The sequence below is a fragment of the Streptomyces sp. NPDC045026 genome (genome assembly GCF_056432625.1).
Map to the genome: position 1 here is coordinate 1 of NZ_JBWKIS010000033.1, position 55,527 is coordinate 55,527.

A 55,527-nucleotide genomic window follows, 5' to 3' on the forward strand; every position below is an offset into this window, starting at 1 on the left:
CGACGACAAGAGCACAGCGAGCGCGGTAGTACCAGGCGATCCCAGCGAGCATGAGCCGACTGCCCATACAGCGGACATGCTCGACGGCATCGCCTGGTCGATCGCCTAGCCCGTCCTGCCCGCTCCTGGCCCCTTCCCGGCCGCTTCCTGCCCCCTTCCTGTCCCCTCCCCGGCCCCCCTTCTGACGTGTCGGTAACGCCTGACGGCGACTCCGGTGAGCATTCAGGGCGTCGTCTGAGCGGGGTCGAGGAGGGGGGCGACACGCTCTGGCGACACCCCGTCGGGAAAGTTCGTGAAGTTCTTCACAAGGAATTGGGCCCCGTTTGGCGAGGTTCCGGGTCGGATGGCCCGCGGAAGGGGGTCCTGGGGCCCTGGCGGTCGACGCGCGGGGCGTTCCAGGCTTGTTACGGGCAGATGAACCGGACGAGTGGTCCACCCCCGCCGAATGCCCGGAGCGGCAGCTCAACAGGGGTGCGGAACGACCGGAGTTATACGGTGGTTCCCCGCCGGGGTCATGACCTCCGTCACGTGGGCGGCGAAGTGTAGCAGAGGCCCCACCTGTGCTTGTGAAGGGGCGCACGAGCGACCCCCTCGGGACAGGTGGATACTCGATGGCATGAGCACCACGGAGCGTCCCAGGATCCTCGTAGTAGGCGGTGGGTACGTAGGCCTGTACGCAGCACGACGCATTCTCAAGAAGATGCGTTATGCGGAAGCGACCGTCACGGTCGTGGACCCGCGCTCGTACATGACTTACCAGCCCTTCCTCCCTGAAACCGCCGCCGGCAGCATCTCGCCGCGCAACGTCGTCGTCCCGCTGCGACGCGCTGTGCCCGGAGCCGAGATTCTCACCGGCCGGGTCACCACCATCGACCAGGACCGCAAGGTCGCCACGGTCGCCCCGCTCGTAGGCGAGGCGTACGAGGTTCCCTTCGACTACCTGGTGATCGCGCTCGGCGCGGTCTCCCGCACCTTCCCGACGCCGGGCCTCGCCGAGGTCGGTATCGGTATGAAGGGCGTCGAGGAGGCCATCGGCCTGCGCAACCACGTGCTCGAGCAGCTCGACAAGGCCGAGTCCACGAACGACGAGGAGATCCGCCGCAAGGCGCTCACCTTCGTGTTCGTCGGCGGTGGCTTCGCGGGCGCCGAGACGATCGGTGAGGTCGAGGACCTGGCGCGCGACGCGGCCAAGTTCTACAAGAACGTGAAGCGCGAGGACATGCGCTTCGTGCTCGTCGACGCCGCCGACAAGGTGCTGCCCGAGGTGGGCCCGGAGCTCGGCCAGTACGGCAAGAAGCACCTCGAGTCCCGCGGTATCGAGATCTACCTCGGCACCACGATGCCGTCCTGCGTCGACGGTCACGTCGTGCTCAGCAACGGCCTCGAGGTCGACTCCAACACCGTCGTGTGGACCGCCGGCGTCAAGCCGAACCCGGCCCTCGCGCGCTTCGGTCTCCCGCTCGGCCCCCGCGGCCACGTGGACACCGCCGCCACCCTCCAGGTGCAGGGCACGGACTACATCTGGGCCGCGGGCGACAACGCCCAGGTGCCGGACCTCGTCGGCCGCGCCGGGGGCAACCCGAACGCCTGGTGCCCGCCGAACGCCCAGCACGCCATGCGCCAGGCCGTCGTCCTCGGCGACAACGTGGTCTCCGGCATGCGGGGCTTCCCGCAGAAGGAGTACAAGCACGCCAACAAGGGTGCTGTCGCGGGTCTCGGCCTGCACAAGGGCGTCGCGATGATCGTCATGGGCAAGATGAAGATCAAGCTCAAGGGCCGTCTCGCCTGGTACATGCACCGTGGCTACCACGGGCTCGCCATGCCGACCTGGAACCGCAAGACCCGCGTGATCGCCGAGTGGACGCTCAACATGTTCCAGAAGCGCGACATCACCGCGCTCGGTGCCCTTGAGTCTCCCCGCGAGGAGTTCTACGAGGCCGCCAAGCCGGCTCCGGCGCCCAAGCCGGCCGCCGAGGCGCCGAAGGTCGAGGAGAAGGCCAAGGCCTCCTGACCTCGACCCCGGTCCAGTAACACCCCTGAAGGGGCGCTCGCCATCCGTGGTGCGAGCGCCCCTTCGGCGTTCCCGGAACCGCCCCTTCGGTGTTCCTGAACGGCCCCTTCGGCGTTCCCCGAACCGCCCGGACCGCGCCCTGACCCGCCGATATACGTGCCTGCTACACGTATTTTGCCGATCCGTAACGCAGTAACGGGACTGCGAGAGCGCCCCGTTGGTGTTTACGTGGTGTTGGACGATTCCGGGATCGTCTCCCATTACGGAGGTGTGCGCCATGCAGGACGCCGCACAGCGGCTGAAGAACCTCGCCGAACAGCTACTCGGAGTACCGCTTCCCGTAAGGCTTCGCGCCTGGGACGGTTCGGAGGCCGGGCCGCCCGACGGACCCACTCTCGTCGTACGCAACCGCCGTGCCCTGCGCCGTCTGTTGTGGAAGCCGGGGGAACTCGGCCTGGCCCGTGCCTGGGTGGCCGGTGACCTGGACGTGGAGGGCGATCTGTACGACGCCCTCGGCCGGATGGCCGGGCTCATCTGGGAGCGCCCCGAGGACGACAGCAGGAGCCTCGTCGAGGCCCTGAAGGAGCCCCGGGTCAGGGCCGCCGCCGCCGAGCTGGTCAAGCTCGCCGGGCCCTTCCTGCCGCCCGCCCCGCCCGGCGAGGAGATGCGCAGGCGCGGCCGCCTCCATCTGCACACCAAGGGCAGCGACCGACGGGCCATCAGCCACCACTACGACGTCGGCAACGACTTCTACGAGCTGGTCCTCGGCCCCTCGATGGTCTACTCGTGCGCGTACTGGGACTCGCCGGACGGCACCCTCGAGGACGCCCAGCGCGACAAGCTCGAACTCATCTCCCGCAAGCTCGGCCTGGCGCCCGGTCAGCGCCTGCTCGACGTCGGCTGCGGCTGGGGCTCCATGGCCATCCACGCCGCCCGCGAGTACGGCGTCGGCGTCGTCGGCGTGACGCTCTCGCAGGAGCAGGCCGCGTACGCCCGTAAGAGGGTCGCGGAGGAAGGGCTCACCGACCGGGTGGAGATCCGGGTCCAGGACTACCGCGACGTGCGTGACGGCCCCTTCGACGCGATCTCGTCCATCGGTATGGCCGAACACGTCGGCTCCGAGCGGTACCTGGAGTACGCCGAGGCGCTCTACGCCCTCCTCAAGCCGGGCGGCAGGCTCCTCAACCACCAGATCGCGCGGCGCCCCCAGAAGGACGAGTCGACGTACGAGGTCGACGAGTTCATCGACGCCTACGTCTTCCCGGACGGGGAGCTCGCGCCGGTCGGCACGACCACCGGGCTCCTGGAGCAGGCTGGGTTCGAGGTCAGGGACCTGGAGGCGATCCGGGAGCACTACGCGCTCACGCTGCGCCGCTGGGTCGCCAACCTGGAGGCCCACTGGCCCGCGGCCGTGAAACTGACGAGCCCCGGCCGGGCCCGTATCTGGCGTCTCTACATGGCCGCGTCCGCGCTGAGCTTCGAGCGCAACAAGATCGGCGTGAACCAGATCCTCGCCGTGAAGACGCCCCTGTCGGGCGAGCCAGGTACGCCCCTGAGGGCGCGTACCTGGAACTGACGGCCCGGACACACGGATGGGGCGCACCGGCACTCGGCCGGTGCGCCCCATCCGCCGTTTCGTTACTCGGACTTGATGGCCGCGAGCATGTTCAGGCGCGCCGCGCGGCGGGCCGGCCACAGGGCCGCCAGGATGCCGACGAGGGCGGCCAGCGCGAGGAAGATCCCGATCCGGCCCCAGGGCAGGACCAGCTCGTACGTCGTCAGGGACGTCGCCATCAGCTTGCCCGCCGCCCAGCCGAAGAACACGCCGAGGCCGACGCCGAGCACCCCGCCGAACAGCGAGATCACCAGCGACTCCAGGCGCACCATGCGCTTGATGCCCTTGCGGTCGAGGCCGATCGCCCGCAGCATGCCGATCTCCTGCGAGCGCTCGAAGACCGACATGGCGAGGGTGTTGATGACGCCGAGGACGGCGACGACGACCGCCATGGCCAGCAGGCCGTAGAGCATGTTCAGCATCAGCGTGAACATCTTCGAGATCGCGTTTGAGATGTCCTGCTTGTCCTGGACGAGGATCGCCGGGTTGTCGCCGAGCGCCTTCGCGATGCGGTCCTTTGCGGCGGCGGACGTGCCGCCGTCGGTCTTCACCATGACCTGCATGTCGGAGGGGTCCGCGACGTGCGGGGTCAGGACGGCGGAGTCCAGCATGATGCCGCGCATCATGTCGTTGCCCTCGTAGACCCCGGCGACGGTCAGCTGCTGCTTCTTGCCGTCCTCGAAGTTCGTGGTGAACGTCGAGCCGGTGCGCCAGCCGTGGTCCTTCGCGGTCTTGTCGTCCACGACGACGTCACGGCCGCCGATCCGGAAGGTGCCGTTGTCGACCTTGAGGTCGGTCAGGGAACCGATGGTCGCGCCGTTCACGCCGGTCAGGAACTCGGTCTGTCCGTCGATGCGCGAGGGCGAGTTGCCCAGGCCGCTGGTGGCGGTGACGCCGTCGACCTTCGCGAGCTTGCCGGCGACCTCGGGGGACAGGGAGTTCATGTTCGCCATGGAGACGACGTAGTCGGCCTTGAGGGCGGACGACGCCATCTTGTCGATGGCCTGCTGGGCGCTGCCCGCGATGACCGTCATGCCGGTGATCAGCGTGAGGCCGATCATCAGGGCGGAGGCGGTCGCGGCGGTGCGGCGCGGGTTGCGGACGGCGTTCTGCCGGGCCAGCTTCCCGGAGATCCCGAAGACGCGCAGGACCGGCCCCGCGGCCGCGATCAGCGGGCGGGAGAGCAGCGGGGTGAGGACGAAGACACCGATCACGAGGAGGCCCGCGCCGAGGCCCAGGGGGGCCTGCGCCGACGTGCCGTCGCTCATCGTCGTCGCGTACAGCGAGGAGGCGATGCCGGCCGCCGCGAACAGCGCGCCGACCGTGTTCCGTACGACGAGGGAGCGGGTGGTCGCCGTGGCGTGCACGCTGCTCATCGCCGCGACCGGCGGGATCTTCGCGGCGCGGCGGCCCGGCAGCCACGCGGCCAGCATCGTGATGACGACACCGACGGCGAGGGACGTGGCGATCGTGCCGGGCGAGACCACGAGCGGCCCGTCGGGGATCTGCGCGTCGGTCGCGCCCATCAGGGAGCGCATCCCGGCGCCGATGCCGATGCCCGCCGCCAGACCGGTGACGGCCGCGACCACGCCGACGACGAACGCCTCCGCGAGCACGGAGCGCGTGACCTGCCTGCGCGAGGCGCCGACGGCCCGCATGAGCGCGAGTTCCTTGGTGCGCTGGGCGACGAGCATCGTGAACGTGTTGGCGATGATGAAGACGCCGACGAACAGCGCGATACCGGCGAAGACCAGCAGGCTCGACTTCATCGAGCCCATGCTGGACGAGATCTGCTCGGCCTGGTCGTCGGCGAGCTGCTTGCCGGTCGTGGTCTCGGCCTGCCCCTTCGGCAGGGCCTTGTCGAGCGCGCTGCGCAGGGCGGTCTGGCTGGTGCCGGCGGCGGCCTTCACGTCGATCTCGTCGTACGAGCCCTGCTTGTGCAGGAGCTGCTGCGCGGTCGCCGTGTCGAACAGGGCGAGGCTGCCGCCAGCCGCGACGTTGCCGTCCTCGGTGGTGAAGATGCCGGTGACGGTGGGCGTCAGGACGGGCCCGTCGATGGACATCCGTACGGTGTCGCCGACCTTGTAGCCCGCGCGCTTCGCGGTCTGCGAGTCGAGCGCGACCTCGTCCTTGCCGCTGGGCGCCCTGCCGCTCTTGAGGGGGTAGCGCGGGTCCGTGTTCTCGGGGGAGCCCCAGTAGTTGGCGCCCTGGGTGGAGAAGCCGTTCCCGACGAGCTTGCCGTCCTTGTCGGCGACGGCCGCGAAGCCGCTGACGACGCCGATCGCGGACGCGGCGCCCGGCGTCCTCGCGGCCCGGTCGAGGGTGGCCTGCGTGAGCTTGGGGTCCTTGGCGACCTTGTCGCCCTTCGACTCGGCGCTCTTGGGCGTGATGGCGACGTCGACCTGGTCGAAGCCCTTGGCGGAGCTCTTCTGGAAGGCGTCGGAGATGGTGTTGGTGAAGACCAGGGTGCCGGAGACGAAGGCGACGCCGAGCATGACGGCGAGCACGGTCATCAGGAGCCTGGCCTTGTGCGCGAACACATTGCGCAAGGCGGTACGGAACATGGGTTACTCAGTCCAGGGGTACGGCGACGAGGCGTCGAGGCGGCGGCGGGGCGGCGGCTGTGCGGGCGGGCGTCAGCTGGTACGGCCCTTGGCGTCGAACTGCTTCATCCGGTCCAGGACCGAGTCGGCCGTCGGGCCGTACACCTCGTCGACGACGCGGCCGTCCGCGAGGAAGATCACGCGGTCCGCGTACGCCGCGGCGACCGGGTCGTGGGTGACCATGACGACGGTCTGGCCCAGCTCGCGCACGGAGTTGCGCAGGAAGCCGAGGACCTCGGCGCCGGAGCGCGAGTCCAGGTTTCCGGTCGGCTCGTCACCGAAGATGATCTCGGGCCGGGAGGCCAGGGCGCGGGCGACGGCCACGCGCTGCTGCTGGCCGCCGGAGAGCTGCGAGGGCCGGTGGCCGAGCCGGTCCGCCAGGCCCACCATCGTGATCACGTTCTCCAGCCACTGCTTGTCCGCCTTGCGGCCCGCGATGTCCATGGGGAGCGTGATGTTCTCCAGGGCCGTCAGGGTGGGCAGCAGGTTGAACGCCTGGAAGATGAAGCCGATCTTGTCCCGGCGGAGCTTGGTGAGCTGCTTGTCCTTCAGGGTGCCCAGCTCGGTGTCGCCGATCCGGACGGAGCCCGACGAGAAGTTGTCGAGGCCGGCGACGCAGTGCATCAGGGTCGACTTGCCGGACCCGGAGGGGCCCATGATCGCGGTGAACTCGGCCTGTCGGAAGTCGACGGAGACCCGGTCGAGCGCGACCACCTGGGTCTCGCCCTGTCCGTAGACCTTGGACAGATCCGTGGCGCGCGCGGCCACTGCGGTGGCCTTGCCGGCGATGGGAGTGGTGGTCACGGAAGGGTGCTCCTGTCGGACGACGGGTGGGGACGGGGTCCCGTTGGAGGGACCCCTCCATCGTCGTGGCCGTATCGGGCCGTGAAGTCAGCCGCAGTTCCGGTTCCTGGGGGCGACTTCGGGGGGACCGAAGACGCCCGGGTCATACCTGGGGATGACCCGCGACCCTGAGAGCGAAGATCACTTCGGGAGGTGAAATCCCGTCAATCCGTAGTGACGGGGGAGGGGGCGCCGACGGACGTGAAAGCGCCTGCGGCATGTGCGGATGACGGCTACCGTGGTCTGATGCACCCTCAGACGTCAATAAAATAAGACAACATCGAGCGGGCGTTCCGCTGTTCGGGGGATCTGTCCCGATAGGCTCAGGACCTCGTTGCGGAGCCCACGGCCTGCCCGGATGGTGGAATGCAGACACGGCGAGCTTAAACCTCGCTGCCCCTTCGCGGGCGTACCGGTTCAAGTCCGGTTCCGGGCACCTCCCACTTCCCCTCCCCCCTTCTCTTCGCCTCTCCGCTCCGGCTTCGCCGTCTCCTGTCGCCGCGTGTCGATCGAATCCGATCGCCGCGGCGTTTTTCGTGCCCCAAGAGCCCGCGGTGCCGTTTTCCGTGTCCCGGGACCGTTGACAGCGGTCCGGGTCGGGCGGAGACTCCGCTGAGCACATTATGAACGAAAGTTCACCACGCGAACAAGGCTGAGCGAAAAAGAAGGTATCCATGCGCACCACCGTCGGCATCATCGGAGCGGGCCCTGCCGGACTGCTCCTCGCCCGGCTCCTGCACAACGCCGGAATCGACTGCGTCGTCCTGGAGAGCCGCGACCGCGCGTACGTCGAACAGCGCCAGCGCGCCGGGATCCTGGAGCAGGGCACCGTCGACGTACTGCGCGCGGCCGGCGCGGCGGAACGCATGGACCGTGAGGGCCTGCCGCACGACGGCATCGAGCTGCGCTTCGACAAGCGCCGCCACCGCGTCGACTTCCCCGCCCTGACCGGCGGCAGGTCCGTGATGGTCTACGCCCAGACCGAGGTGTGCAAGGACCTCATCGCCCTCCAGCTCGCAGAGGGAGGCCCGCTCCTCTTCGAGGCGCAGGCGCTGGCCGTCGAGGGTGCCGAGACCGAGCGCCCCGGAGTCCGCTTCCGCCACGAGGGCCGCGAGGACGTCCTCGACTGCGACTACGTCGTCGCCTGCGACGGCTCGTGGGGCGTGGGCCGCAAGGCCGTACCCGCAGACGTCTCCCAGGTCTTCGAGCGCACGTACCCCTTCGGCTGGCTCGGCATCCTCGCCGATGTCGCCCCGTCCCACGACGAGTTGGTCTACGCCCGCCACGACCGCGGCTTCGCCCTCCTCTCCATGAGGTCCCCGTCCATAACCCGCGCCTACCTCCAGGTCCCCGAGGCGGTGAACGCCCAGGACTGGAGCGACGAGGAGATCTGGGACGAACTCGACCGCCGCCTGGAGACCTCGGACGGCTGGCGGCTGGAGCGCGGCACCATCACCTCCAAGTCCGTCACCCCGATGAGGAGTTACGTCCACGAGCCGATGCGCCACGGACGCCTCTTCCTCGCCGGGGACGCCGCCCACATCGTCCCGCCGACCGGCGCCAAGGGCCTCAACCTCGCCGTCGGCGACGTCGTCACCTTCGCCCGCGCCCTGACCCACTCCCGCGAGACCGGCTCCACCGAGCGCCTCGACGCCTACTCGCAGACCTGCCTGCGCCGTGTCTGGCAGGCCGAGCGGTTCTCGTACGCGATGACGACGATGCTGCACCGCGCGCCCGACGCGACGCCCTTCGACGACCGCATCCAGCGTGCCCGCCTCGACCGGATCACGGCCTCACGCGCCGCCGGCACCGACCTCGCCGAGGGCTACACGGGCTTCCCGCTCGACTGAGCCCGCATGACTGCACGAGACGCGACCGACCGGCGCTCGTTCGGAGGAACACCGGGCATGCCCCGGACGTTGCGGGTAACAGGATGGGAAAGATCCTCCCTGAGCACTAGGCTGGGGTCTTTGCCTGCCTATTACCCTTGAGCCAAGGCCGCGCAGGGTGGCTATGGAGGAGTGAGATGAGGAGCAGTAACCCGGTCTTCTCGCGACGGGGGTTCAGCCGCGACAACGGCTACGCGGGCTTCAACGCGCAGCCGCAGGCCGGGGGACCCGCAGTCGGCACCCAGGGCAACCCCTACGCCGGCAACAACCCGTACGCGCAGAACCCCTACGCCCAGCAGGACCTGCAGCACGGCGCTCCGCCGCAGGCCCCGGCCACCACCGGCCGCATGACGATGGACGACGTCGTCATGCGCACGGCCACCACGCTCGGCGTCCTCGTCGTGACGGCCGCGCTCGCGTGGGCGCTGCTGCCGGTCGACGCCGCGAACATCAACAAGTCGTACGGCATCGCGATCGGCGCAGGCCTCGTCGCGATGGTGCTCGGCTTCGTCCAGTCGTTCAAGCGCAAGGCGTCCCCGCCGCTGATCCTCGCGTACGCGGCGCTCGAGGGTGTCTTCCTCGGCGTCCTGTCGAGCATCGTCGACAACCACATCGCGAGCGGCGCGGCCATGCAGGCCGTGCTCGGCACGATGGCGGTCTTCGTGGCCGTCCTCGTCGCGTACAAGGCCGGCTGGATCCGCGTCAACCGCCGCTTCTACGGCTTCGTGATGGCCGCGGCCATGGGCTTCATCCTGCTCATGGCGGTGAACCTGCTGTTCGCCGTCTTCGGCGGCGGTGACGGCCTCGGCTTCCGCAGCGGCGGCCTCGGCATCGTCTTCGGCATCATCGGCGTGCTGCTCGGCGCGTGCTTCCTCGCCCTCGACTTCAAGCAGGTCGAGGACGGCATCGCGTACGGCGCCCCGCGCGAGGAGGCCTGGCTCGCGGCCTTCGGCCTCACGATGACGCTGGTCTGGATCTACCTCGAGTTCCTGCGCCTCATCGCGATCCTGCAGGGCAACGACTGATCACTTGGCTGTCAGGCCGTCAGGCCGTCAGCTGCAGAAGGGCCCGCGCACCGACGGTGTGCGGGCCCTTTTCATAGGTGCGGCTGTCTTGGGGACGGATGGGTCGGGGGTGGAACGCTCAGCCCAGGCGGCGGGCGGCCCGCCGCAGGTCGTACTCGTGGATGATCGCCTTGGCATGGCCGTACGCGAGGTGGTGCTCCCCGCGCAGCCAGCTGACCTTGTCTTCGAAACGGAGGAAGCAGGGGCCTTCCTCGACGGTGCGCAACCAGTCGGAGATCTCACGACCGGTGCAGTGGGGGATGCGAGCCAGCAGATTCTGGTGGGTCTCCTGCGAGAACACTTGGGACATCGGCGCCTCCGGACGCGTTGCGATGTAGCCGGTCCTTCAGGCCACCGTGCCTGAGCGTTCGGTTGTTGGCAACAGTCGAGGGAAGGCGCATAGGGTCGCGGCATGCTCGATACGACGCCGTTGACGGACGCAGTGGACCGATTCGCCGACCGGCTGCGCGCCGCCCCGCAGAGCAGGCTCCAGCGGGGGGCCGCCGCCGAGGCGCTCGCCCTCGCCAGGGAACTGTCCGCCTGGGCGCAGCGCCTGGAGGACCCGGAGGGACCCGTACGGGAGATGCCGGACGCCGGGATGTTCGCCGGGTCCGACCAGATCACCGTCGCCGCGCGCGATCTGTCCGTCGTCCTTCAGGAACCCGCCCAGCTGGCCGAGGCGCTCGCGCTTGTCGAGGAGGCACAAAAACGCGCCGGGGTGTGAGCCGACCCGGCGCGTTCTCGTCATGCGTTCTCGATGTGCGATCTCGACGTGCTGCGTTCTCGATGTGTGGGGCTGGAGGCCGAGCGGGGGCGCTCAGACGGAGGCTATGACCCGGTCGGCCAGGATGTAGACGTTCTCGCGGCCGCAGGTGAACGTGAGCGCGTACGCGCCCGAGACGCCCGAGCCGCCCAGCAGCACGGGGCTCTCGCCCTCGCGCAGCGCCGCGGCCAGCTGCTCCGCGGTCTCGCGGTGGCCGGGGGTCATGCAGAGCGTCGTGCCGTCCACGAAGACGTACACGTCGAGCGTGCCGAGCGGCCCCGGGCGCACATCGGCCAGGGCGGTGCGGGCCTCGGCCAGCTCCTCCAGGCACGCCACCGTCCGCTCGTGGTTGCTGCTCCCGCCCGAGACGGGCGACTGCACCGGCACGAAGTCGGGGTGCGAGGGGTGACGGCGACGGGCGGCCGCGAGCTCCGCGGACTCCCCGGAGAACTCGTCGGCGCCCGCGTCGGCCGGCTCCACCACGGGCTCGAGGCCCGCCGCGAGACCCGGCTCCAGGCCCGCGAAATCGGCCTGGCGCGGCATGAACAGATCGTCACCGAGACCCAGCGCGCCGCCGAGCATGGACGGCGCGTCGGAAGCGTCCCGCGCCTCCTGCGCGGCCCAGAAGGCGCGCGCCTCGGCGAGCTCGCGCTCCCGCTCCTCCGCGAGGGCGTCGGCGACGGCCGCACGTATCTCTTCGGTGTCGGGCGTGGTGCGCGCGGCGGGCACGCCACGACCGGCGCCGATGGCGCGGTCATGGGCGAGCTCGTCCCGTAGTTCGGTGATCTGCCTGCGCAGTCCGTGGACGGTGTGCAGGGCAGCGGCGCCCACGGCCGTGGCGGCGGCCGTGGTGATGAGCAGAGCAAGAGGCATGGCGCTCACTGACGTACTCCCGGTTTCAAGTCGACCCCCGACTTCCTACATCAGCTTGAAGCCTGGACCATCCCGCTGTCAGTGCATTACGTCACGAAATGGACAGTTCTTTTGGCCGGGTGTTTAGGGGTGTTATGCCCTGGGGGCCCTGCTGACCTGCGTAAACCGTTTCCCCCAGGAGATACGTCACATCCTGGGGGAGATTGGATCACGATTCAGCAGAGGCGCAACCCCGCCCCTCAGGTCACCAGGTTCAGCTGAGGCGCTCGATGACCATCGCCATGCCCTGGCCGCCGCCGACGCACATGGTCTCCAGACCGAACTGCTTGTCGTGGAACTGGAGGCTGTTGATCAGGGTGCCGGTGATGCGGGCGCCCGTCATGCCGAAGGGGTGACCCACGGCGATCGCGCCACCGTTGATGTTCAGCTTGTCCTCGTCGATGCCGAGGTCACGCGCGGAGGGGATGACCTGCGCGGCGAACGCCTCGTTGATCTCGACCAGGTCGATGTCGCCGATGCCGAGCCCGGCGCGCTTCAGCGCCTGCTTCGACGCCTCGACCGGGCCGAGGCCCATGATCTCGGGGGACAGGCCCGAGACGCCGGTGGAGACGATGCGGGCGAGCGGCGTCAGACCGAGCTCGCGGGCCTTCGTGTCGGACATGATCACGAGGGCCGCGGCGCCGTCGTTGAGCGGGCAGCAGTTGGCCGCCGTGACCAGGCCGTCGGGGCGGAACACCGGCTTCAGGCCCGAGACGCCCTCCAGCGTGACACCCGCGCGCGGGCCGTCGTCCTGCGAGACGACCGTGCCGTCGGGGGTGGTGACCGGGGTGATCTCCCGCTCCCAGAAGCCGTTCTTGATGGCCTGCTCGGCCAGGTTCTGCGAACGCACACCGAACGCGTCCATGTCCGCGCGCGTGACGCCCTTCGTCCGCGCCAGGTTCTCGGCGGTCTGGCCCATCGCGATGTACGCGTCCGGGACGAGGCCGTCCTCGCGCGGGTCGTGCCACGAGGCGCCCTCGGACTCGGCGACGGCGACCGTACGGGCCTCCGCCTCGGCGAACAGCGGGTTGTGCGTGTCCGGCAGCGAGTCCGAGTTGCCCTTCACGAAGCGCGACACCATCTCGACACCGGCCGAGATGAAGACGTCGCCCTCGCCGGCCTTGATGGCGTGCAGCGCCATGCGGCTGGTCTGCAGTGACGAGGAGCAGTAGCGGGTGACCGTACATCCCGGCAGGTGGTCCATGCCCATCTGCACGGCCACGATGCGGCCCAGGTTGTGGCCCTGCTCGCCGCCGGGCAGACCGCAGCCGAGCATCAGGTCGTCGATGTCCCGCGGGTCGAGCTCAGGGACCTTGGCCAGCGCGGCCTGGATGATCGTGGCGGTCAGATCGTCCGGGCGCAGGTCCTTGAGGGACCCCTTGAACGCGCGGCCGATGGGGGAGCGGGCGGTCGAGACGATCACGGCTTCGGGCATCAAGGCTCCAAGAGGTCTACGCGTACGGGCTGTTCGCCTACGAGCTAAAGGCAGGACCGTGAGGGAAGTTACCTGTACGTACCGTCCAGGTCACCGGTGTGCGCATGTGATGCCTGACGCATTTTTCTAAGCGCTTGCTCAGGGCGATGTCGGGGTAGGGGCGTCAGTGAAACGGCTGGATGTCCAGCGGCGTCGGATCCTGCGTCGCCACCCGCCTGCGCCTGCGGCGCTTCAGCAGAGCCCAAGGACCCCGCGGGCCCGTCGGCATCGCGGCCGTCACCTCCGTACCGCCCTCTCCCGCCGCCTGGGCCGCCGCCCTGGCCACCGGCAGGAAACCCTCGCGCCGCGACACGTCCGGACGCTCCTCCTCCGGCCACAGCCCCAGCGACGCGCACAGCGTCGGCAGCACCGCCATCGCCGCCGTCGCGTACCCCTCCGCCGACGGGTGGAAGTTGTCGGGACCGAACAACTCCCGCGGGTTCGCCAGGAACTCCGGGCCGAGCAGGTCGCCCAGCGACACCGTGCGCCCGCCCTGCTCCACCGTGCCGATCGTCTGCGCCGCCGCCAGCTGCCGCGAAGCGCGCCGCGCCAGATACCGCAGCGGCTGGTTCACCGGCTCGATCGTGCCCAGATCCGGGCACGTCCCCACGACCACCTCCGCACCCGCCGTACGCAGCCTGCGCACCGCCGCCGACAGATGACGCACCGACCGGGTCGCCGGCATCCGGTGCGTCACGTCGTTCGCGCCGATCATCACGACGCACACGTCGGGCACCCAGTCCGGATCCGAGAGGATCACCGCGACCTGCCGGTCCAGATCGTCCGACCTGGCGCCCGGCAACGCCACGTTGCGCAGCTCCACCGGCCGCTCGGCCACCGCCGCGAGCCCCGAGGCGAGCAGCGCGCCCGGGGTCTGCCGGGCCCGGTGCACGCCCTGCCCCGCCGCCGTCGAGTCCCCCAGCATCGCGAACCGCAGCGGCTCCGTCTCCGCCACCTCCGTGGCCGGACGCTCGGCGAACACCCTCCCGTACAGACCGTTCGCTGAGGGGACCTGCACGCTCCCCCTGCCGTGATTGCCCACCTGCCGCTTCGCCAGCTGGACCTCCGCGATCACCAGACCGACCGCGGCCGCGCCGACCAGACCGATACCGCCGCCGCCGTACGCCGCGCCCGCGGCGATCCGCCGTGCCACCCTCGCCCTCGACATACGTCGCAGCCACCTGCCTCTGCGTAGTCCTTTTCAGCCGTACATCCAGTCATTGCCCCGTGAGCACGGTCGGCCAATCGCAACAGGCGGTGAAGGGGCGGCACTCGGCTTACGCTGACCGCACATCACATCGCGGATCCCTCGCAGATCCATCGCAGCCCGGAGACAACGGTGCAATTCCACGACTCGATGATCAGCCTCGTCGGCAACACCCCGCTCGTGAGGCTCAACAGCGTGACCGAAGGCATTCAGGCGACCGTCCTGGCCAAGGTCGAGTACTTCAACCCCGGCGGTTCGGTCAAGGACCGCATCGCCCTGCGCATGATCGAGGCGGCGGAGGAGAGCGGCGCCCTCAAGCCCGGCGGCACGATCGTGGAGCCGACCAGCGGCAACACGGGGGTCGGCCTGGCCATCGTGGCGCAGCAGAAGGGGTACAAGTGCATCTTCGTGTGCCCCGACAAGGTGAGCACCGACAAGATCAATGTGCTGCGCGCGTACGGCGCCGAGGTCGTCGTCTGCCCGACCGCCGTCGACCCCGAGCACCCGGACTCGTACTACAACGTCTCCGACCGGCTCGTGCGTGAGACGCCCGGCGCCTGGAAGCCGGACCAGTACAGCAACCCCAACAACCCCCTCTCGCACTATCACTCCACCGGCCCCGAGCTGTGGGAGCAGACGGAGGGCGAGATCACGCACTTCGTGGCGGGCGTGGGCACGGGCGGCACGATCTCCGGCACCGGCCGCTATCTGAAGGACGTGAGTGAAGGCCGCGTACAGGTCATCGGCGCCGACCCGGAGGGCTCGGTGTACTCCGGCGGCTCCGGCCGCCCGTACCTCGTGGAGGGCGTGGGCGAGGACTTCTGGCCGACCGCGTACGACCGCACGGTCGCGGACGAGATCGTCGCGGTCTCCGACAAGGACTCCTTCCAGATGACCCGCCGCCTCGCGAAGGAGGAGGGCCTCCTCGTCGGCGGCTCCTGCGGCATGGCGGTCGTAGCGGCCCTCCGCGTGGCGGAACGCCTCGGCCCGGACGGCGTGGTCGTCGTCCTGCTGCCGGACAGCGGGCGCGGGTACCTGAGCAAGATCTTCAATGACGAGTGGATGGCCGACTACGGCTTCCTCGCCGACACCGGCACGAGCGCGCGCGTGGGCGACGTGCTCCAGGACAAGGAGGGCGGCGCCCTCCCGTCGCTCGTCCACATGCACCCGGAGGAGACCGTCGGTGAGGCCATCGAGGTGCTCCGCGAGTACGGCGTCTCGCAGATGCCCATCGTGAAGCCGGGAGCCGGGCACCCGGACGTGATGGCCGCCGAGGTCATCGGGTCCGTCGTCGAACGGGAGCTGCTCGACGCGCTGTTCACACAGCGCGCCTCGCTCGGCGACCCGCTCGAGAAGCACATGTCGGCGCCGCTGCCGCAGGTCGGCTCGGGTGAGCCGGTGGAGGACCTGATGGCCGTGCTCGGTTCCGCGGACGCGGCGATCGTCCTGGTGGAGGGCAAGCCCAAGGGCGTGGTCAGCCGTCAGGACCTGCTGTCCTTCCTCGCGAAGAGCGGCGGGAAGTAAACGGGAGCGGGTTCGTGCAATCGGTACGAGCGCGTCACGTGCGCGCAGCACCCGCTTAACACGGGTCCGGCACATTGGTGGGTGTCGGCAGGGGTGGGAGCGGCTCCCCGCCCAGGCCGGCACCGTAGCGGCGTCAAGGACCTCCGGAGCGGCTCCCGGACCTCCACGGACGCCTGCGGACGCGGTGACCCGGCCCTGACCCGGTTCCGTGTCCTTCGCGGGGACCGCCGTCGTCCCGCCCCCCGTCAACGGGGGTGCGGCGGTCCCCGCGCAACACTCCTCTACTCGACGAACAGGCCCCGCTCTGTGGCGCGTGTGTCGAATTCCTCCAGGCGGGCCTGTGCCTCGGGCAGGTTGTCGCACATCGCTTCCAGGAGCACGCGTCCGAGCAGCATCGGTGAGCACGCCGTGTCGAAGGCGAGGCCCTCGCCGACCGCGGCGGGCAGGAGCAGGTCCGAGTGCTTGGCGACGGGGGCGAAGGCCGAGTCGGCGACGGTGATCACGGTGAGGCCGGCCGACTTGGCGTAGGCGAGCGCGTCGACGACCTCTTTTGGGTGGCGGGGCAGCGCGAAGCAGAGGAGGGCGCTGGCTCCGGCGCGGACCGCGGCGTCGATGCGGTCGGCGAGCATCGTGCCGCCCTCGTCGAGGAGCCGTACGTCGGGGTGGACCTTCGCCGCGAAGTACGAGAAGCCGTAGGCCTGGGAGGCGGCGGCGCGCAGGCCGAGGACGAGGAGCGGGCGGGAGTCGGCGAGGAGGCGGCCCGCGCGTTCGACGGGGGCGGGGTCGGCGAGGAGCTGCGCGAGGTGGCGGAGGTTCTCGATCTCGGCCTCGACGGCCTGCTGGTACTCGTTGGCCGAGGTGGCCGTGGGGGGTTCGGCGGGGGCGACCTCGCGCAGGTGTTTGCGCAGGGCGGGGTAGCCGTCGAAGCCGAGTGCCACGGCGAAGCGGGTGACGGAGGGCTGGCTGACCCCGGCGAGCTCGGCGAGTTCGACGGAGGAGAGGAACGGGACGTCGGCGGCGCGGCGCACCATGCAGTGCGCGATGCGGCGCTGAGTGGGTGTCAGGCGGTGTACCTCGAAGAGCTGCTGGAGTCGTGCGGCAGGGCTGTCGTTCATTCCGTTCCCCCGGTTCCGTCATGTCCGTGTGGTGTGTCTGTTCCGTCGGCGATGCGGGTGAAGCTGTCCAGGAGTCCCGCCGCGGCCCGGGTGACATCTTCCGTCAGGGGACGGTCGGTGGCGTCCGGGTCGAGGACCGAATCCGCGAGTGCGAAGGCCCGGCCGACCGGGAGTTCGGGGTCGGGGCGCATGTCGCGCTGGCGCAACGCCCTTACCGCGGCGACCAGTTCGCAGCCGACGACGAGGCGGTAGGCCTCGCAGACGCGCAGGGTCTGGCGGGCGGCGAGGGACGCGAAGCTGGCCTGTTCCTCGACGCCGCGGGAGAGGACCGCGTGGCCCAGCGAGGCGGGGGCGGCGAAGGCGCGCAGGTCGCCGAGGGCCGCTCCGGCGGCGTATTCGAGGATCATCACGCCCGACGAGGCGGGTTCGCCGTCGGCGAGGAAGGGGCGCAGGCGGGTGTAGGAGGGTTCGTTGAGGGTGGACAGACGGGACGTGGAGAGCCGGGCGACCTGGGCGATGGCGAGCCTGAAGTGGTCGAGCGCCAGGGCGAGTTGGGCCATGTAGAAGCCGCCGTGGTGGTAGGCGGCCATGTCCTGGGGGGAGATCAGGGGGTTCTCGGCGGCGGCGTTGATCTCGACGGTGAGTACGTCTTCGAGGGCGTCGGCGGCGTCCTGGGCGGGGCCGTGGATCTGGGGGACGCAGCGGAAGCCGTACGGGTCCTGGATGCGGCCGAGGGGCGGGGTCGGGCGTTCGGGGGCGCCGAGGATCGTGCGCATGCGGGCGGCGACGGCGTACGAGCCGCGGTGGTGGCGGGCCTCGTGGACGGGCAGGGCGTACGCCTCGTAGGAGCCGTCGACGGCCAGCAGGGAGAGCGCGGCGACGAGCTGGGTGGCGGAGATCAGGTCGCGCAGTTCGTGGAGGGCGAGGGCCGACTGGCCGAGGGTGAGGGCGTTGCTGCTGATGAGGGCGAGGGCGTCGTTGTTGTCGAGGGGCTGGGCTTCGGGGGCGCCGTCGCCGCGCCAGGGGTGTTCGCCGGCGAGGGCGAGGCCCATCTGGGCGAGGGCGGCGATGTCGCCGGTGCCGACGGAGCCGAATTCGTTGACGACCGGGTAGGCGCCGGTCTCCAGGGCTTCGCAGAGCGCCGTGACGACGGTGGGGCGCAGTCCCGCGCCGCCGGCGAGGAGCTGGTTGGCGCGGACGGCGAGCATGGCGCGGACCTGGCGTGCGGGCAGTTCGGCGCCGATGGCTCCGGCGTGGCTGCGCAGCAGGCGCAGGCCGTGGTCGGCGGCGGCCTCGGTGGGCACGTCCTCGTTCCGGTTCGCGCCGACGCCGGTGGAGCGGCCGTAGACGCGGCCCCAGGCGGCGATCTCGCGGGCGGCGTTCCAGGACTCCTCGACGCGTTTCATGGCGTCGGTGCCGGGGACGGGCCTGGCGGCGGAGTCTGCCAGGCGGACGACGTCGGGCACGGGGAGACCGTGCCCGTCGAGCACGACGACGGGCGTGGGACGCTGGGGGGCCGTCATTCGGGGCTTACCCGCGGTGTCCGCGATGTGAGACGACATGGTGCGCCAAACCCTCCTCAACCGGACGTTTTGTCTCGTCCCTCGGTCGCGTTAACCAGCGATTTACCGGGCGATGTGCGCCGGGGCATTGACAATTTATTCAGATACAGAGAACTCTGCATGACGATATGCAGCCCGGGCAAGGGGACTCCACATGATCCAGTTCGATACGGTCCACAAACGCTTCCCGAACGGCACGACGGCAGTGCACGACCTGACGCTCGACATGCCGGAAGGGGGCGTGACCGTCTTCGTCGGGTCCTCCGGTTGCGGCAAGACGACCAGTCTGCGGATGATCAACCGGATGGTCGACCCGACCTCCGGCACCATCCGCGTCGGCGGCCGTGACGTCCTCGAGCAGGACGCGGCCGAGCTGCGCCGCTCCATCGGGTACGTCATCCAGCAGTCCGGCCTCTTCCCGCACCGCACCGTCCTCGACAACATCGCGACGGTGCCGCTCCTGCTCGGCTGGGGCCGGCGCAAGGCGCGGGCGCGGGCGGCCGAGCTCCTGGAGACCGTCGGCCTCACCGCCGAGGCCGGCAAGCGCTACCCGCACCAGCTCTCCGGCGGCCAGCAGCAGCGCGTCGGCGTGGCCCGCGCGCTCGCCGCCGACCCGCCCGTCCTGCTCATGGACGAGCCGTTCGGCGCGGTCGACCCCGTCGTCCGTACTCAGCTCCAGGACGAACTCCTGCGCCTCCAGCAGGAGTTGAACAAGACCATCGTCTTCGTCACGCACGACATCGACGAGGCCGTGCGGCTCGGCGACCGGATAGCCGTCTTCCGCACGGGCGGTCACCTCGTCCAGTGCGCGCCGCCCGCCGAACTGCTCGCCCGCCCCGCGGACGACTTCGTCGCCGACTTCCTGGGCGCCGAGCGCGGCCTGAAGCTGCTGTCCCTGACCACGCTCGCGGACGTCGGCCAGGGGCCGGCCCCCGAGGGCACCGGCTGGGAACTGGTCCTCGACGCGGCCCGCAAGCCGCTGCTGTGGCGCGACGAGGGCACCTCGGCCGAGGTGCCGGTGCGCCCGCTGCGGGACACCGACTCGCTCCTGTCGGCGCTGAACGAGTCGATCGCGGCGCCCGGCGGCCTCGTGGCCCGGGTCGACGCGGACGGCGTCCTGACGGGCGTCACGTCCCGCGACGAGATCCACGACCGCGCGGGCCTCGCCCACATCGCCGCCGGCACGCGCGTGGACACGCCCAAGGACGCCGACGCCGCCGCCGACGACACCAGCGCCGCCGCCGTCCAGAAGGACTCGGACGTGGCCTCATGACCATCGACTGGTCCTGGATATCGGAGCACACCTCCGACCTCACCACGCTCACGGTCTCGCACCTCCAGGCAGCGCTGTCCGCCGTCCTGCTGGGCCTGGTCATCTCGCTGCCGCTGGCCGTCGTCGCCCATCGCGTCAAGCCGCTGCGCGGCTTCCTGCTCGGGTTCTCGAACGTCCTGTTCACGATCCCGTCGATCGCGGTGTTCGTGCTGCTGCTCCCGGTCTCCGGGCTCACCCGCACCACCACGGTCATCGGCCTGACGATCTACACGCTCGTGGTGCTCCTGCGGAACACCGTCGAGGGCCTCGACTCGGTGCCGGCGAAGACCAAGGAGGCCGCGAAGGCCATGGGGACGCGCCCGCTGCGCACCCTGCTCACCGTCGAACTGCCCCTCGCGCTGCCGGTGATCATGGCGGGGGTGCGGATCGCGACCGTCATGTCGATCTCCCTGGTCTCCGTGGCGACGTACATCGGTGACGGCGGGCTCGGCCAGCTGTTCACCGACGGGTTCCAGCGCAACTTCCCGACCCCGGTCATCGCCGGCGTCGTGCTGACCCTGCTCCTCGCGCTCGCCGCGGACGCGGTCCTCGTCGCCGTGCAGTACGTGCTGACCCCCTGGACCCGCCGCAGGAGGAGTGCCTGAGATGTACGAGCTCTTCAAGAACCTCGGCGCGTGGCTGGTCGACGGCGACCAGTGGGCGGGCCCCGACGGCATCGGGCACCGCCTCGCCGAGCACCTCCAGTATTCGCTGCTCGCCACGCTCATCGCGGCCGTCATCGCCCTGCCGCTCGGCCTGCTCATCGGCCACACCGGGCGCGGCGCGTTCCTCGCGATCAACCTGTCCAGCTTCGGCCGCGCGCTGCCGACCGTCGGCCTGGTCGTCCTCGTCTTCCTGGCGAGCGGCCTGTCGATGTGGCCGGTCTACATCGCGCTCGTGGCCCTCGCGGTCCCGTCGATCGTCACCAACACCTACGCGGGCATGACCGCCGTCGACCCGGAGGTCAAGGACGCGGCGCGCGGCCAGGGCATGCGCGGCCACCAGGTCCTGTTCCAGGTCGAGCTGCCGCTCGCGATGCCGCTGATCATGACCGGCCTGCGGCTCGCCCTGATCCAGGTCGTCGCGACGGCGACCATCGCCGCGTACGTCTCCTTCGGTGGCCTCGGCCGCTACGTCTTCGACGGGCTCGCCCAGCGCGACCTCGTGCAGGTGCTCGGCGGTGCCGTCCTCGTGGCGGTCGTCGCCGTCGTACTCGACCTCGGGCTCTCCGCACTGCAGCGCGCCCTCTTCCGCCACCGTCCCGCCAAGTCGGCCTAGGAGCACGCAAGATGAACCGCAGGACTGTCCTCGGCGGCCTGTTCGCCGCAGCCTCCGTCCCCGCGCTCGCCGCGTGCGGCGGCGGCATCACCTCTCTCGACGGCCAGGGCTCGGGCGGCGGGGGCGGTGGCTCCAGCAAGAACGGCGTCACCATCGGCACCGCCAACTTCACCGAGAACCAGGTGCTCGGCTACCTGTACGCGGCGGCCCTCGAAGCGGCCGGTGTGAAGACGAAGGTGCGCCCCAACCTCGGCACCCGCGAGATCCTCATCCCCGCCCTCAAGGGCGGCGACATCGACCTGCTCCCCGAGTACCAGGGCGCCCTCCTGCACTACCTCGACCCGAAGTCGACGGCCACCGAGGAGGGCGAGATGCAGAACGCCCTCGCCGTCGCCCTGCCCAAGGGCCTGCAGATCCTGCCCTACGGCCTGGCGGAGGACTCCGACGCGTTCGTCGTCACGAGCGAGACGGCGAAGAAGTACAAGCTGACCTCGCTCGCCGACCTGGCGAAGCACAACGGCAAGCTCGTCATCGGCGCCGCCCCCGAGGTGAAGAAGCGCCAGGTGGGCGCGGTCGGCCTGAAGGACGTGTACGGCGTCGAGTTCAAGGAGTTCAAGTCCCTCGACTCGTCGGGGCCGCTCGTCAAGGGCGCCCTGAAGAAGGGCGACGTCGACGTGGCGAACCTCTTCACCACCGACACGGACATCGTCGACAACCACTGGGTCGTCCTCACCGACCCCAAGAACCTCGTCCCCGGCCAGCACGTCGTCCCGCTCGTCGCCGACCGCAAGGCCGACTCGACGGTCCGCAAGGCGCTCGCGCGCCTGGGCAACGTCCTGACGACGGAGCAGCTCACCGAGCTCAACCGGCAGGTGGACAAGGAAAAGAAGGACCCCGAGGACGTGGCGAACGCGTACGCGCGCCAGCACGGGATCAGCAAGACGAGCAAGGGCTGAAGGAGAGTCGGATCATGGCCGAAGCACTCGTGGAGCGGCGCTCCATCGACGTAGTCCCCGACGGGGAACGCCACGGCACGGCGTTCTCGCAGTTCACGCTCTGGCTCGGCGCGAACCTCCAGATCACCGCCGTCGTGACGGGCGCACTCGCCGTCGTCTTCGGCGGGGACGTGGTCTGGTCGCTCGTCGGTCTCGTCGTCGGCAACCTGCTGGGCGGCGCCGTCATGGCGCTGCACTCGGCACAGGGCCCGAGGCTCGGCCTGCCGCAGATGATCCAGTCCCGCGCCCAGTTCGGCGTGCGCGGCGCGGTCGTCCCGCTGCTCCTGGTGATCCTGATGTACGTCGGGTTCTTCGCCAGCGGCAGCGTCCTCGCCGGGCAGGCGGTCGGTGAGCTCACGCACACCGGCGACACCACGGGCATCATCGTGTTCGCCCTGGTCACCGGCGCGATGGCGACCGTCGGCTACCGCGTCATCCACGCGCTCGGCCGGGTCGCCAGCATCGTGTGCGCGATCGCCTTCGTCTACCTCGGCATCCGGCTCCTGGACCGGGTCGACCTGTCCGCGCTGCTGCACGACGTGCACTTCGACGCCCCGATGTTCCTGCTCGCCATCTCGCTCTCCGCGTCCTGGCAGCTCGCCTTCGGCCCGTACGTCGCGGACTACTCGCGCTATCTGCCCCGCACGACCTCGGCGAAGGCCACGTTCTGGTGGACGCTGTCCGGGTCGGCGATCGGTTCGCAGTGGTCGATGACGTTCGGCGTCCTCGTCGCGGCGACCGCGGGCGAGAAGTTCCTCGACAACCAGGTCAGCTACGTGGTCGGGCTCGGCGGCGCCGGGATCATCGCCTCGTTCCTGTACTTCGTGATCGCGCTCGGCAAGCTGACCATCAACGTGCTCAACACGTACGGCGGCTTCATGTCGATGGTGACGAGCGTCAGCGGATTCCGGGGCCAGAAGGTCCTCTCGCAGCGCGCCAGGACCGCGTACATCGCGCTGATCATGATCGCGGGCACGGTGGTCGCGCTGGTCGGCAAGGACAGCTTCCTGTCGTCCTTCAAGGACTTCCTGCTGTTCCTGCTGACGTTCTTCACGCCCTGGTCGGCGATCAACCTGGTCGACTACTACCTGATCTCCAAGGAGCGGTACGACATCCCGGCCCTCTCCGACCCGCACGGGCGTTACGGCGCCTGGCGCTGGGACGCGCTCGCCGTGTACGCCGTCGGGCTCCTGGCCCAGCTCCCGTTCCTCGCCACGGCCTTCTACACGGGTCCGCTCGTCGGGCCGCTCGGCGGCGCCGACATCTCCTGGATCGTGGGCCTCGTGGTGCCGGCCGTCCTGTACTGGGCCGTGGCCCGGCGCAACACGGCGCACATCCCCGAGCGGACGCTGCGTGAGCCGGTGGCGGCCGAGTAGGGCCCGGCCCAGGGACAAGAGGGGGGCTAGCCCCACTGTCACGGCGGGGTTCGCTCCGTAACGTTGGCCGGTATGGAAGCCCGTGACGCCGAACTCAAGAAGGAACTCGACGCCACCCTGCACGCACGCAGGGAACTCGGCGAAGAGTACGAGTCCGCGCTGGTCGACTCGTTCCTGGACAAGGTCGAGCAGCGCCTCGACGGTGCCGTGGACCGCCGGGTCCGGCGGCAGCTGGCGGAGCAGCAGATGGTCGTCGCCCGGGGCACGCGCTCACCGCGCGGCGACAGCGACAGCTGGGGCGAGCGCTTCGGCTTCGGCATCGTCTCCCTGGTCCTCGCCATCCCGCTGTCCGCGATCGCCGTGGTCAACGCCGATCTGCCGGGCCTGCTGATCGCCTGGGCGGGCATCGTCGGCGTGAACGCGCTGCACGCGGTGCGGTGGATGCCGCGGTTCGGGGCGCGCAAGGAGCGAGACTCCTCGGACTGGGAGGACTGAGCCCCCGCGCGCGGGGGACGCCGCACCCAGCGGGGCGCGGCGCCGTCCCTGAGCGGGCGGGAGGGCCAGGAGGCTCAGACGTCCAGCTCCACCTCGATCCTCTTCAGCTGGTGGCGTGCCATCGCCAGGTTCGCGCGGCTCGAGTCGAGGACCAGGTACAGGAAGAGGCCGTTGCCGGAACGCCCCGACAGCAGGCGGATCAGGTGGTACTGGGTGCCGAGCGTGATCAGGATGTCCTCGATCTCGTCCTTGAGGCCGAGGTGCTCCATGGTGCGGAGCTTCGCCCGTACGACGTCGGTGTTGCCCGCGGCGGCCACTTCGAGGTCGAAGTCCTTGCTGCCGCCGATGGTGCCGAGCGCCATCCCGCTCGTGTAGTCGACGAGCGCGGCGGCGGTGGCGCCTTCGATCGAGGTGACGGCGTCCTTGAGGGAGGCTTCGGTGTTGGCCATGGTCGGTCCTTTCGAGGGATGCGCGTGTGCGGTGGAGTCGGTCAGGAAGCGGACGGGGGCGGTACGGGGCGTGTCGGCAGCCGCTGTTGCCGGGGCGACGGCCGTGGCTGGCGCCGGTCGGGCGCGGGCCGCGGTTCGACGGGTGTCAGAACGTCCGCCACGAGTTCGCCGATACGCGCCCCGGAGCGGCGGCCCTCCAGGTGCAGGCGGCCGACGCTGACCTGGTCGTCCGCGAGCAGCGTCAGGACGGCTGACGGGCCGGCCGCGTAGGTGGCCACATAGCCGTGCGTGCCGCGCACGAGGAGTTCGCGGAGGTCGCCGCGCCCCGTCGCGTCGGCCATGCGCAGGGCCACACCGAGCGAGGCGGCGGTGAGCGCGGCGAGGGACTCGGCCTCCACGCCCGGGGTGTCCTGGGCGAGGACGAGCCCGTCGACACCCGCCGCGAGCGCACCCGTGAGGCGGGGCATGCGAGCCCTCAACCGGTGCAGTTCTTCGAGGACTTCTGCCTCGGCCGTCATCAGCTGTCTCCTCTCGGCGCGCTGGCGGAGCGCGCGTCTCACAGGGCCTCCAGCGCGTCTCTGAGGCGGCGTAACAGGGCGACATCGGCGTCGGCCGACGCCGTGCCCGCCCAGGCGGGCACGGCCGGGGCGGACGGCAGAGGACGCGGCGCCGCAGCCCGTACGAGGCCGGCGGCGGCGAGTCTGCGCAGATCCACCAGGGTGTGGAAGGCGGGCCTGCCGAGGACGTGGGAGATGTCGGCCGCGGTGCGCGCCCCGTCCACCAGGGCGAGCACCGCGCGCTGGCGCGGTGGCACGGCGGGGCTGTGGCCGCCGCCGTCCCGTTCGAGGGGCGCCGTGTCGGTCGCGGCGTCGGGCCGGATGCCGTGCAGCAGCTCGCGCCGGCGCAGCGTCTCGGCCTCCACGGACGCGACGGAGACGGGGTGGACGGTGCCGAACCAGTGGGCGGCGCCGTAGCGGAAGCGGGCCGGGGCGCCGCTGGGCGCGAGGGCGAAGAACGCGGCGTCGTAGAGGGCGCCCAGGTGGCACAGTTCGAGCGCGCCGTCGGTGAGCCGGCCGCTCTCCACGAGGTAGCGGCCGACCCGCTGCCGTGTCCCGGCCGCGTCGACGGCCTCCCACCAGCCGTCGGGGTGCAGGGTGCCGCCGGTGGTGAGCAGGACGTCGATGCCGGGCGTCGCGGGGCTCTCGGCGTGCACGACCTGTCCGTCGGCGAGGTAGAGCGTGCCGCGGTCGCGCAGCAGGGCGCCGGTGGCCCGCTCCTCGGCGAGGCGGCGCAGCATGGGGGAGACTCCGGCCGGTGCCGTGGTGCGCCCCTCGGCCCTGGCCGCTGCCGTCGCGGTCACCCGAGCACCAGCCGGTCCGCCATCTCGCCGAGCCGGATGCGGGACAGCGCCAGGTTGCCCTGTTCCCGGTCGAGCCAGAGATGGAGGAAGACGCTGCTGTCGAACGTGGTCCGCACGAAGCGCAGCACGTGATAGCCGTCGCGGCTGGTGACGATGACGTCCTCGACCGGCGGCTCGCCGGCGGACCAGTCGGCGCCGCCGGCGGGCGCGAAGGCGCGGTGCTCGGCTGTCATCCGGGCCAGCTCGGCGGCTTCCGCGGCGGTCGCCTCGTGGTCCCCGTTCGGCGAGTCCCCGACGGTGCCGAGGGCGAGCCCGCTGGTCCAGTCGACCACAGAGGCACCCCGCGCACCGGGCAGCCGCATGGCTTCCAGCAGGCACTCGTCGATTCCGGGCACACCGGACTCCTCCCGTACGTGACGTTCGGCCGTGTGCACGACGCTACGCAACGTACGGAGGCCAGGTGAGGGTTCTGGCATTTTCCAGTGGAACATGCGCGGAGCTACTAAAATCCGCCAACCGGCTTGATATCCGCGGGAGTCGGGGGCATCGAGCGCCCCCTGCGGAAGCTCCCGCAGGTCCTTGCGCGCAGTGCGCGAAGAACATCAACCACCTTCCTCGTCCGATAGATTGATGGGCCATCAATTCATGACCGGCAGGGCGAGGGGACAGATGGTGCGGCACTTCGGTGAGCTGGAACGGGCGGTGGTCCTGATCGATCCCGCGCTGCCGGACTCTGTACGCGAGGGACTGGAGAAGATCACCGGCCGCACCGTGGCACGCTACGACGCGTCGTCCGCGCCGGATCCCGAGCAGCCCGTCATCCACGTGGGCCCCGTCCTGCCGGAATCGCTGCGCGGAGGTCGACTCCGCTGGTTCCACAGCACCAACGCGGGCGTCGACGCGCTCCTCGTCTCCGGAACCTGGCCCGAGGGCGCGCTCCTCACCCGCACCGTGGGCCGCATGGGCGAGCGGATCGCCCAGTACGTACTGGCCTGGATCCTCGCCGAGTGCCAGACCGTCCCGTCCTTCCTGGAGCAGCAGCAGCGCGCACAATGGCGCCGCATCCCCTCCGAACTCGCGGCGGGACAGCTCGCGTTGGTCTACGGCGCGGGCCGCATCGGCGAACGCGTGGCGGCGTATCTGCGCGGCTGCGGCATCCGCACCCTGAACGTCGCGCGGACCGCCCGCACCCTGCCGGACGGTGGAGAGGTGGTCACGGCCGAGACGGCCGACGCCCTGCTCGGCCGGGCGCGCTGGGTGGTGTCCGCCCTTCCGCTGACCGCCGGTACGGAGGGCTACTTCGGCGCCGAGCGCTTCGCCGCCATGCGCGGCGCCACATTCCTCAACACCGGCCGCGGGGCCGGTGTCGACCTGGCAGCGCTCGCCGCGGCCCTGGACGAGGGCGCGGTGCGCGCGGCGGTGCTCGACGTGCTGCGTGAGGAACCCGCCGCATCCGACGCCGCGGTGTGGCGGCTGCCGCGCACCGTGGTCACGTCGCACTCCGCGGGCATCACCGGGCCCGACGACGTGTGCGCCGACTTCGCGCTCTGCTGGGATGAGCTGCGCGCGGGGCGCACCCCCGTGCTCGCCGTGGACCCCGGCCGCGGCTACTGACACCCGTAAAGCCACACCCGCTGTCCCCCTACCCGCTGTCGCCACGGGCGTCAGTGGGTCAACCCGCCGTGGAGATGTATTGACTAGCTCTATTCATAGCGCCAGGATGTGAATAACCACGGCAACATTTTCTAGGAGGCAGCCATGTCAGGACCCCGCCCCGTACGAGCCCCGCGCGGTACGGAACTGAACACCCTGGGATGGCAGCAGGAGGGCGCCCTGCGGATGCTCATGAACAACCTCGACGCCGAGGTTGCCGAGCACCCCGACAAGCTGGTCGTCTATGGGGGCACCGGCAAGGCGGCCCGGTCCTGGGAGGCGTTCGACGCGATCGTGCGCACGCTCAAGACGCTGAAGTCGGACGAAACCCTCCTCGTGCAGTCCGGCAAGCCGGTCGGCGTGATGCGCACGAACGAGTGGGCGCCGCGCGTGCTGCTCGCCAACTCCAACCTGGTGGGCGACTGGGCCAACTGGGAGGAGTTCCGCAAGCTGGAGGCCGAGGGCCTGACCATGTACGGCCAGATGACGGCCGGTTCGTGGATCTACATCGGCTCGCAGGGCATCGTCCAGGGCACGTACGAGACCTTCGGCGCCGTCGCCCGCAAGAAGTTCAACGGCACCCTCGCCGGGACCATCACCCTCACCGCCGGCGTCGGCGGCATGGGCGGCGCCCAGCCCCTCGCGGTCACCATGAACGAGGGCGTCGCGATCTGCGTCGACGTCGACGAGACCCGCATCGACCGCCGCATCGGCACCCGCTACCTGGACGTGAAGGCCGACAACCTGGACCACGCCCTCGAGCTCGCGGTCCAGGCCCGTGACGAGCGCCGCGGCCTGTCCATCGGAGTGGTGGGCAACGCCGCCGAGATCTTCCCGGAGCTGCTGCGCCGCGAGGCCCCGATCGACATCGTCACCGACCAGACCTCCGCCCACGACCCGCTGGCCTACCTGCCCGTCGGCATCTCGGTCGAGGACTGGGACAAGGAGCGCGAGGCCGACCCGGCCGGCTTCACCGACAAGGCGCGCCACTCGATGCGCCTGCACGTCGAGGCCATGATCGGCTTCCTCGACCGCGGCGCCGAGGTCTTCGACTACGGCAACTCCATCCGCGACGAGGCCCGCAAGGCGGGCTGCGAGCGCGCCTTCGACTTCCCCGGCTTCGTCCCGGCGCACATCCGCCCGCTGTTCGAGGAGGGCCTCGGCCCGTTCCGCTGGGCCGCCCTGTCCGGCGACCCGGAGGACATCGCCAAGACCGACAAGGCGATCAAGGAGCTGTTCCCGGAGAACAAGCACCTGCACCGCTGGATCGACATGGCCGCCGAGCGGATCGCCTTCGAAGGCCTGCCCGCGCGCATCTGCTGGCTCGGCTACGGCGAGCGCCACCTGGCCGGTCTGAAGTTCAACGAGATGGTCGCCTCCGGCGAGCTCTCCGCCCCGGTCGCCATCGGCCGTGACCACCTCGACTCCGGCTCGGTCGCCTCCCCGTACCGCGAGACCGAGGCCATGAAGGACGGCTCCGACGCCATCGCCGACTGGCCGCTGCTCAACGCCCTGGTCAACACGGCCTCCGGCGCCTCCTGGGTCTCCATCCACCACGGCGGCGGCGTCGGCATGGGCCGCTCCATCCACGCCGGCCAGGTCTGCGTCGCCGACGGCACCGAGCTGGCCGCGCAGAAGATCGAGCGCGTCCTCACCAACGACCCGGCGATGGGCGTCATCCGCCACGTCGACGCGGGCTACGAGCACGCGGCCGACGTCGCGGCCGAGCGCGGGGTGCGGGTTCCGATGCGCGAGGGTGACGACGCGTGACGAGTTCTTCCTTCGGCGAGATGTGGCGCGACCTCGCGCCCATCGGCCGCAACGACGAGAGCGGCGGCTACCGCCGCTACGCCTGGACCGGCGCCGACACCGACTGCCGGGCGTGGTTCAAGGCGCAGGCCGAGTCCCGCGGTCTCACCTACGAACTCGACCGCAACGGCAACCAGTGGGCCTGGCTCGGCGACCCCGCCGCGGGGGACGCCGTCGTCACGGGCTCCCACCTGGACTCCGTACCGGACGGCGGCGCGTTCGACGGGCCCCTCGGGGTCGTGTCGTCCTTCGCCGCCCTCGACGAACTCCGCCACAGGGGAGTGGAGTTCACCCGACCCCTCGCGCTCACCAACTTCGGTGACGAGGAGGGCGCCCGGTTCGGCCTGGCCTGCGTCGGCTCCCGCCTCACCGCGGGCCGGCTCACCCCCGAGCAGGCGGCGCAGCTGCGGGACGGCGACGGCGTCAGCCTCCCGCAGGCCATGGAGCGGGCGGGCCACGACCCGGAGGCGATCGGGCCCGACCCCGAGCGGCTCGCGCGCATCGGCGCGTTCGTCGAGCTGCACGTGGAGCAGGGCCGCGCCCTGGACCTGTCCGGCGACGCCGTGGGCATCGCGAGCGCCATCTGGCCGCACGGCCGCTGGCGCTTCGACTTCCGCGGCGAGGCCAACCACGCGGGCACCACCCGTCTCGTGGACCGCCGCGACCCGATGCTGTCGTACGCGCAGACCGTCCTGGCGGCCCGCCGCGAGGCGGAACTCGCGGGCGCCGTCGCCACGTTCGGCAAGATCTCCGTCGAGCCGAACGGCGTCAACGCCATCCCGTCCCTGGTCCGCGGCTGGCTCGACTCCCGCGCCGCCGACCAGCAGACCCTCGACACGGTCGTCACGGCCGTCGAGAAGGCGGCCCGCGAGTACGCCGACGCGCACGGCATCGACCTGGAGACCGTGCGCGAGTCGTTCACGCCGGTCGTCGAGTTCGACCACGCGCTGCGCGACGAACTCGGCCGCATCCTCGGCACCGACGACCAGCTCACCGTCCCGGTCCTCGGTACCGGCGCGGGACACGACGCCGGAATCCTCGCGGACTCCGTGCCGACCGCCATGCTGTTCGTGCGCAACCCCACGGGCGTCTCGCACTCCCCGGCCGAACACGCCGCGGAGGACGACTGCCTCGCCGGAGTGAGCGCACTCGCCGACGTACTGGAGGGCTTGGCGTGCAGGTGACGTACTGGCTGGAGCATGCCTGGCTCGACCCGGAGGTCGAGCCGGGCGTGGTCGTCGAGGTGTCCCCCGACGGCCGCATCGCGGACGTGCGCACCGGCGTCGGCACCCCGCCCCCCGGCGCGAGAGTCCTGCGCGGTCTGACCGTCCCCGGCCTGGCCAACGCCCACAGCCACGCCTTCCACCGCGCCCTGCGCTCCACCGTCCAGGTGGGCTCGGGCACGTTCTGGACGTGGCGCGAGGTCATGTACGCGGTCGCGGACCGGCTGACCCCGGACACGTACCACGCGCTCGCCAGGGCGGTGTACGCGGAGATGGCGCTCGCCGGGATCACCACCGTCGGCGAGTTCCACTACCTGCACCACGCGCCGGGCGGCACCCCGTACGACGACCCGAACGCGATGGGCGAGGCCCTGATCGCGGCCGCCGCCGAGGCCGGCATCCGCATCACGCTCCTCGACACGGCGTACGTCTCCTCGGCCATAGGGGACAAGCACAGCGGCAAGGAGCCCGACCGCCACCAGCGGCGCTTCTCCGACGGCACCACCGAGGCGTGGGCCGAGCGGGCCACGCTCCTCAAGGACCGCGACCACGCACGCATCGGCGCGGCGATCCACTCCGTGCGGGCCGTCCCCGCGGACCAGCTCGGCACGGTCGCCGAGTGGGCGAGCACGCGCGGCGCGCCCCTGCACGTCCACCTCTCCGAGCAGACCGCGGAGAACGAGGCGTGCCTGGCCGCGCACGGCCGCACGCCGACCCGGCTCCTCGCGGACCACGGCGTGCTCGGCCCGAACACCACGGGCGTCCACAACACGCACCTCACCGACGAGGACATCGCCCTGCTCGGCGGCTCCGGCACGGGCACGTGCATGTGCCCCACCACGGAACGCGACCTGGCCGACGGCATCGGCCCCGCCGTCGCCCTCCAGAAGGAGGGCTCACCGCTCTCCCTGGGCTCGGACAGCCACGCCGTCATCGACCTCTTCGAAGAGGCGCGGGCGATGGAGCTGAACGAGCGGCTGCGCACGCGGACCCGGGGCCACTGGACGGCGGCGGCCCTGCTGCGCGCGGCCACGGCCGACGGGCACGCGGCGCTCGGCTGGACCGACGCCGGACGGATCGAACGCGGGGCGCTCGCCGACCTCACGACGGTGGCGCTGGACTCCGTACGCACGGCGGGCCCGCTGCCGCGGCTCGGCGCGGAGACGGCGGTGTTCGCGGCGTCGGCCGCGGATGTGCGGCATACGGTCGTGGGTGGCCGGCACGTGGTGCGTGACGGGCAGCACGAGCTGGTCGGGGATGTCGCGGGGGCGCTGACAGCGGCGATCGGGGTGCTGCGGGCCTGAACACGTCCTGGGGGGCTGCGCCCCCAGACCCCCGCGATCGCCCTTCGGGCTCGTCCTCAAACGCCGGACGGGCTGGACATTCCAGCCCCTCCGGCGTTTGAGGAGCGGGGTCCGGGGCGGAGCCCCGGGACTGTCGGGAAGGGGCGGGTTCGGGGAAGAAGAACAATCCACCCACGGAGAGAAACCATGACGAAGACCACCACCGCCCTCACCAACATCGGCTCACTCGTCACCAATGATCCGGCCCTCGGCGACGGTCCCCTCGGACTCGTCGAGAACGCTGCCGTCGTCATGGAAGGCGACCGCGTCGCCTGGGTGGGCCCCACCGCAAAGGTCCCGCCGGCCGACGCCACCCACGACGCCGAGGGCCGCGCCGTCATCCCCGGCTTCGTCGACTCCCACTCCCACCTGGTGTTCGCGGGCGACCGCACCCAGGAGTTCAACGCCCGCATGTCGGGCCGCAGTTACTCCGCCGGAGGCATCCGTACGACGGTCGCGGCCACCCGTGCCGCCACCGACGCGGAGCTGGAGGCGAACCTCACCCACTACCTCGCCGAGGCGCTGCGCCAGGGCACGACGACCTTCGAGACGAAGTCGGGCTACGGGCTGACCGTCGAGGACGAGGCGAGGGCGCTGCGCATCGCGGCGCGCCACACCGACGAGGTCACCTACCTCGGCGCGCACATCGTGTCGCCGGACTACGCGGACGACCCGGCCGCCTACGTCGCGCTCGTCACCGGCGAGATGCTGGACGCCTGCGCCCCGCACGCCCGCTGGATCGACGTCTTCTGCGAGAAGGGCGCCTTCGACGGCGACCAGGCCCGCACGATCCTCAGCGCCGGCAAGGCCCGCGGCCTGCACCCCCGCGTCCACGCGAACCAGCTCAGTTACGGGCCCGGGGTCCAGCTCGCCGTGGAACTCGACGCGGCGAGCGCCGACCACTGCACGCACCTCACGGACGCGGACGTCGACGCTCTCGCGAACAGCGGCACGGTCGCCACGCTGCTGCCGGGCGCGGAGTTCTCGACGCGCGCCGAGTGGCCCGACGCCCGCCGTCTCCTGGACGCGGGCGCGACCGTGGCGCTGTCCACGGACTGCAACCCGGGCTCGTCCTTCACGTCCTCGGTGCCGTTCTGCATCGCCCTGGCCGTACGGGACATGGGGATGACGCCGGACGAGGCGATCTGGTCAGCGACGGCGGGCGGCGCGCGGGCGCTGCGCCGCGACGACATCGGCCGCGTGACGCCGGGGGCGTACGCGGACCTGGCCCTGCTCGACGCGCCGAGCCACGTCCACCTGGCGTACCGGCCGGGCGTACCGCTGGTGTCCGCGGTCTGGCGGCGCGGCGTGCGCGCCGCCTGACCGGGCACACACGCCGCCTCCGCACGCACGCGCCGCCTCCGCGCCGAGTGCGCGGAGGCGGGCCGGCGTGACGGCTATTCGTCCAGCGTGAGGCCCTTGCGCAGGCGCACCAGCGTCCGCGAGAGCAGCCGGGACACGTGCATCTGGGAGATGCCCAGCTCCTCACCGATCTCCGACTGCGTCATGTTGGCGACGAAACGCAGGGAGAGGATCTTCCGGTCCCGGGACGGGAGTTCGGCGATCAGGGGCTTCAGGGACTCGACGTACTCGATGCCCTCGAGCCCGTGGTCCTCGTACCCGATGCGGTCCGCGAGCGCGCCCTCGGAGTCGTCCTCCTCGGGCTGCGCGTCCAGGGAGCTGGCCGTGTAGGCGTTGGAGGCGGCCATGCCCTCGACGACCTCGTCGTTCGTGATGCCCAGGCGCTCGGCGAGCTCGCCCACCGTCGGTGCGCGGTCGAACTGCTGGGCGAGTTCGTCGCCCGCCTTGGCAAGATCGAGACGGAGCTCCTGGAGCCGCCGCGGAACGCGGACCGACCAGGACGTGTCACGGAAGAAGCGCTTGATCTCGCCGACGATGGTCGGCATCGCGAAGGTCGGGAACTCGACGCCACGGCTCAGCTCGAAGCGGTCGATCGCCTTGATGAGGCCGATCGTGCCGACCTGGATGATGTCCTCCATCGGCTCGCTGCGGGAGCGGAACCGGGACGCCGCGAACTTCACCAGGGCGAGATTGAGTTCAACCAGCGTGTTACGGACATACGAATACTCGTGGGTGCCCTCTTCGAGGGACTCCAGCCGTTCGAAGAGCGTTTTGGACAGGGCCCGTGCATCCCGGGGAGCCACCTCGTCGAAAGGCGGGATCTCCGGCAGGCCGGCCAGGTTGTCGAAGGCCTCGTGTTCCGGTGGGGGTGTCGACGTCGACGCCTGGTCAGTACGCGATTCGTCGAGCCGGGGTGACATGATGTCCTCCATCGTTCTCGGCATATGGCTGCCGATGCCAATACGTGCACTGCGGTGTGCGGCGCCTCCGTAGCCGGCCGTGGTCGATAGCTGTCCTTACTAGGCCTACCCGCTTTTACGCTCCGCCCGCAAGTGCGCTATGTGGGTAAATGTCCGATTCCTAGGGGTTGTTCGGGTACCGGAGGGCGTAGCAAAGGCGTAGTGTTCGAGGGCGTCAATGAACAGCCACGACGGTCGAGAAGACTCGGAAGAGAGAGACGTCATGGACCGCGGGACAGTCGGCAGCGCGCATCGGGGCCGGCTTCTGGTCGAGGTGCGGGAAGAGGGCGCCAGCGCCGTCGTGACTCCGGTGGGTGAGCTGGATCACCACACCGCCGATCTATTGCGAGAACCCCTGGAGAGCTGCCTCACCGCCGGATTCTCACGGCTGGTGATCGACTGCTCACGGCTCGAGTTCTGTGATTCGACCGGGCTCAATGTGCTGCTCGGTGCCCGCCTCAAGGCGGAAGCCGCCGGAGGCGGAGTCCATCTGGCCGGGATGCTGCCCGTGGTGGCCCGGGTCTTCGAGATCACCGGCGCGGAGGCCGTCTTCACCGTCCACGAGTCGCTCGACGCGGCTCTCGACGACTGACAGGGCGCGTACGCAGGTGAAGCACGGAAGTTACGCGTCAGTTGTCTCTACGTGATCGAGGCGTTACCAGCGTCACACCAGCCATGCCGAACAAGTGGGTGTTCTCACGGATCGGTCGGGCAGGAGACAAGCTGGGTCCCACACCGGACCACGCCTCCACGGCGAATCTTTTCCACACATCACACGTCAAGAGTCTCGGTGAGGTGAAGTGCTGATGAGCGCCACCCGGCCTTACTCGCCGGGCGACCGCGGCCCGGAGCCGGAAGCCACCGGCGATACCGGTGGCACGCCAGGTCTGTCCTCCGCCGACGTCGGACGGACAGCCGGGCACCAGAGCCGCACGCTGAACCTGGTCGGGGCGGCCGGCATCGTCCCCCTGGCCCGTGACTTCGCCCGCGAGGCGCTGCACGCCTGGGGCTGGATGCCGGCGGACACAGCCGACCGGCGGGCCGCCGCCGAGGACGTCCTGCTCGTCGTCTCCGAGCTGGTCACCAATGCCTGCCTGCACGCCGAGGGCCCCGAGGAGCTGCGCATCTCCTGCGACAGCAAGGTGCTGCGCATCGAGGTCTCCGACCGGGGGGCCGGGCAGCCCGCGCCCCGGACCCCGCACCGCGCCGGCCGGCCCGGCGGGCACGGAATGTTCATCGTGCAGCGCCTGTGCATGGACTGGGGGGTCGTCAGGGCCACGGGCGTCCCCGGCAAGACCGTCTGGGCCGAAGTCGGAGCGCCCGCCTGACCGGAGGCCTTGGGGGGCTTGGGGTTACCCAGCGTTCGTATGTCTTTTCGCCCGCGCCGGATCCCATCGGATCCGGCGCGCACTTATGTCTTCCCTCGGCAAGGTCCCCGGCGTACCTTGAGCGCCCAATCTGATGTGCCGTCAGTAACTTGGCGCGTGCAACTCAGGAACTCCCGGCATGAGGGGAACTCGAGGTGTCGTACCGGACGTACCAGAAGCGAACGGCAGCGCTCGCGCTGGCCGCGGCCCTGGCCGGCTCCGGGGTGCTGATGGCCGCCCCCGCAGCCCAGGCCGATGTGCAGGACGTCAACTACCAGTGCAAGACGCCGATCGGGAACAAGGGAGCGGTCTCCCCGATCGACATCAAGGGCGTCAAGAGCGGCAGCGGCTACAAGATCACCATGTCCTTCCAGAAGGGCGTGTCGTCCAGCCCGGTGGAGCTCGGCAAGGGCGCGATGAAGCCCAGCGCCGTCATCAAGCTGGGCGGTGCGGAAACGGGCTCCCTGCCGGTGTCCGGACCGCCGAACGCGGAGGCGATCCCCGCCAACACCCCCATCAAGATCAGCGATCTGTCGGGCACCTACACGCCGGCGAAGAGCGGCAAGGTCACCTTCACCGCCGGTGTCCTCACCATCAAGGCACTCGGCACCACGACGACGTGCACACCCGCGAACAGCCCGAAGCCGTCACTGACCCTGGACGTCAAGTCGGCCGGGGGCGGCGGCACTTCGGGCGGCTCGACGGGCGGCTCCGCGAGTGCCCCCTCCGGCGGCGAACTGCCGCAGACGGGACCCGAGGACTCCGCGATCGCGCTCGGCACCCTCGGCGGCACGGTGCTGCTCGCCGGCGCGGCGGGCGTGCTGTGGCTGACGCGGCGCAACCAGGCGGCGCGCTGACCGCGGCGGCCCGCCCGTCCGACACCCGTACGCGATGACCTGGAGCCGCCGATGCCGTCCCCTCCCCGGGCCCGCGCCCGCCTGCGCGCGCTGTGCGGGGCCGCTGTCCTGCTGGCCGCAGTGGCAGGGGCGGTCCCGGCGGCCGCGTCCGGCACGGCGCCCGCCTGGTCCGTCACCCCGTCCGCCGGCGGCGGCACCAGGCCCGCGCAGGACGGTCGCCCCTACTTCTACGCGGAGGGGGTGCCCGGCACCGTGCTCCAGGACAAGGTGGCCGTCACCAACCCCGGCGACAGCCCCCTGACCGTACGGCTGCGCGGCGCCGACGCCGACAACACCGGCACCGGCGCCCTCTCCCTGCGCACGAAGTCGACCGACACGGGCGCGTGGATCACCTTCGCCCGGCGCGAGGTGAAGATCCCGGCGCGCACCCGCGCCGAGGTCCCCTTCACCGTCACCGTCCCGGCCGACGCCACCCCCGGCGACCACCCGGGCGCCGTCGTGGCCAGCGCGAACGGACGTGACTCCGGAGTCAGCATCCATCTGCGGGTCAGCGGCCCCACCCTCTCGGCGCTCACCGTCGAGCGGGTCCGGGTCGCCGGCGGCCGGATCTCGTACGACCTAGTCAACCGCGGCAACACCGTGCTGACGCCGAGACTGGCTGTGCGCGCCGACGGCGTACTCGGCCGGGCGCTCGACCGGCGCCCGCGCACCCTGCCGGTCGAGCTGCTGCCCGGCCGCCGCGTCACCCTCAGCGAACCCTGGACGAACACCCCCGCCCTCGACTCGGTCCGGGTGCGGCTCACTGTCACGGCCGGCGGCGGCGCCCACGACGAGGCGACGGCGACGAAGCGGTTCGTGCCGTGGGGCGGCGTCGCGGGGGCGGGCGCCGCTCTGCTGGCTGCCGGGGGAGGGGCCTTCTGGCTCGTACGCCGACGACGGCAGGCGGAGGACGGGGGGAACGGCGACCGCCCGGACCACCCGGACCACGGGACCCCAGAGAGCTCGGAGACCCCAGAGATCCCAGAGAGCGCAGAGATCCCAGAGATTTCAGAGATCCAAGGGAGTTGGTCATGAACCGCCGCCACCGCTGCGGGCCCCGGCTGTGGGCGGCAGCGCTCGTCCTGGTCACCGCGCTCGGCCTCGCCGCCCTGCCGCAGCAGGCCGTCTCCGCCGCCTCCGCCGCGGAAGGACCGGCCGTCACTCTCTCCAAGTCCCAGGCGGGGACCGGCGGTTCGATCACCGTCAGTGGCTCGGGCTGGCGCTCGAAGACGCTGCTCATGATGCTCATCTGCGGCCAGTCCGAACCCGGCAAGGGAGTCATCGGCGGCACCAACTCCTGTGCCAACGCCGACGGCCGGGCCGTCACCACAGGGTCCGACGGAACCTTCAGCAAGGAGCTCCCGGTCGCCGAGCCGCCCGTGCCCTGCCCGTGCGTCGTCCATGTAGCGACCGTCACCGGCGACAAGGCGCAGGTGGACGCGGTGCTCAAGGTCGCGGGCCACCCCGTCAAGGCCCTCCCCGCGCAGGCGGGTGCCGGGAAGCTGTCCGTCCTCACCGACACCCGGCTCGACGGGTCGAGCGGCGTCCTGACCTGGTTCGGCGCCCCGGCGACACGCACGTTCGTCTTCACCGTCGGCAACGTCGGCTCGGCCCCCCTCAAGGACCCGGTCTTCCAGGTCGGCACCTCCCACGGGGTGTTCGCCCCGCAGTGGGAGGACCAGCAGTGGCGCGGCACGATCGCCCCCGGCCGGAAGGCGCAGATCAAGCTGCCCGTCGAACTCACCTCGGGCGCGCACGGCAACTACCTCGTCTCGCTCAAGTTCGGCGGCAAGGTCCTGGCCGAGCAGCCGTGGGGCGTGGGCCGTCCCTGGGGGGTCACCCTCTTCTGGATCCTGCTCTGCGTCGTGATCCCGGCGGCGGTGTTCCGGATCGGGATGGCGGTCGTGGACCGCGTAAGGCCCCGGCGGTCCGGCGGGGCGGGACGTCACCGCAGCGGGCTGCGCCTGTCCGAAGTGACGGCGCGGCTGCCGAAGCTGACCCTCCCGGAATCGTCCCGCCGCTCCACGGACAAGGCCCCCGACCCCACCAAGGCTTCCGCTACTTCCACCTCTACTTCTACGGCCCTGCCCTGGTTCACCCCCGACACGGATCCGGGCGCACCGGCCGGTCAGCTCTCCGCACCGTCAGACAACAGCCCGACAACGAAGGGAAACACGTGAGCACCCAACGGAGAGTGAGCGCGGCCGGCGTCGCCCTGATGCTGGGCGGTGCGGGCCTCCTGCTCGCCGCCGCACCGGCACAGGCCGCCGAGGTCGCGTACAAGACCGAGTGCATACCGCCCGCGATCTCCGGCCTGCCCGCCGTGGAGGGCACGACCAAGGTGGAGATCACGGCGCCCGCCGAGGCGAAGGTGGGGGACGAGGTGGAGGTCGTCTGGAAGACGACCCAGGCCGCGTCCAGCAACCCGGATGTCCTCGACCTCGACAAGGACACGGTCCTGCCGACCGGCACGGTGAAGGTGGGCGGCGCGCAGACCGCGGACCTGGCGGTGGAGGGCACCCGCACCAACCCGCCGATCAAGAAGAACAGCCCCATGGTCCTGTCCGACATGAAGGGCAAGATCAAGCTGACGGCGCCGGGCGAGGTGACGCTGACCCCGGACAAGTACAACATCAACGTCAGCAAGCCGATCTCGACGGACACCAAGTGCTCGCCCAAGGAGACGGTGAAGCCCGGCGCGACCATCAAGGTCACCGACGGGGGCGGCGCCACCACGGGCGGGCTGCCCACGGGCCTCCCGACGGGCCTGCCCACCGGGCTCCCCACGGGTCTGCCGACGGGCGGCACCAGCGGTGGCGGCTCCAACGGCGGCTCCTCCGGTACGGGCGGCAGCGACACCGGCGGTAGCGACACGGGTGGCAGCGGCGGCAAGAGCGACTTCACCGGCAAGGAAGTCCAGATCCCGTACAAGTGCAAGACGCCCATCGGCGACAAGGACGCCACCTCGCCGGTGCAGATCAACGCCAAGAAGGACGGCGGGAACTACGGCCTGACGGTCCAGTTCAAGAAGTCCGTCATGGACAGCCCGGCGGACATCCCCGCCGACTCGGTCAAGCCGTCGATGGAGGTCACCCTGGGCGGCGCCGACAAGGGCACGGTCCACGTGGAGGGCCCCACGAACAAGGAGCCCATCAAGTCCGGTGCGCCCATCAACATCCCCGACCTCACCGGCACCTACAAGCCGGGCGCCGACGGCAAGTCGACCCTGTCGCCCGGAGTGCTCACGGTGAAGGCCCTGGGCACGACGACGACCTGCACCCCGTCGAAGACGGAGGTCTCCCTGGAGATCGACACGGCGGCCCAGCCGGGCGGCGCGGCGGGCGGCTCCGGTTCGGCCGGCGGCTCGGCGGGCGGCTCGGACACCTCCGGCGGCCTCGCGGAGACGGGCTCGTCGAACGACGGCATCCTGCGCGCCCTCGGCCTGGTCGCGGGCACGGTGATCCTGCTGGGCGGAGCGGTCTTCACCTTCCTGCCGAAGCGACGCCGGGTGGGGTGAGCTGAGAGGGCCGCCCTCACGTGGCGCCGCGTACGTACGTGCGCCGGGAAACGCCGAAGGGCCGCCCCACCGAATCCGGTGGGGCGGCCCTTCGTAGGTGTGCGGCCGAGCGAGAGCGACTAGCGCACGTCGCCCATCAGCTCCTTGACCTTCTTGCGGTACATGAACACCGCGCCGCCCGCGATCACCGCGAGTGCGGCTTCCAGGCCCACGACGCCCGTGCCGTTGAGGTCGACGCCGGCCGTGGAGAGCAGACCCGTCACCGCGTCGCCCGCCGTCACCGCGAGGAACCAGACGCCCATCATCTGGGAGCCGTACTTCGCCGGGGCCATCTTGGTGGTCACCGAGAGGCCGACCGGAGAGAGGGCCAGCTCGCCGACCGTCTGGACGAAGTAGATCAGGACGAGCCACCAGGGGCTGACCTTGCCGTCGCCCGCGGCCGTCAGCGGCAGCAGGAAGACGAAGAAGGAGATGCCGACGAGGGCCAGGCCGAGCGAGAACTTGGTGACCGTGCTCGGCTCCTTGCCCTTGCGGGCCAGCGCCAGCCAGATCATGGCGGCGACCGGGGCCAGCGCCATGATGATCACCGGGTTCACGGACTGGAACCAGGAGACCGGGAAGTCCCAGCCGAAGACGCTCGTGTTGGCGTGGCTGTCGGCGAAGATCGACAGGGTCGAGCCGCCCTGGTCGTAGATCATCCAGAAGACGGCGGCGGCGACGAAGAACCAGATGTAGCCGGAGACCTTCGACTGCTCGGTGCTCGTCAGTTCCTTGTCGCGCTTGATGCGGCCGAGGACCATGATCGGGACGATCAGGCCGATCAGCATGAGCGGGACCATCACCCAGTTCAGGGTGTAGGTGCCGGTGCCCACGACGATGCCGTAGAAGACGACGGCGATGAGCAGCCAGATCATCGACTTCTTCAGCGTGGCGGCACGCTCGGCGGCGTCCAGCGGCTTCGGGACGACCGAGGACTGCTCCGACAGGTGGCGGGTGCCGAGCAGGAACTGGCCGAGGCCGATCGCCATGCCGACCGCGGCGAGCGCGAAGCCGAGGTGCCAGTTCACGTTCTGGCCGACGGTGCCGATGACCAGCGGCGCGGCGAACGCGCCGAGGTTGATGCCCATGTAGAAGACGGTGAAGCCGCCGTCACGGCGCGGGTCGTCCGGGCCGTTGTAGAGGTGGCCGACCATCGTCGAGATGTTGGACTTCAGCAGACCCGAACCGACGGCCACGAAGAGCAGGCCGACGTAGAAGATGCCGTTCGAGGGGACGGCCAGCAGCAGGTGACCAACCATGATCACCGCACCGGCGATCGCGGTCGTCTTACGCGGTCCCCACACGCGGTCGCCGAACCAGCCGCCGGGCATGGCGAGCAGGTACACCGTCGAGACGTAGACGGAGTAGATGGCGATGGCCGTGCCCGCGTCGAGGCCGAGGCCCTCGGGAGCCACCAGGTACAGCGGGAGCAGGGCGCGCATGCCGTAGTAGGAGAAACGCTCCCACATCTCGGTCATGAACAGAGTGGCCAGACCGCGAGGGTGGCCGAAGAAGGTCTTACCGCCGGAGGGTGCCCCGGTGGATTCCTTCGTCAGGCTGGTCGCCATGGAAGTTCCTTGCTGGTACGGGTCGCGGGTCGTGGGTGACAGCGCGGCCAGTGAGGGGGGTGGCCGGCACCGGGACCTGCCGTCCTTCATCCCCACGCCCACAGGGGATCGCTCTCCGTGTACGAAGACGTGCACGGAGACCAGGTACGGAGTCCCGGGATCCACACCCCGTGCGCGGCTTCGCGTCCGGGGTCCGGCCCACAGGTCATTCCTTCAACGCTGGTGGTGACCAGCTCACACATGAAAGAGACCTTCGCAGCGCGGTGCGCTCAAAGGTCCTTCTTTAGTGCATCAGGCGTTCAGTCACCATACGACACGACAGTGCGGCATATGGAAGGACTTGAGAGATGGATCACAGGCCCTGACGGAACCGTTCGCGCGCATTCGAAGGCATCCCCCAGGTTCTCATCCCACAGGCGCAGGCCCGCCCGGCCAGGTCGCCGCCCTGGCGGATCGCCCCCCGGCCGCCTTCCGGCGCGGACTACCATCACTGCATGACCCGTGTACTGCTCGCCGAGGACGACGCGTCCATCTCGGAGCCGCTGGCCCGTGCCCTGCGCAGGGAGGGTTACGAGGTCGAAGTGCGTGAGGACGGCCCGACCGCGCTCGACGCGGGACTCCAGGGCAACATCGACCTCGTCGTACTCGACCTGGGGCTGCCCGGCATGGACGGCCTGGAGGTCGCCCGGCGCATGCGCGCCGAGGGGCACACGGTGCCCGTCCTCATCCTGACCGCCCGCGCCGACGAGGTGGACACCGTCGTCGGCCTGGACGCCGGCGCCGACGACTACGTCACCAAGCCGTTCCGCCTCGCCGAACTGCTCGCCCGCGTACGGGCCCTGCTGCGGCGCGGCGCCGCCGAGCCCCAGCAGCCGCCCGCCACGCACGGCGTCCGCATCGACGTCGAGTCGCACCGCGCGTGGATGGGCGACGAGGAACTCCAGCTCACCGCCAAGGAGTTCGACCTGCTGCGGGTCCTGGTGCGCGACGCCGGCCGGGTCGTGACCCGCGACCAGCTGATGCGCGAGGTCTGGGACACCACGTGGTGGTCGTCGACGAAGACCCTCGACATGCACATCTCCTGGCTGCGCAAGAAGCTCGGTGACGACGCCGCCAACCCGCGCTACATCGCCACCGTGCGCGGCGTCGGCTTCCGTTTCGAGAAGAGCTGACGTACTGGTACAGCTATGCGCCGCCGTCTGATCAACTCCACGCTCGCCGTCGTGCTCGTCGTGATCGCTGTCTTCGGGGTCTCGCTCGTCATCGTCGAGACCCGCACGATCACCAACAGCGCCCAGGAGCGGGTGGACTCCGAGGCGGTCCGGCTCGTCAGCATCGTCGACAGCCGGCTCCTCGGCGACGAACAGGTCAGCGGCGCGATCCTGGAGAACCAGGTCGGCCCCGACCGGTACGCCAGGATCGAGCTGCCGGGGCGCGCCCCCATCCAGATCGGGGCGCGCCCCGCAGGGGACGTCATCCAGGCCACCGCCAAGGGCGAGAAGGGCGAGACGGTCACCGTCGAGGAGCCCCGCTCCTCCGTCACCCGCGAGGTCGGCCGCACGCTGCTGATCATCGCCGGGGTGGCGCTGCTCGCCGTCATCGCCGCGGTCCTGCTCGCCGTACGCCAGGCCAACCGGCTCACGTCCCCGCTCACCGACCTCGCCTCCACCGCGGAGCGCCTCGGCTCGGGCGACCCCCGCCCGCGTCACCGCCGCTACGGGGTGGCCGAACTGGACCGGGTCGCCGACGTCCTCGACTCCAGCGCGGAGCGGATCGCGCGCATGCTGACCGCCGAGCGGCGCCTGGCGGCCGACGCCTCGCACCAGCTCCGTACGCCCCTCACGGCGCTCTCCATGCGCCTGGAGGAGATCACCGTCACCGATGACCTGGACACGGTGAAGGAAGAGGCGACGATCGCGCTCGCGCAGGTCGAGCGGCTCACGGACGTCGTGGAGCGGCTGCTCACCAACTCGCGCGACCCGCGTACGGGGTCCGCGGTCTCCTTCGACCTGGACGAGGTCATCAAGCAGCAGCTGGAGGAGTGGCGTCCCGCCTACCGCAGCGCGGGCCGCGCCATCGTCTCCTCGGGCAAGCGGCATCTGAAGGCCGTGGGCACGCCGGGCGCCGTCGCCCAGGTGCTCGCCGCGCTGATCGAGAACTCCCTCATGCACGGCGGCGGCACGGTCGCGCTGCGCACCCGCGTCACCGGCAACCAGGCCGTCGTCGAGGTCACGGACGAGGGACCCGGGGTGCCGGCCGATCTGGGTGCGCGGATCTTCGAGCGGACCATCAGCGGCCGCAACTCGACGGGGATCGGCCTCGCGGTCGCCCGCGACCTGGCCGAGGCGGACGGCGGCCGCCTGGAGATGCTCCAGACGAACCCGCCGGTGTTCGGCCTGTTCCTGTCGCGTACGCCGCTGAAGAAGGCGGCGCCGGGCGAGGGGACGGAGACGGTCCGCTAGCGGACCGGCCGGTGAGCGGCCCCGGTCAGCGGTGGGTGCGCTGGATGTCGGAGCGGCGGTCCCCGCGCCCGTCACGCCCGTCGCGCCCGTCGCGCCCGTCACGGCCGTCCCGAGACTCCTCCAGGAACGATTCAGCGCCGGTGACGGTCTCGCGGCCGGGCAGCGTCTTGAAGACCCACGTGCGGTACGACCAGAAGCGGAACAGCGTCGCGATGCCGATGCCGACGAACTTGAAGACGTTGCGCTGCAGCGAGCTCTCCCAGCCGAAGCCGTAGATTGCCAGGTACAGGACGCCGTTCTCGATCACCAGGCCGACCGCGCTGAACGCCAGGAACAGCGTGAGCTCCCGCGTCCGGCCGCCCTTGTCGCGGTCACGGTAGGTGAAGTAGCGGAACCCCACGTAGTTGAACGCGATGGCGATGACCGTGGCGATGATGTTCGCCCGCACGGCCTGAAGGTTCGTCGTGTGCCACAGAAGGTTGGAGACGCCGAAGTTCACGAGGGTTCCGAGCGCGCCCACGGCACCGAACTTGGCGACCTCGCGGCCCAGCTGGTCGAGTCGCGCACGCCATGCGGCAGGTCCGTTCATCGTGCTCGCCCCAGCCCCCGTAGTTCCGATATATCGACTCGGTCATGCTAACCAGGCGGCAGGTCGGGCGCCTGGGGACGCCTAATCCTGGCATCGCGGGACGGCCGATACCCTGGGGGTGTGACGTTCCCGGTAGTCGGCATGGTCGGCGGGGGGCAGCTCGCTCGTATGACACACGAGGCGGGCATCCCGCTCGGCATCAAGTTCAAGCTCCTCAGTGACACTCCTCAGGATTCCGCGGCGCAGGTCGTCAGCGATGTCGTCATAGGCGACTATCGCGACCTGGACACGCTGCGTGACTTCGCGCGGGGCTGTGACGTGATCACCTTCGATCACGAGCACGTGCCCACGGAGCACCTGCGGGCCCTGGAGGCGGACGGCATCCCCGTGCGCCCCGGACCCGAGGCGCTCGTGCACGCCCAGGACAAGGGTGTGATGCGCGCGAAGCTCACGCAGATCGGCGCTCCCTGCCCGCGCCACCGCCTCGTGAAGGACCCCGCCGACGTGGCGGCCTTCGCGGCGGAGGGCGCCACTGACACGAGCGACGGTTTCCCCGTGATCCTCAAGACGGTGCGCGGCGGCTACGACGGGAAGGGGGTGTGGTTCGTACGGTCCCTCGACGACGCGGCCGAGCCCTTCAAGGCCGGCGTCCCCGTCCTCGCGGAGGAGAAGGTCGACTTCGTACGGGAGCTCGCGGCCAATGTCGTCCGCTCCCCGCACGGTCAGGCCGTGGCCTACCCCGTCGTCGAGTCCCAGCAGGTCGACGGGGTGTGCGACACGGTGATCGCGCCCGCCCCCGGCCTCGATGAGGGCCTCGCCCTGCGCGCCGAACAGCTGGCCCTGCGGATCGCGAAGGAGCTCGGTGTCGTCGGGCACCTCGCGGTCGAGCTCTTCGAGACCCGCGGACCCGACGGGACTCCCGGCATCCTCGTCAACGAACTGGCGATGCGCCCGCACAACTCCGGCCACTGGACCCAGGACGGGGCCGTGACCTCGCAGTTCGCGAACCACGTCCGCGCCGTCCTCGACCTCCCCCTCGGCGACCCGCGCCCGCGCGCCCCCTGGACGGTCATGTGCAACGTCCTCGGCGGCGACTACCCGGACATGTACTCCGCGTACCTGCACTGCATGGCCCGCGACCCGAAGCTCAAGATCCACATGTATGGCAAGGACGTGAAGCCCGGACGCAAGGTCGGCCACGTCAACACCTACGGCGACGACCTGGACGACGTGCTGGAGCGCGCCCGTCACGCAGCCGGCTACCTCAGAGGAACGATCACCGAATGAGCACGTCCCCTGTCGTTGGCATTGTCATGGGTTCCGACTCCGACTGGCCCGTCATGGAGGCCGCCGCCCAGGCTCTCGACGAGTTCGAGATCCCCTACGAGGTGGATGTCGTCTCCGCGCACCGCATGCCGCGCGAAATGATCGCGTACGGCGAGCAGGCGGACGGCCGCGGCCTCAAGGCGATCATCGCGGGAGCCGGGGGAGCCGCCCATCTGCCGGGCATGCTCGCCTCCGTGACCCCGCTGCCCGTCATCGGTGTCCCCGTCCCGCTGAAGTACCTCGACGGCATGGACAGCCTGCTGTCCATCGTGCAGATGCCCGCGGGCGTCCCCGTCGCCACCGTCTCCGTCGGCGGCGCGCGCAACGCGGGCCTCCTCGCGGCCCGCATCCTCGCCACGCACGACGAGGAACTCCTCGGCCGCATGCGGGAGTTCCAGCAGGAGCTGAACGACCAGGCCACGGAGAAGGGCAAGCGGCTGCGCGCCAAGGTCGACGGCGCGTCCGGCTTCGGCTTCGGGAAGTGACCGCGATGACCACCTCCCTGGAGCGGGCCCGCGCGATACTCGCCGACTTCCCCGTCGTCGACGGCCACAACGACCTGCCGTGGGCGCTGCGCGAGCAGGTCGCGTACGACATCGACGCGCGGGACATCGCCGTCGACCAGAGCGCGCATCTGCACACCGACCTGGCCCGGCTGCGGGCCGGCGGGGTCGGGGCGCAGTTCTGGTCCGTGTACGTGCGCTCGGACATGGCCGGTGACGTGGCGGTCAGCGCCACCCTGGAGCAGATCGACTGCGTCCAGCAGCTGATCGAGCGCTACCCGGCAGACCTGCGCCGCGCGCTGACGGCCGCCGACATGGAGGCCGCCCGCACCGAGGGCCGTATCGCGTCCCTCATGGGCGCCGAGGGCGGCCACTCCATCGACAACTCGCTGGCCACGCTGCGCGCGCTGCACACGCTGGGCGTGCGCTACATGACGCTCACGCACAACGACAACATCGCGTGGGCGGACTCGGCGACGGACGAGCCGGGCGTCGGTGGGCTCTCGCCCTTCGGCCACGAGGTCGTACGGGAGATGAACCGGGCCGGCATGCTCGTCGACCTCTCGCACGTGGCGGCGACCACGATGCGGGCCGCGCTCGACACCTCGGTCGCGCCGGTGATCTTCTCCCACTCGTCCTCGCGCGCCGTGTGCGACCACCCGCGCAACATCCCGGACGACGTCCTGGAGCGACTGCCCGCGAACGGCGGCGTCGCGATGGCCACGTTCGTGCCGAAGTTCGTCCTCCAGGCCGCCGTCGACTGGACGGCCGCCGCGGACGATAATCTGCGCGCACACGGTTTCCACCACCTGGACACGTCGGCGGAGGCCATGAAGCTCCACCGCGCGTTCGAGGAGGCGCACCCGCGCCCGATCGCGACCGTCTCCACCGTCGCCGACCACCTCGACCACATGCGTGAGGTCGCCGGCGTCGACCACATCGGCATCGGCGGCGACTACGACGGCACGGCGTTCCTGCCGGACGGCCTGGGCGACGTCTCGGGCTACCCGAACCTGATCGCGGAACTCGTCGACCGCGGCTGGTCGGACCCCGACCTCGCCAAGCTGACCTGGCAGAACGCGGTACGGGTCCTCGGCGCGGCGGAGGACGTGGCCCGGGACGAGCAGTCCCGCCGCGGCCCGTCGAACGCGACACTGGCCCAGCTCGACGGCTGACCGACCGGGCTCGACGGCTGAGCGGCCGGCCGGGCCCGACGGCCGGCAGTCCCGTGCGAAAACCTCCGGAGTTCTTCGGCTCCGGAGGTTTGGGCGTCCTGCTGTCGCCCGAACGCGCCGCCCACCAGGTGGGTGCGGGCCATGCGTGTGACGGTGATCTTTACTGCCGACACCGTCGATGCCCGGAGCTTTGCCATGGCAGACCTGCAGTCCGAACTGACCGCCGCAACCGAGATAGGTGAGCTCGACGAGCTCGCCCCACCGACCGACGAGCTCACCTCACCGACCGAGGAGGCTCCCGAGCCCTCCGCGGACGACGCACTCACCCGCGCCCGTGCCCTCCTCACGACCGACCCCGTCGCCGACGGCTACTGCGGTCTGCCCGCAACGCTGCGCACGCTGCCCTGGTACGACCTCGAACTGGGCGAGAGCTCCGTCGACACCGACCTCCCCCGGCTGCGTGACGGAGGCGTCGGCTCCCTCCTGTGGACGCTGCGCCTGCTGCCCGGCACGGCGCACGCCGAACACCCCGTCACCGCGGTCCTCGAACAGCTCGACCTCGCCAAGCACGTCGTGGCCGAGTACCCCGAGGGCCTGCGCCTGGCCCGCTCCGCCTCCGAGCTGTGCGACGCCCGCGCCTACGGCCGTATCGGCGTCCTCATGGGGCCCGCCCCGGCCGCAGCCATCGGGGACTCCCTCGCCACGCTGCGCGCCCTGCACACGCTGGACCTGCGCGTGCTCACCCTCACCGGCACCTCCTGGGCCACGGAGGCGGGGCTGACCCGGTTCGGCGAGGAGGTGGTGCGCGAGATGAACCGGCTCGGCGTCCTCGCCGACCTCACCGGCGCCTCCGAGCGCACGGTCCGCCGGGTCCTCGCCGTCACCAAGGCCCCGGTGATCCTCACCCACTCCGGGGCCCACGCCCTCAACAGCCACCCGGACAACGTCCCCGACGACCTGCTCGCCGAGCTCGGCGCCGCCAGGGGCGTGTGCCTCGTGCCGTGCTCCGCGGAGCGCACCGGCCCCGGACTCGGCGACGTCGCCGACCATCTGGACCATGTGCGGCGGGTGGCGGGCCCGCAGTCCGTCGGCCTCTCCGGCGCGTACGACACCGGAGCCGTGCACCCCGAGGGCCTCGCCGACGTCTCGCGCTATCCGCACCTCATCGCGGAACTGGCCGGGCGGGGCTGGCCGGAGTCAGATCTGGCCCAGCTCACGTGGGGCAACGTCCAACGCGTGCTGCGCGAGACGGAGTTCGCGGCGCGGGCCGCAGCGCTGCGCCGCCCGCCGTCGACGGCGAGGATCGAAGGCCTCGACGACTGACGGACAGGACAGGTACAGCCTCGACGTCTGACGGACAGGCGCAGGGGAGCGGACTCAGCAGGCGCACAGGCAGAACGGGTGCCCTGCCGGGTCCGCGTAGACCCGCCAGGTGCGCGAGCGGTCCTCCGCGTCGAGGACCCTCGCGCCCAGGGCCAGTACGCCCTTCTCCGCCGTGTCGAGGTCCTCGACCGTGAGGTCCAGGTGGAACTGCTGCGGCCGGTCGGGCGCGGGCCAGGCCGGTGCCACGAAGTCGGGTGCCGCCTGGAACGCGAGCGGCCGGCTGCCCGGCACCTCCAGGTCGACCCACGTGCCGTCGTCGCTCGTCACGGTGCCGCCGAGCACCGCCGCGTAGAAATCGGCTAGCGCGCGCGGTTCGGGACAGTCCAGGACGACGACACCCAGCGTGGCGAGAGCCATGACATCTCCTCTATAGGGGTTCAGGCAGCCGGGCGGCCCATCGCCCGGTACGTCCAGCCCGCCTCGCGCCACAGCTCCGGGTCGAGCGCGTTGCGCCCGTCGAGGATCAGCGGCGTGCCGGCCAGCGCGCCGAGCGCCGCCGGGTCGAGCTCGCGGAACTCGCGCCACTCTGTCAGGTGCAGCACCACGTCCGCGCCCCGCACGGCCGCCTCGGCGGACTCCGCGTAGCCGAGCGTGGGGAACAGGCGCCGGGCGTTGTCCATGCCCTTCGGGTCGTAGACCGTGACCTGGCCGCCCTGGAGGTGGATCTGACCCGCGACGTTGAGCGCCGGGGAGTCGCGTACGTCGTCGGAGTCCGGCTTGAACGTGGCGCCGAGCACCGCGACCCGCTTGCCCAGGAACGAGCCGCCGCCGAGCGCCTCGCGGGTCATCTCGACCATCTGGCCGCGGCGCCGCATGTTGATGGAGTCGATCTCGCGCAGGAACGTCAGCGCCTGGTCCGCGCCCAGCTCACCGGCGCGCGCCATGAACGCCCGGATGTCCTTGGGCAGACAGCCGCCGCCGAAGCCGATCCCGGCCCGCAGGAACTTGGCGCCGATCCGCTCGTCGTAGCCGATCGCCTCCGCGAGCTTCTTGACGTCGCCGCCCGCGGCCTCGCACACCTCGGCCATGGCGTTGATGAAGGAGATCTTCGTCGCGAGGAACGAATTGGCGGCCGTCTTGACCAGCTCGGCCGTCGGGAAGTCCGTCACCACGAACGGCGAGCCCTGTCCGACCGGCGTCGCGTACACCTCGCGCAGCGTCTTCTCGGCGCGGTCGCTGCGCACGCCGACCACGATCCGGTCCGGGTGCAGCGTGTCCTGGACGGCGAAGCCCTCGCGCAGGAACTCCGGGTTCCAGGCCAGCTCGACCTCGCCGCCGGCGGGCGCCAGCTCCAGGATGCGGGCCGCGAGCCGCTCGGCGCTGCCGACGGGCACGGTCGACTTGCCGACGACGAGCGCCGGCTTGGTCAGGTGCTGGGCCAGCGACTCCACCGCGGCGTCGACGTAACTCATGTCGCAGGCGTACTCGCCGTGCTTCTGCGGGGTGTTCACGCACACGAAGTGGACGTCGCCGAACTCGGCGACCTCGGCCCAGTCCATGGTGAAGCGCAGCCGCCCGGTGGATCCCTCGATGCCGGCGACGTGCTTGCGCAGCAGCTCCTCCAGACCGGGCTCGTACATGGGGACCTCGCCCCGCGTGAGCATCTCGATCTTCTCGGGCACGACATCGAGCCCGAGCACCTCGAAGCCGAGTTCGGCCATGGCGGCGGCGTGTGTGGCGCCGAGGTAGCCGGTGCCGATCACGGTGATCTTCAAGGCCATGGGAACTCCAGAGGTGTACGGCTGCAGTGCGGTGCCCGAGCATAGTCGGGCGTGGTGCGGCCCCTCACAGGGCACGTTTCCCCTGTCGCGTAGCTCACGTATCCCTCGCGTGGGCGGGCGCATAAAATTTGGGTTACTTAACGGTAATTAGCGTCCTTGGAGCGTGAGACACCTTGGCAGGATCGCCCGAATTCGACCTGTACCGTCCGGCCGAAGAGCACGACATGCTCCGCGAGTCCGTGCGGGCTCTGTGCGAGGCCAAGATCGCGCCGTTCGCCGCGGCGGTGGACGAGGAGGCGCGTTTCCCGCAGGAGGCCCTCGACGCCCTCGTCGCGAACGACCTCCAGGCGGTGCACGTACCGGAGGCCTACGGCGGCGCCGGAGCCGACGCGCTGGCGACCGTCATCGTGATCGAGGAAGTGGCCCGCGTCTGCGCCAGCTCCTCCCTCATCCCGGCCGTGAACAAGCTGGGCTCGCTGCCCGTCATCCTCTCCGGCTCCGAGGAGCTGAAGAAGAAGTACATGACGCGGCTCGCCAAGGGCGAGGGCATGTTCTCCTACTGCCTCTCCGAGCCGGACGCGGGCTCGGACGCGGCGGGCATGAAGACGCGCGCGGTCCGCGACGGCGACTCCTGGGTCCTCAACGGCGTGAAGCGTTGGATCACCAACGCCGGTGTCTCCGAGTTCTACACGGTGATGGCCGTCACCGACCCGACCAAGCGCTCGAAGGGCATCTCCGCCTTCGTCGTCGAGAAGTCCGACGAGGGCGTCTCCTTCGGCGCCCCGGAGCGCAAGCTCGGCATCAAGGGCTCCCCGACGCGCGAGGTCTACCTCGACAACGTCCGCATTCCGCTGGACCGCATGATCGGCGAGGAGGGCACCGGCTTCGCCACCGCGATGAAGACCCTGGACCACACCCGCATCACCATCGCGGCCCAGGCGCTCGGCATCGCCCAGGGCGCCCTCGACTACGCCAAGGGCTACGTCAAGGAGCGCAAGCAGTTCGGCAAGCCGATCGCCGACTTCCAGGGCATCCAGTTCATGCTCGCCGACATGGCGATGAAGATCGCCGCCGCCCGCGCCCTCACCTACCAGGCCGCGGCCGCCTCCGAGCGCCTCGACGCCGACCTCACCTTCCAGGGCGCGGCGGCCAAGTGCTTCGCCTCGGACGTCGCCATGGAGGTCACCACGGACGCCGTCCAGCTCCTCGGCGGCTACGGCTACACCCGTGACTACCCGGTCGAGCGCATGATGCGCGACGCGAAGATCACGCAGATCTACGAAGGCACGAACCAGGTCCAGCGCATCGTGATGGCCAGGAACCTGCCGTAGTCCGGACCTTTTGAAGCAGCCCCCGGCGTCACGCCGGGGGCTGTTCTGCGTCCGGCCACAGTGGTCAAAACCGTCAACTCCCAATGCAGCAAGGACCGTACGCGGTCCGTGACGTGTGTCGTACGCTGTGCGCCTGTGGTCGCGCCCTGGGGGCGCGGGCCGCGTGGGGCCGGGGGGCCGCCGTACCTGCGGGCCGGCTCGTGACGCGCACTCCCGGTGGTGACGAGGGAGTTGAGGGATGGTCATGGGGGGCCTGACGGACCGGCACGTGGTCGGCCAGCGGATCAGTGACCTCGCCGACGAGCGCGGCCTCGCGCCGAGAGCCGAGGAACTGCAGGCGTTGGCCGGGGCCTTGCGTGCCGCGGAAACCGACGGCCTCGGCGTCTGGGCCGACCTGGACCTGCTCGCCGCGTACGGGCGGCCGGAGAGCGTGGCGGTCGATCCGGCCGTCGAACACAAGGCGTGGGGCTGGCTGGAGGCCGGGCTCGGCGCGCTGGTCTTCCTGCCGCTGCTGTTCACCTGGCACGGCCTGACCCAGGCGTCCAGCGCGTACGGGGCACTGACGGGCGACAACCCGAAGGCGGCGGCGCGGCCCTTCCTCCAGCTGTGGCAGTCCGGGTTCGAGGGACACCTCGCCGGGCTCTACACCTTCGGCACGGTCGCGATGAGCGCGACGGTGGCGATCGCCGTGCTGTTCGCCCTGGCGCTCGTGCACAGCTTCCGCAAGGCCGCGGTCGACCGTCGCGAGGAGGACGCGCGCCGTGCCGCCGAGCAGCTGATGGCGCGTCTGGTGCCGGCGCTCAGCCGTGCCCAGCTCGTCCTCAACGAACACCGGATGTCGTCCCCGGTCAGGTTCGCCGCCGAACTGACGGGCGCCGCCAAGACGCTGACCCGGCTCGGCAACCGGGCCGCGAAGACCAACTCCGAACTCGTCGCCGCCGCCGAGACCGTCGGCGCCGCGCTGAAGGAGGCGGAGCGCCAGCTGGGAGCGGTCGGCACCTCCGTACGGCCGCTGGAGGAGGCTGCCGGACGGATCGAGACGGCCGTCAGCGGCAGTGGTGCGATGGTGCGCGAGGCGCTCGAGGACGTCCGGTCCGTGAACGGAGAGGTCCGCGACAGCCTGGGCAGGGCCGGGGAGCGGGTCGAGGACTCGGTGACCGTCCTGGCCGCCTCGCAGCGGTCGTTCACCACCGGCGTCGAGGTCGCGGCGGATGTGTCGGCGCAGGTTCTGGGGCGCCTCGACGCCGCCGCGGAGGAGTCCGCGCGCTTGTTCGCCGCCGCCGAGGAAGCCGTACGGGAGTCCCGGAAGGCGGCGGAGGAGACGCAGGACGCCGTGCGGGACTCGCAGAGCGCCGCGCAGGAGACCCAGACCGTGGTGCGGGCGATGGCGCAGCAGGCCGGTGCGCTGCGCGAGACGGCCGAGAAGTTCGCCCGGCTCGTGGAACTGGTGCACAACTCCGGGGGAGTCGGTCTGCCCGTTCCCAGGCCGCCGGAGGGCGCACCGCCGGCGCCGCCCGTACCGCCGTGGCCCGCGCGCGGTGTGGATCTGGGCAAGCCCGGCGACGCGGGTGAGGCCAGGGGGTACTCCGTCGACGATGCCGTGCCGGGCCGGACGGGCTCCGCGGGATGAGGGCGCGCAGGTTCAACCCGCTGCATCTGGCGGGCTGGCTCTTCGCCGACATGCTGCTGGTCCTCGCGCTCGTCGCGATGGGCGACCAGGGCGACCCCCAGGCCGCCGAGGCCCGGCCGACGCCCTCGGCGTCCGCGAGCGCCAAGCCCGCACCGTCGAAGAGCCCCGAGCACAAAGGCCCGCGCGCGGTGACGCGTACGCCCGTCAAGGTGTCCATCGACGCCGCTCAGGGGGACCGGGGCCGTATCGAGAAGCGGCTGCGCGAGGTGACGGCGAAGTACCGGGGACGCCAGGCGGCGTTCGTCCTCACCTTCGGCCGCAACAGCGACCCGGGCGCCGGCGGCGCGTACGCCCACGAGGTCAACTCGCTGCTGGCGAAGGCCCGTCCGGACATGTTCAGGAACGCGACCACCCGCGACTTCTGGAAGGGCGCGGCCACCGGGGGCCATGCCGACATCGAGATCTACTTCTACACCTACGCGAACTGACGACAGGCTTTCCGGAGGCACGAGGCCATGCAGATTCTGCCGTTCTACCTGCTGTGCGACGAGTCGGGCTCGATGTCGGGAGACCCGATCGAGGCGATCAACAGCGCATTGCCCGAGCTGCACCACGAGATCAGCACCAATCCGACGGTCGCCGACAAGACCCGGTTCTGCCTGATCGGTTTCTCCGACGAGGCGAAGGTGCTCCAGCCCCTGGTCGACCTGAGCGACATCGAGGAGGTCCCGGCGCTCGCCGCGGGCGGACTGACGTCGTACGGCGCGGCCTTCCGCGAGCTGCTGCGCTGCGTCGAGGCGGACGTCGCGTCGCTGAAGGCGCAGGGACACGAGGTCTACCGGCCGGTCGCGTTCTTCCTGTCCGACGGCATTCCGACCGACGACGGCTGGGAGCAGGACCACAAGGACCTGCTCGGCTCGAAGTACGCCCCGAAGATCATCGCGTTCGGGATCGGTGACGCGGAGCCCGCGACGATCGGCCAGGTCGCGAACTTCCGGGCGTTCATGCAGCAGGACTCGACCGTGTCACCGGCGAAGGCCCTGCGGGAGTTCGCGTCCAGCCTGACCCGCTCCATCGTCCGGTCGGCGAGCAGCATCCCGGCCGACGGCGGGTCCGGTTTCACCCTGGCCGTGGACGAGACCGTCCCGGGCTTCTCCACCGTCTCCCTCGACAAGCTGTGAGCGAAGGGCGTACGCGGATGAACGAGAGCGAGGAAGCGGGGCGGCCGCGCTGGGCGGCGACCGACCCGCACGGCTTCGTGGTGTCGGACGGCTCCCCGGCCGTGCGGGACGACTACGAGCTGCCGGCGCCGGTGCGGGACGACCACGAGGTGCCGGTGCGGGTGCGGGACGACATCGAGGTGCCGGTTCAGGCGCAGGACGTCGAAGGCCCGGAACTCCCCGCTGTCGCGGCCCTCGGCGCGCCCGCGCACAGCGGTCCGAAGGCGCCGAGCTACCCGCCGGTCCCGCAGGGACTGCCCGCCGTGATGGGGGACTTGGCGGCGGCCGTACTGCCGGACATCGTCCTCGACGGTGCGGCGTACCCGGGAGTGACCGTCCGCGCGGCATCCGTGCGCGGGGACTCCCACCGCTATGCCGGGGAGCCGCGGCAGGACGCGCTCTGCGTGACCCGCATCGGAGGCGAGGAGCAGGGCGGTGAGCTGCTGATGCTCGCGGTCGCCGACGGCGTGGGCTCCGCCCCGCGCTCCCACGTCGGGTCGAACGAAGCCTGCCGGCTGGCCGCCCGCTACCTCGACCGCTCCACCTCCCTGCACGAGGCGATCCGCACCGCCGACGCCGAGGGGTTCCAGCGCGCGGCCGACAA

At 70.9% G+C, this 55,527-nt stretch carries 51 protein-coding genes and 1 tRNA gene (1 of these 52 only partly in view); 35 read left to right on the top strand and 17 right to left on the bottom strand.

All coding sequences use genetic code 11. The annotated features are described in order from the left end of the window. The first annotated feature begins 616 nt into the window (after positions 1 to 616). Both AC07EJ_RS39790 and AC07EJ_RS39795 read left to right on the top strand, forming a co-directional pair. Positions 617 to 2,011, top strand: a complete 1,395-nt coding sequence (locus AC07EJ_RS39790) for an NAD(P)/FAD-dependent oxidoreductase (RefSeq protein ID WP_389477597.1) — start codon at positions 617 to 619, stop codon at positions 2,009 to 2,011. Positions 2,012 to 2,288: 277 nt separating this feature from the next. Beyond that, on the top strand, positions 2,289 to 3,587 hold the full coding sequence (locus tag AC07EJ_RS39795) for a class I SAM-dependent methyltransferase (RefSeq protein ID WP_393586833.1): 1,299 nt from the start codon (positions 2,289 to 2,291) through the stop codon (positions 3,585 to 3,587). Positions 3,588 to 3,649: 62 nt separating this feature from the next. Here AC07EJ_RS39795 and AC07EJ_RS39800 read toward each other — a convergent pair whose 3' ends face one another. Both AC07EJ_RS39800 and AC07EJ_RS39805 read right to left on the bottom strand, forming a co-directional pair. Next, positions 3,650 to 6,190: an ABC transporter permease gene (locus AC07EJ_RS39800; protein ID WP_478886089.1), complete on the bottom strand. Its 2,541-nt coding sequence runs from the start codon at positions 6,188 to 6,190 to the stop codon at positions 3,650 to 3,652. Between the two features lie 72 nt (positions 6,191 to 6,262). Beyond that, on the bottom strand, positions 6,263 to 7,033 hold the full coding sequence (locus tag AC07EJ_RS39805; RefSeq protein WP_389477591.1) for an ABC transporter ATP-binding protein: 771 nt from the start codon (positions 7,031 to 7,033) through the stop codon (positions 6,263 to 6,265). Between the two features lie 391 nt (positions 7,034 to 7,424). Here AC07EJ_RS39805 and AC07EJ_RS39810 point away from each other — a divergent pair. The 3 genes from AC07EJ_RS39810 (at position 7,425) to AC07EJ_RS39820 (ending at position 9,986) form a co-directional block, all read left to right on the top strand. Then, a tRNA-Leu gene (locus tag AC07EJ_RS39810) sits at positions 7,425 to 7,508 on the top strand. 238 nt (positions 7,509 to 7,746) lie between these two features. Continuing rightward, positions 7,747 to 8,922: a 4-hydroxybenzoate 3-monooxygenase gene (locus AC07EJ_RS39815; protein WP_389477589.1), complete on the top strand. Its 1,176-nt coding sequence runs from the start codon at positions 7,747 to 7,749 to the stop codon at positions 8,920 to 8,922. 176 nt (positions 8,923 to 9,098) lie between these two features. Then, positions 9,099 to 9,986, top strand: coding sequence for a Bax inhibitor-1/YccA family protein (locus tag AC07EJ_RS39820; RefSeq protein WP_389477587.1), 888 nt, complete (start codon positions 9,099 to 9,101; stop codon positions 9,984 to 9,986). 118 nt (positions 9,987 to 10,104) lie between these two features. Here the strand turns inward: AC07EJ_RS39820 and AC07EJ_RS39825 are convergent, their stop codons facing one another. Further along, positions 10,105 to 10,335 carry a DUF4287 domain-containing protein gene (locus tag AC07EJ_RS39825; RefSeq protein ID WP_206302112.1) on the bottom strand — a complete coding sequence of 77 codons (231 nt, stop codon included), beginning with the start codon at positions 10,333 to 10,335 and terminating at the stop codon, positions 10,105 to 10,107. Positions 10,336 to 10,437: 102 nt separating this feature from the next. Here AC07EJ_RS39825 and AC07EJ_RS39830 point away from each other — a divergent pair, with 102 nt between their 5' ends. After that, positions 10,438 to 10,749: a hypothetical protein gene (locus AC07EJ_RS39830; protein ID WP_389477585.1), complete on the top strand. Its 312-nt coding sequence runs from the start codon at positions 10,438 to 10,440 to the stop codon at positions 10,747 to 10,749. 93 nt (positions 10,750 to 10,842) lie between these two features. Here the strand turns inward: AC07EJ_RS39830 and AC07EJ_RS39835 are convergent, their stop codons facing one another. The 3 genes from AC07EJ_RS39835 to AC07EJ_RS39845 all read right to left on the bottom strand — a co-directional run bounded on the left by AC07EJ_RS39835 (position 10,843) and on the right by AC07EJ_RS39845 (position 14,342). Next, positions 10,843 to 11,661, bottom strand: a complete 819-nt coding sequence (locus AC07EJ_RS39835; RefSeq protein ID WP_362898388.1) for a hypothetical protein — start codon at positions 11,659 to 11,661, stop codon at positions 10,843 to 10,845. Positions 11,662 to 11,914: 253 nt separating this feature from the next. Then, positions 11,915 to 13,135, bottom strand: coding sequence for an acetyl-CoA C-acetyltransferase (locus tag AC07EJ_RS39840; protein ID WP_389477582.1), 1,221 nt, complete (start codon positions 13,133 to 13,135; stop codon positions 11,915 to 11,917). Between the two features lie 163 nt (positions 13,136 to 13,298). Beyond that, entirely contained in the window at positions 13,299 to 14,342 is a 1,044-nt protein-coding gene (locus AC07EJ_RS39845; protein WP_389477580.1) for an SGNH/GDSL hydrolase family protein, read from the bottom strand. 171 nt (positions 14,343 to 14,513) lie between these two features. Here AC07EJ_RS39845 and AC07EJ_RS39850 point away from each other — a divergent pair, with 171 nt between their 5' ends. Further along, the gene (locus tag AC07EJ_RS39850; protein WP_389477577.1) at positions 14,514 to 15,905 is read left to right on the top strand and encodes a cystathionine beta-synthase; all 1,392 of its coding nucleotides are present in this window, start codon (positions 14,514 to 14,516) and stop codon (positions 15,903 to 15,905) included. Positions 15,906 to 16,186: 281 nt separating this feature from the next. Here AC07EJ_RS39850 and AC07EJ_RS39855 read toward each other — a convergent pair whose 3' ends face one another. Beyond that, positions 16,187 to 17,020 carry a MurR/RpiR family transcriptional regulator gene (locus AC07EJ_RS39855; RefSeq protein WP_478886090.1) on the bottom strand — a complete coding sequence of 278 codons (834 nt, stop codon included), beginning with the start codon at positions 17,018 to 17,020 and terminating at the stop codon, positions 16,187 to 16,189. Next, positions 17,017 to 18,582 (bottom strand): aromatic amino acid ammonia-lyase, encoded by a 1,566-nt coding sequence (locus AC07EJ_RS39860; RefSeq protein ID WP_383881193.1) that lies wholly within the window; start codon positions 18,580 to 18,582, stop codon positions 17,017 to 17,019. Before AC07EJ_RS39860 ends, AC07EJ_RS39855 begins: the two co-directional genes overlap by 4 nt. Before the next feature lie 154 nt (positions 18,583 to 18,736). Here AC07EJ_RS39860 and AC07EJ_RS39865 point away from each other — a divergent pair, with 154 nt between their 5' ends. The 6 genes from AC07EJ_RS39865 (at position 18,737) to AC07EJ_RS39890 (ending at position 24,038) form a co-directional block, all read left to right on the top strand. Next, positions 18,737 to 19,855: an ABC transporter ATP-binding protein gene (locus AC07EJ_RS39865; RefSeq protein ID WP_389477570.1), complete on the top strand. Its 1,119-nt coding sequence runs from the start codon at positions 18,737 to 18,739 to the stop codon at positions 19,853 to 19,855. Then, positions 19,852 to 20,499: an ABC transporter permease gene (locus AC07EJ_RS39870; protein ID WP_362897614.1), complete on the top strand. Its 648-nt coding sequence runs from the start codon at positions 19,852 to 19,854 to the stop codon at positions 20,497 to 20,499. Before AC07EJ_RS39865 ends, AC07EJ_RS39870 begins: the two co-directional genes overlap by 4 nt. Before the next feature lies 1 nt (position 20,500). After that, positions 20,501 to 21,172 (top strand): ABC transporter permease, encoded by a 672-nt coding sequence (locus AC07EJ_RS39875; RefSeq protein WP_389477567.1) that lies wholly within the window; start codon positions 20,501 to 20,503, stop codon positions 21,170 to 21,172. Positions 21,173 to 21,183: 11 nt separating this feature from the next. Then, entirely contained in the window at positions 21,184 to 22,128 is a 945-nt protein-coding gene (locus tag AC07EJ_RS39880; RefSeq protein ID WP_389477565.1) for an ABC transporter substrate-binding protein, read from the top strand. Positions 22,129 to 22,142: 14 nt separating this feature from the next. Continuing rightward, positions 22,143 to 23,543: a purine-cytosine permease family protein gene (locus AC07EJ_RS39885; RefSeq protein ID WP_389477563.1), complete on the top strand. Its 1,401-nt coding sequence runs from the start codon at positions 22,143 to 22,145 to the stop codon at positions 23,541 to 23,543. Between the two features lie 72 nt (positions 23,544 to 23,615). Then, positions 23,616 to 24,038: a hypothetical protein gene (locus tag AC07EJ_RS39890; RefSeq protein WP_389477561.1), complete on the top strand. Its 423-nt coding sequence runs from the start codon at positions 23,616 to 23,618 to the stop codon at positions 24,036 to 24,038. Positions 24,039 to 24,112: 74 nt separating this feature from the next. Here AC07EJ_RS39890 and AC07EJ_RS39895 read toward each other — a convergent pair whose 3' ends face one another. The 4 genes from AC07EJ_RS39895 to AC07EJ_RS39910 are packed head-to-tail and all read right to left on the bottom strand — an operon-like array spanning position 24,113 to position 26,242. Continuing rightward, on the bottom strand, positions 24,113 to 24,487 hold the full coding sequence (locus AC07EJ_RS39895) for a roadblock/LC7 domain-containing protein (protein WP_389477559.1): 375 nt from the start codon (positions 24,485 to 24,487) through the stop codon (positions 24,113 to 24,115). A gap of 41 nt (positions 24,488 to 24,528) precedes the next feature. After that, on the bottom strand, positions 24,529 to 25,005 hold the full coding sequence (locus AC07EJ_RS39900; protein WP_329573056.1) for a roadblock/LC7 domain-containing protein: 477 nt from the start codon (positions 25,003 to 25,005) through the stop codon (positions 24,529 to 24,531). A gap of 38 nt (positions 25,006 to 25,043) precedes the next feature. Continuing rightward, positions 25,044 to 25,847, bottom strand: a complete 804-nt coding sequence (locus tag AC07EJ_RS39905) for a transcriptional regulator (protein ID WP_389477556.1) — start codon at positions 25,845 to 25,847, stop codon at positions 25,044 to 25,046. After that, positions 25,844 to 26,242, bottom strand: coding sequence for a hypothetical protein (locus AC07EJ_RS39910; protein ID WP_100597931.1), 399 nt, complete (start codon positions 26,240 to 26,242; stop codon positions 25,844 to 25,846). Before AC07EJ_RS39910 ends, AC07EJ_RS39905 begins: the two co-directional genes overlap by 4 nt. A gap of 250 nt (positions 26,243 to 26,492) precedes the next feature. Between AC07EJ_RS39910 and AC07EJ_RS39915 the strand changes: the two genes are divergently transcribed. From AC07EJ_RS39915 to hutI, 5 genes are all read left to right on the top strand, one after another. Beyond that, on the top strand, positions 26,493 to 27,461 hold the full coding sequence (locus AC07EJ_RS39915; RefSeq protein ID WP_389477554.1) for an NAD(P)-dependent oxidoreductase: 969 nt from the start codon (positions 26,493 to 26,495) through the stop codon (positions 27,459 to 27,461). A gap of 144 nt (positions 27,462 to 27,605) precedes the next feature. After that, positions 27,606 to 29,270, top strand: a complete 1,665-nt coding sequence (gene hutU / locus AC07EJ_RS39920; protein WP_389477552.1) for a urocanate hydratase — start codon at positions 27,606 to 27,608, stop codon at positions 29,268 to 29,270. Positions 29,271 to 29,290: 20 nt separating this feature from the next. Continuing rightward, entirely contained in the window at positions 29,291 to 30,493 is a 1,203-nt protein-coding gene (locus AC07EJ_RS39925; protein ID WP_389478070.1) for an allantoate amidohydrolase, read from the top strand. Continuing rightward, the gene (locus AC07EJ_RS39930) at positions 30,484 to 31,836 is read left to right on the top strand and encodes a formimidoylglutamate deiminase (RefSeq protein ID WP_389477550.1); all 1,353 of its coding nucleotides are present in this window, start codon (positions 30,484 to 30,486) and stop codon (positions 31,834 to 31,836) included. Before AC07EJ_RS39925 ends, AC07EJ_RS39930 begins: the two co-directional genes overlap by 10 nt. Before the next feature lie 186 nt (positions 31,837 to 32,022). Then, positions 32,023 to 33,198 (top strand): imidazolonepropionase, encoded by a 1,176-nt coding sequence (hutI, locus tag AC07EJ_RS39935; protein WP_389488372.1) that lies wholly within the window; start codon positions 32,023 to 32,025, stop codon positions 33,196 to 33,198. Positions 33,199 to 33,272: 74 nt separating this feature from the next. Here hutI and AC07EJ_RS39940 read toward each other — a convergent pair whose 3' ends face one another. Continuing rightward, a complete protein-coding gene (locus AC07EJ_RS39940; RefSeq protein WP_389488369.1) occupies positions 33,273 to 34,157 on the bottom strand; it encodes an RNA polymerase sigma factor SigF in 885 nt (294 codons plus the stop codon). Between the two features lie 262 nt (positions 34,158 to 34,419). On the opposite strand from AC07EJ_RS39940, the gene AC07EJ_RS39945 reads away from it, so the two are divergent. The 6 genes from AC07EJ_RS39945 (at position 34,420) to AC07EJ_RS39970 (ending at position 39,976) form a co-directional block, all read left to right on the top strand. After that, positions 34,420 to 34,788 (top strand): STAS domain-containing protein, encoded by a 369-nt coding sequence (locus AC07EJ_RS39945; RefSeq protein WP_383087002.1) that lies wholly within the window; start codon positions 34,420 to 34,422, stop codon positions 34,786 to 34,788. Between the two features lie 214 nt (positions 34,789 to 35,002). After that, complete coding sequence (locus tag AC07EJ_RS39950) at positions 35,003 to 35,524, top strand: ATP-binding protein (protein WP_389488366.1); 522 nt, start codon at positions 35,003 to 35,005, stop codon at positions 35,522 to 35,524. A 194-nt stretch (positions 35,525 to 35,718) separates the two neighbouring features. Next, entirely contained in the window at positions 35,719 to 36,420 is a 702-nt protein-coding gene (locus tag AC07EJ_RS39955; protein WP_389488363.1) for an LPXTG cell wall anchor domain-containing protein, read from the top strand. A 51-nt stretch (positions 36,421 to 36,471) separates the two neighbouring features. Next, entirely contained in the window at positions 36,472 to 37,494 is a 1,023-nt protein-coding gene (locus tag AC07EJ_RS39960; protein ID WP_389488361.1) for a COG1470 family protein, read from the top strand. Beyond that, positions 37,491 to 38,639, top strand: a complete 1,149-nt coding sequence (locus AC07EJ_RS39965) for a hypothetical protein (protein WP_389488358.1) — start codon at positions 37,491 to 37,493, stop codon at positions 38,637 to 38,639. The genes AC07EJ_RS39960 and AC07EJ_RS39965 overlap by 4 nt, the downstream gene beginning before the upstream one ends. Before the next feature lie 38 nt (positions 38,640 to 38,677). Beyond that, positions 38,678 to 39,976, top strand: coding sequence for a hypothetical protein (locus tag AC07EJ_RS39970; protein ID WP_389488381.1), 1,299 nt, complete (start codon positions 38,678 to 38,680; stop codon positions 39,974 to 39,976). 119 nt (positions 39,977 to 40,095) lie between these two features. Here AC07EJ_RS39970 and AC07EJ_RS39975 read toward each other — a convergent pair whose 3' ends face one another. Continuing rightward, positions 40,096 to 41,583 (bottom strand): peptide MFS transporter, encoded by a 1,488-nt coding sequence (locus AC07EJ_RS39975; RefSeq protein WP_389488355.1) that lies wholly within the window; start codon positions 41,581 to 41,583, stop codon positions 40,096 to 40,098. A 494-nt stretch (positions 41,584 to 42,077) separates the two neighbouring features. Between AC07EJ_RS39975 and AC07EJ_RS39980 the strand changes: the two genes are divergently transcribed. Together AC07EJ_RS39980 and AC07EJ_RS39985 are read left to right on the top strand one after the other, a co-directional pair. Then, the gene (locus AC07EJ_RS39980) at positions 42,078 to 42,755 is read left to right on the top strand and encodes a response regulator transcription factor (protein ID WP_362897580.1); all 678 of its coding nucleotides are present in this window, start codon (positions 42,078 to 42,080) and stop codon (positions 42,753 to 42,755) included. Between the two features lie 15 nt (positions 42,756 to 42,770). Then, a complete protein-coding gene (locus AC07EJ_RS39985) occupies positions 42,771 to 44,045 on the top strand; it encodes an ATP-binding protein (protein ID WP_389488352.1) in 1,275 nt (424 codons plus the stop codon). A 25-nt stretch (positions 44,046 to 44,070) separates the two neighbouring features. On the opposite strand, the gene AC07EJ_RS39990 is transcribed toward AC07EJ_RS39985, so the two are convergent. Then, positions 44,071 to 44,634: a GtrA family protein gene (locus tag AC07EJ_RS39990; RefSeq protein ID WP_389488349.1), complete on the bottom strand. Its 564-nt coding sequence runs from the start codon at positions 44,632 to 44,634 to the stop codon at positions 44,071 to 44,073. 120 nt (positions 44,635 to 44,754) lie between these two features. Here AC07EJ_RS39990 and AC07EJ_RS39995 point away from each other — a divergent pair, with 120 nt between their 5' ends. From AC07EJ_RS39995 to AC07EJ_RS40010, 4 genes are all read left to right on the top strand, one after another. Continuing rightward, positions 44,755 to 45,921 carry a 5-(carboxyamino)imidazole ribonucleotide synthase gene (locus AC07EJ_RS39995; protein ID WP_389488347.1) on the top strand — a complete coding sequence of 389 codons (1,167 nt, stop codon included), beginning with the start codon at positions 44,755 to 44,757 and terminating at the stop codon, positions 45,919 to 45,921. Next, positions 45,918 to 46,445 carry a 5-(carboxyamino)imidazole ribonucleotide mutase gene (gene purE, locus AC07EJ_RS40000; protein ID WP_389488345.1) on the top strand — a complete coding sequence of 176 codons (528 nt, stop codon included), beginning with the start codon at positions 45,918 to 45,920 and terminating at the stop codon, positions 46,443 to 46,445. Before AC07EJ_RS39995 ends, purE begins: the two co-directional genes overlap by 4 nt. A 5-nt stretch (positions 46,446 to 46,450) precedes the next feature. After that, a complete protein-coding gene (locus tag AC07EJ_RS40005) occupies positions 46,451 to 47,638 on the top strand; it encodes a dipeptidase (protein WP_389488343.1) in 1,188 nt (395 codons plus the stop codon). A gap of 195 nt (positions 47,639 to 47,833) precedes the next feature. Next, positions 47,834 to 48,961, top strand: a complete 1,128-nt coding sequence (locus AC07EJ_RS40010) for a dipeptidase (RefSeq protein ID WP_389488341.1) — start codon at positions 47,834 to 47,836, stop codon at positions 48,959 to 48,961. A gap of 54 nt (positions 48,962 to 49,015) precedes the next feature. Here the strand turns inward: AC07EJ_RS40010 and AC07EJ_RS40015 are convergent, their stop codons facing one another. Both AC07EJ_RS40015 and AC07EJ_RS40020 read right to left on the bottom strand, forming a co-directional pair. Beyond that, a complete protein-coding gene (locus AC07EJ_RS40015; RefSeq protein ID WP_362897569.1) occupies positions 49,016 to 49,378 on the bottom strand; it encodes a VOC family protein in 363 nt (120 codons plus the stop codon). A 20-nt stretch (positions 49,379 to 49,398) separates the two neighbouring features. After that, positions 49,399 to 50,742, bottom strand: a complete 1,344-nt coding sequence (locus AC07EJ_RS40020) for a UDP-glucose dehydrogenase family protein (protein WP_389488340.1) — start codon at positions 50,740 to 50,742, stop codon at positions 49,399 to 49,401. 173 nt (positions 50,743 to 50,915) lie between these two features. On the opposite strand from AC07EJ_RS40020, the gene AC07EJ_RS40025 reads away from it, so the two are divergent. The 5 genes from AC07EJ_RS40025 to AC07EJ_RS40045 all read left to right on the top strand — a co-directional run. Beyond that, positions 50,916 to 52,073: an acyl-CoA dehydrogenase gene (locus AC07EJ_RS40025; protein ID WP_389488338.1), complete on the top strand. Its 1,158-nt coding sequence runs from the start codon at positions 50,916 to 50,918 to the stop codon at positions 52,071 to 52,073. A gap of 238 nt (positions 52,074 to 52,311) precedes the next feature. Continuing rightward, positions 52,312 to 53,703 carry a hypothetical protein gene (locus tag AC07EJ_RS40030; protein ID WP_389488335.1) on the top strand — a complete coding sequence of 464 codons (1,392 nt, stop codon included), beginning with the start codon at positions 52,312 to 52,314 and terminating at the stop codon, positions 53,701 to 53,703. Beyond that, positions 53,700 to 54,191, top strand: a complete 492-nt coding sequence (locus AC07EJ_RS40035) for a hypothetical protein (protein WP_389488333.1) — start codon at positions 53,700 to 53,702, stop codon at positions 54,189 to 54,191. The genes AC07EJ_RS40030 and AC07EJ_RS40035 overlap by 4 nt, the downstream gene beginning before the upstream one ends. 27 nt (positions 54,192 to 54,218) lie before the next feature. Continuing rightward, a complete protein-coding gene (locus tag AC07EJ_RS40040; protein ID WP_389488331.1) occupies positions 54,219 to 54,884 on the top strand; it encodes a vWA domain-containing protein in 666 nt (221 codons plus the stop codon). 17 nt (positions 54,885 to 54,901) lie between these two features. Continuing rightward, positions 54,902 to 55,527: the 5' portion of a protein phosphatase 2C domain-containing protein gene (locus AC07EJ_RS40045; RefSeq protein WP_389488329.1), read on the top strand. 502 nt of this gene lie beyond the right edge of the window; 626 of the gene's 1,128 nt are visible here — the first part of the coding sequence; the start codon lies at positions 54,902 to 54,904; the stop codon falls past the right edge of the window.

What these genes read in the sequence shown, in the direction of transcription:
- AC07EJ_RS39790 (WP_389477597.1), top strand. Translation starts at nt 617, where the DNA reads ATGAGCACCACGGAGCGTCCCAGGATCCTCGTAGTAGGCGGTGGGTAC.
- AC07EJ_RS39795 (WP_393586833.1), top strand. Translation starts at nt 2,289, where the DNA reads ATGCAGGACGCCGCACAGCGGCTGAAGAACCTCGCCGAACAGCTACTC.
- AC07EJ_RS39800 (WP_478886089.1), bottom strand. Translation starts at nt 6,190, where the DNA reads ATGTTCCGTACCGCCTTGCGCAATGTGTTCGCGCACAAGGCCAGGCTC.
- AC07EJ_RS39815 (WP_389477589.1), top strand. Translation starts at nt 7,747, where the DNA reads ATGCGCACCACCGTCGGCATCATCGGAGCGGGCCCTGCCGGACTGCTC.
- AC07EJ_RS39820 (WP_389477587.1), top strand. Translation starts at nt 9,099, where the DNA reads ATGAGGAGCAGTAACCCGGTCTTCTCGCGACGGGGGTTCAGCCGCGAC.
- AC07EJ_RS39825 (WP_206302112.1), bottom strand. Translation starts at nt 10,335, where the DNA reads ATGTCCCAAGTGTTCTCGCAGGAGACCCACCAGAATCTGCTGGCTCGC.
- AC07EJ_RS39830 (WP_389477585.1), top strand. Translation starts at nt 10,438, where the DNA reads ATGCTCGATACGACGCCGTTGACGGACGCAGTGGACCGATTCGCCGAC.
- AC07EJ_RS39835 (WP_362898388.1), bottom strand. Translation starts at nt 11,661, where the DNA reads ATGCCTCTTGCTCTGCTCATCACCACGGCCGCCGCCACGGCCGTGGGC.
- AC07EJ_RS39840 (WP_389477582.1), bottom strand. Translation starts at nt 13,135, where the DNA reads ATGCCCGAAGCCGTGATCGTCTCGACCGCCCGCTCCCCCATCGGCCGC.
- AC07EJ_RS39845 (WP_389477580.1), bottom strand. Translation starts at nt 14,342, where the DNA reads ATGTCGAGGGCGAGGGTGGCACGGCGGATCGCCGCGGGCGCGGCGTAC.
- AC07EJ_RS39855 (WP_478886090.1), bottom strand. Translation starts at nt 17,020, where the DNA reads ATGAACGACAGCCCTGCCGCACGACTCCAGCAGCTCTTCGAGGTACAC.
- AC07EJ_RS39860 (WP_383881193.1), bottom strand. Translation starts at nt 18,582, where the DNA reads ATGTCGTCTCACATCGCGGACACCGCGGGTAAGCCCCGAATGACGGCC.
- AC07EJ_RS39865 (WP_389477570.1), top strand. Translation starts at nt 18,737, where the DNA reads ATGATCCAGTTCGATACGGTCCACAAACGCTTCCCGAACGGCACGACG.
- AC07EJ_RS39870 (WP_362897614.1), top strand. Translation starts at nt 19,852, where the DNA reads ATGACCATCGACTGGTCCTGGATATCGGAGCACACCTCCGACCTCACC.
- AC07EJ_RS39875 (WP_389477567.1), top strand. Translation starts at nt 20,501, where the DNA reads ATGTACGAGCTCTTCAAGAACCTCGGCGCGTGGCTGGTCGACGGCGAC.
- AC07EJ_RS39880 (WP_389477565.1), top strand. Translation starts at nt 21,184, where the DNA reads ATGAACCGCAGGACTGTCCTCGGCGGCCTGTTCGCCGCAGCCTCCGTC.
- AC07EJ_RS39885 (WP_389477563.1), top strand. Translation starts at nt 22,143, where the DNA reads ATGGCCGAAGCACTCGTGGAGCGGCGCTCCATCGACGTAGTCCCCGAC.
- AC07EJ_RS39890 (WP_389477561.1), top strand. Translation starts at nt 23,616, where the DNA reads ATGGAAGCCCGTGACGCCGAACTCAAGAAGGAACTCGACGCCACCCTG.
- AC07EJ_RS39895 (WP_389477559.1), bottom strand. Translation starts at nt 24,487, where the DNA reads ATGGCCAACACCGAAGCCTCCCTCAAGGACGCCGTCACCTCGATCGAA.
- AC07EJ_RS39900 (WP_329573056.1), bottom strand. Translation starts at nt 25,005, where the DNA reads ATGACGGCCGAGGCAGAAGTCCTCGAAGAACTGCACCGGTTGAGGGCT.
- AC07EJ_RS39915 (WP_389477554.1), top strand. Translation starts at nt 26,493, where the DNA reads ATGACCGGCAGGGCGAGGGGACAGATGGTGCGGCACTTCGGTGAGCTG.
- hutU (WP_389477552.1), top strand. Translation starts at nt 27,606, where the DNA reads ATGTCAGGACCCCGCCCCGTACGAGCCCCGCGCGGTACGGAACTGAAC.
- AC07EJ_RS39925 (WP_389478070.1), top strand. Translation starts at nt 29,291, where the DNA reads ATGTGGCGCGACCTCGCGCCCATCGGCCGCAACGACGAGAGCGGCGGC.
- hutI (WP_389488372.1), top strand. Translation starts at nt 32,023, where the DNA reads ATGACGAAGACCACCACCGCCCTCACCAACATCGGCTCACTCGTCACC.
- AC07EJ_RS39940 (WP_389488369.1), bottom strand. Translation starts at nt 34,157, where the DNA reads ATGTCACCCCGGCTCGACGAATCGCGTACTGACCAGGCGTCGACGTCG.
- AC07EJ_RS39945 (WP_383087002.1), top strand. Translation starts at nt 34,420, where the DNA reads ATGGACCGCGGGACAGTCGGCAGCGCGCATCGGGGCCGGCTTCTGGTC.
- AC07EJ_RS39950 (WP_389488366.1), top strand. Translation starts at nt 35,003, where the DNA reads ATGAGCGCCACCCGGCCTTACTCGCCGGGCGACCGCGGCCCGGAGCCG.
- AC07EJ_RS39960 (WP_389488361.1), top strand. Translation starts at nt 36,472, where the DNA reads ATGCCGTCCCCTCCCCGGGCCCGCGCCCGCCTGCGCGCGCTGTGCGGG.
- AC07EJ_RS39965 (WP_389488358.1), top strand. Translation starts at nt 37,491, where the DNA reads ATGAACCGCCGCCACCGCTGCGGGCCCCGGCTGTGGGCGGCAGCGCTC.
- AC07EJ_RS39970 (WP_389488381.1), top strand. Translation starts at nt 38,678, where the DNA reads ATGCTGGGCGGTGCGGGCCTCCTGCTCGCCGCCGCACCGGCACAGGCC.
- AC07EJ_RS39975 (WP_389488355.1), bottom strand. Translation starts at nt 41,583, where the DNA reads ATGGCGACCAGCCTGACGAAGGAATCCACCGGGGCACCCTCCGGCGGT.
- AC07EJ_RS39980 (WP_362897580.1), top strand. Translation starts at nt 42,078, where the DNA reads ATGACCCGTGTACTGCTCGCCGAGGACGACGCGTCCATCTCGGAGCCG.
- AC07EJ_RS39985 (WP_389488352.1), top strand. Translation starts at nt 42,771, where the DNA reads ATGCGCCGCCGTCTGATCAACTCCACGCTCGCCGTCGTGCTCGTCGTG.
- AC07EJ_RS39990 (WP_389488349.1), bottom strand. Translation starts at nt 44,634, where the DNA reads ATGAACGGACCTGCCGCATGGCGTGCGCGACTCGACCAGCTGGGCCGC.
- purE (WP_389488345.1), top strand. Translation starts at nt 45,918, where the DNA reads ATGAGCACGTCCCCTGTCGTTGGCATTGTCATGGGTTCCGACTCCGAC.
- AC07EJ_RS40005 (WP_389488343.1), top strand. Translation starts at nt 46,451, where the DNA reads ATGACCACCTCCCTGGAGCGGGCCCGCGCGATACTCGCCGACTTCCCC.
- AC07EJ_RS40010 (WP_389488341.1), top strand. Translation starts at nt 47,834, where the DNA reads ATGGCAGACCTGCAGTCCGAACTGACCGCCGCAACCGAGATAGGTGAG.
- AC07EJ_RS40015 (WP_362897569.1), bottom strand. Translation starts at nt 49,378, where the DNA reads ATGGCTCTCGCCACGCTGGGTGTCGTCGTCCTGGACTGTCCCGAACCG.
- AC07EJ_RS40020 (WP_389488340.1), bottom strand. Translation starts at nt 50,742, where the DNA reads ATGGCCTTGAAGATCACCGTGATCGGCACCGGCTACCTCGGCGCCACA.
- AC07EJ_RS40030 (WP_389488335.1), top strand. Translation starts at nt 52,312, where the DNA reads ATGGTCATGGGGGGCCTGACGGACCGGCACGTGGTCGGCCAGCGGATC.
- AC07EJ_RS40035 (WP_389488333.1), top strand. Translation starts at nt 53,700, where the DNA reads ATGAGGGCGCGCAGGTTCAACCCGCTGCATCTGGCGGGCTGGCTCTTC.
- AC07EJ_RS40040 (WP_389488331.1), top strand. Translation starts at nt 54,219, where the DNA reads ATGCAGATTCTGCCGTTCTACCTGCTGTGCGACGAGTCGGGCTCGATG.